This window comes from Bradyrhizobium sp. USDA 4473 (assembly GCF_054063335.1).
This window is the reverse complement of sequence record NZ_JBSSGE010000001.1, coordinates 1088610-1146280: the sequence shown is the minus strand read 5'-3', so window position 1 is coordinate 1146280 and position 57671 is coordinate 1088610. Positions and strand designations below refer to the sequence as shown.

46 protein-coding genes and 1 riboswitch (1 of these 47 only partly in view) are annotated in these 57671 nt (G+C 65.3%); of the genes, 16 read left to right on the top strand and 30 right to left on the bottom strand.

The window, feature by feature from the left end:
• The 3 genes from ACVW17_RS05315 to ACVW17_RS05305 form a co-directional block, all read right to left on the bottom strand.
• Positions 1–183, bottom strand: partial view of a phage tail protein gene (locus ACVW17_RS05315; protein WP_456750964.1) — the 5' end (the start) only. 321 nt of this gene lie to the left of the window's left edge; the window shows 183 of its 504 coding nt (coding positions 1–183); it begins with the start codon at positions 181–183; its stop codon lies beyond the left edge, outside the window.
• 12 nt (positions 184–195) lie between these two features.
• Complete coding sequence (locus ACVW17_RS05310) at positions 196–693, bottom strand: phage tail protein (RefSeq protein ID WP_456796824.1); 498 nt, start codon at positions 691–693, stop codon at positions 196–198.
• Positions 694–970: 277 nt separating this feature from the next.
• Positions 971–8401 (bottom strand): hypothetical protein, encoded by a 7431-nt coding sequence (locus tag ACVW17_RS05305; protein WP_456796823.1) that lies wholly within the window; start codon positions 8399–8401, stop codon positions 971–973.
• A gap of 837 nt (positions 8402–9238) precedes the next feature.
• Between ACVW17_RS05305 and ACVW17_RS05300 the strand changes: the two genes are divergently transcribed.
• The 3 genes from ACVW17_RS05300 (at position 9239) to ACVW17_RS05290 (ending at position 15020) form a co-directional block, all read left to right on the top strand.
• Complete coding sequence (locus tag ACVW17_RS05300; protein WP_456756349.1) at positions 9239–10471, top strand: efflux RND transporter periplasmic adaptor subunit; 1233 nt, start codon at positions 9239–9241, stop codon at positions 10469–10471.
• A complete protein-coding gene (locus tag ACVW17_RS05295) occupies positions 10468–13641 on the top strand; it encodes an efflux RND transporter permease subunit (RefSeq protein WP_456750961.1) in 3174 nt (1057 codons plus the stop codon). Before ACVW17_RS05300 ends, ACVW17_RS05295 begins: the two co-directional genes overlap by 4 nt.
• Before the next feature lie 188 nt (positions 13642–13829).
• Entirely contained in the window at positions 13830–15020 is a 1191-nt protein-coding gene (locus ACVW17_RS05290; protein ID WP_456750960.1) for an ABC transporter substrate-binding protein, read from the top strand.
• Between the two features lie 72 nt (positions 15021–15092).
• On the opposite strand, the gene ACVW17_RS05285 is transcribed toward ACVW17_RS05290, so the two are convergent.
• The 5 genes from ACVW17_RS05285 to ACVW17_RS05265 all read right to left on the bottom strand — a co-directional run bounded on the left by ACVW17_RS05285 (position 15093) and on the right by ACVW17_RS05265 (position 20515).
• The gene (locus ACVW17_RS05285; RefSeq protein WP_456750959.1) at positions 15093–15482 is read right to left on the bottom strand and encodes an MAPEG family protein; all 390 of its coding nucleotides are present in this window, start codon (positions 15480–15482) and stop codon (positions 15093–15095) included.
• Positions 15483–15594: 112 nt separating this feature from the next.
• Entirely contained in the window at positions 15595–16680 is a 1086-nt protein-coding gene (locus tag ACVW17_RS05280) for a lipocalin-like domain-containing protein (protein WP_456750958.1), read from the bottom strand.
• Positions 16670–19129, bottom strand: coding sequence for an FtsX-like permease family protein (locus ACVW17_RS05275; RefSeq protein ID WP_456750957.1), 2460 nt, complete (start codon positions 19127–19129; stop codon positions 16670–16672). The genes ACVW17_RS05280 and ACVW17_RS05275 overlap by 11 nt, the downstream gene beginning before the upstream one ends.
• Positions 19126–19779, bottom strand: a complete 654-nt coding sequence (locus tag ACVW17_RS05270) for an ABC transporter ATP-binding protein (protein ID WP_456796822.1) — start codon at positions 19777–19779, stop codon at positions 19126–19128. Before ACVW17_RS05270 ends, ACVW17_RS05275 begins: the two co-directional genes overlap by 4 nt.
• A 40-nt stretch (positions 19780–19819) precedes the next feature.
• The gene (locus tag ACVW17_RS05265; RefSeq protein ID WP_456750955.1) at positions 19820–20515 is read right to left on the bottom strand and encodes a class I SAM-dependent methyltransferase; all 696 of its coding nucleotides are present in this window, start codon (positions 20513–20515) and stop codon (positions 19820–19822) included.
• 286 nt (positions 20516–20801) lie between these two features.
• Between ACVW17_RS05265 and ACVW17_RS05260 the strand changes: the two genes are divergently transcribed.
• Positions 20802–22118, top strand: coding sequence for an MFS transporter (locus ACVW17_RS05260; RefSeq protein WP_456750954.1), 1317 nt, complete (start codon positions 20802–20804; stop codon positions 22116–22118).
• Between the two features lie 155 nt (positions 22119–22273).
• On the opposite strand, the gene ACVW17_RS05255 is transcribed toward ACVW17_RS05260, so the two are convergent.
• Positions 22274–23992, bottom strand: a complete 1719-nt coding sequence (locus ACVW17_RS05255; RefSeq protein WP_456750953.1) for an N-acyl-D-amino-acid deacylase family protein — start codon at positions 23990–23992, stop codon at positions 22274–22276.
• Between the two features lie 168 nt (positions 23993–24160).
• Positions 24161–25969 (bottom strand): chloride channel protein, encoded by a 1809-nt coding sequence (locus tag ACVW17_RS05250; protein WP_456796821.1) that lies wholly within the window; start codon positions 25967–25969, stop codon positions 24161–24163.
• 78 nt (positions 25970–26047) lie between these two features.
• Here ACVW17_RS05250 and ACVW17_RS05245 point away from each other — a divergent pair, with 78 nt between their 5' ends.
• Complete coding sequence (locus ACVW17_RS05245) at positions 26048–26524, top strand: MarR family winged helix-turn-helix transcriptional regulator (RefSeq protein ID WP_456756348.1); 477 nt, start codon at positions 26048–26050, stop codon at positions 26522–26524.
• Between the two features lie 177 nt (positions 26525–26701).
• Entirely contained in the window at positions 26702–28291 is a 1590-nt protein-coding gene (locus ACVW17_RS05240; RefSeq protein WP_456750952.1) for a CYTH and CHAD domain-containing protein, read from the top strand.
• A 3-nt stretch (positions 28292–28294) separates the two neighbouring features.
• Here the strand turns inward: ACVW17_RS05240 and ACVW17_RS05235 are convergent, their stop codons facing one another.
• Positions 28295–29527 (bottom strand): MFS transporter, encoded by a 1233-nt coding sequence (locus ACVW17_RS05235; protein WP_456750951.1) that lies wholly within the window; start codon positions 29525–29527, stop codon positions 28295–28297.
• 172 nt (positions 29528–29699) lie between these two features.
• Here ACVW17_RS05235 and ACVW17_RS05230 point away from each other — a divergent pair, with 172 nt between their 5' ends.
• Positions 29700–30947 (top strand): hypothetical protein, encoded by a 1248-nt coding sequence (locus ACVW17_RS05230; RefSeq protein WP_456796820.1) that lies wholly within the window; start codon positions 29700–29702, stop codon positions 30945–30947.
• 162 nt (positions 30948–31109) lie between these two features.
• On the opposite strand, the gene ACVW17_RS05225 is transcribed toward ACVW17_RS05230, so the two are convergent.
• Together ACVW17_RS05225 and ACVW17_RS05220 are read right to left on the bottom strand one after the other, a co-directional pair.
• Positions 31110–31283, bottom strand: a complete 174-nt coding sequence (locus tag ACVW17_RS05225) for a hypothetical protein (RefSeq protein ID WP_456750949.1) — start codon at positions 31281–31283, stop codon at positions 31110–31112.
• Between the two features lie 165 nt (positions 31284–31448).
• The gene (locus ACVW17_RS05220) at positions 31449–33713 is read right to left on the bottom strand and encodes a TonB-dependent receptor (RefSeq protein ID WP_456750948.1); all 2265 of its coding nucleotides are present in this window, start codon (positions 33711–33713) and stop codon (positions 31449–31451) included.
• A gap of 108 nt (positions 33714–33821) precedes the next feature.
• Positions 33822–34019, bottom strand: a riboswitch (cobalamin riboswitch).
• Between the two features lie 112 nt (positions 34020–34131).
• Between ACVW17_RS05220 and ACVW17_RS05215 the strand changes: the two genes are divergently transcribed.
• From ACVW17_RS05215 to ACVW17_RS05205, 3 genes are all read left to right on the top strand, one after another.
• Complete coding sequence (locus ACVW17_RS05215; protein WP_456750947.1) at positions 34132–35175, top strand: FecCD family ABC transporter permease; 1044 nt, start codon at positions 34132–34134, stop codon at positions 35173–35175.
• On the top strand, positions 35172–35945 hold the full coding sequence (locus tag ACVW17_RS05210; protein ID WP_456750946.1) for an ABC transporter ATP-binding protein: 774 nt from the start codon (positions 35172–35174) through the stop codon (positions 35943–35945). The genes ACVW17_RS05215 and ACVW17_RS05210 overlap by 4 nt, the downstream gene beginning before the upstream one ends.
• 89 nt (positions 35946–36034) lie before the next feature.
• Positions 36035–36781, top strand: coding sequence for an ABC transporter substrate-binding protein (locus tag ACVW17_RS05205; protein ID WP_456798930.1), 747 nt, complete (start codon positions 36035–36037; stop codon positions 36779–36781).
• A gap of 178 nt (positions 36782–36959) precedes the next feature.
• On the opposite strand, the gene ACVW17_RS05200 is transcribed toward ACVW17_RS05205, so the two are convergent.
• From ACVW17_RS05200 to soxX, 8 genes are all read right to left on the bottom strand, one after another.
• The gene (locus ACVW17_RS05200) at positions 36960–38000 is read right to left on the bottom strand and encodes an MBL fold metallo-hydrolase (protein ID WP_456796819.1); all 1041 of its coding nucleotides are present in this window, start codon (positions 37998–38000) and stop codon (positions 36960–36962) included.
• Positions 38001–38243: 243 nt separating this feature from the next.
• Complete coding sequence (locus tag ACVW17_RS05195; RefSeq protein WP_456796818.1) at positions 38244–38699, bottom strand: DsrE family protein; 456 nt, start codon at positions 38697–38699, stop codon at positions 38244–38246.
• Positions 38696–40444 carry a thiosulfohydrolase SoxB gene (soxB, locus tag ACVW17_RS05190; protein ID WP_456796817.1) on the bottom strand — a complete coding sequence of 583 codons (1749 nt, stop codon included), beginning with the start codon at positions 40442–40444 and terminating at the stop codon, positions 38696–38698. Before soxB ends, ACVW17_RS05195 begins: the two co-directional genes overlap by 4 nt.
• Before the next feature lie 34 nt (positions 40445–40478).
• Positions 40479–40817, bottom strand: coding sequence for a hypothetical protein (locus ACVW17_RS05185; protein WP_456796816.1), 339 nt, complete (start codon positions 40815–40817; stop codon positions 40479–40481).
• Positions 40780–41637 carry a sulfur oxidation c-type cytochrome SoxA gene (soxA, locus tag ACVW17_RS05180; RefSeq protein WP_456796815.1) on the bottom strand — a complete coding sequence of 286 codons (858 nt, stop codon included), beginning with the start codon at positions 41635–41637 and terminating at the stop codon, positions 40780–40782. Before soxA ends, ACVW17_RS05185 begins: the two co-directional genes overlap by 38 nt.
• Entirely contained in the window at positions 41634–41945 is a 312-nt protein-coding gene (soxZ, locus tag ACVW17_RS05175) for a thiosulfate oxidation carrier complex protein SoxZ (RefSeq protein WP_456796814.1), read from the bottom strand. The genes soxA and soxZ overlap by 4 nt, the downstream gene beginning before the upstream one ends.
• Positions 41946–41966: 21 nt before the next feature.
• Entirely contained in the window at positions 41967–42461 is a 495-nt protein-coding gene (gene soxY, locus ACVW17_RS05170) for a thiosulfate oxidation carrier protein SoxY (protein WP_456796813.1), read from the bottom strand.
• A gap of 28 nt (positions 42462–42489) precedes the next feature.
• Positions 42490–42780, bottom strand: a complete 291-nt coding sequence (gene soxX / locus ACVW17_RS05165) for a sulfur oxidation c-type cytochrome SoxX (protein WP_456798929.1) — start codon at positions 42778–42780, stop codon at positions 42490–42492.
• Between the two features lie 378 nt (positions 42781–43158).
• Between soxX and ACVW17_RS05160 the strand changes: the two genes are divergently transcribed.
• The 4 genes from ACVW17_RS05160 to ACVW17_RS05145 all read left to right on the top strand — a co-directional run bounded on the left by ACVW17_RS05160 (position 43159) and on the right by ACVW17_RS05145 (position 47397).
• Positions 43159–43833, top strand: coding sequence for a DUF938 domain-containing protein (locus ACVW17_RS05160; protein ID WP_456750938.1), 675 nt, complete (start codon positions 43159–43161; stop codon positions 43831–43833).
• Positions 43834–43985: 152 nt separating this feature from the next.
• On the top strand, positions 43986–44483 hold the full coding sequence (locus ACVW17_RS05155) for a type II toxin-antitoxin system HicB family antitoxin (protein ID WP_456750937.1): 498 nt from the start codon (positions 43986–43988) through the stop codon (positions 44481–44483).
• Positions 44484–44765: 282 nt separating this feature from the next.
• Positions 44766–46010 (top strand): MFS transporter, encoded by a 1245-nt coding sequence (locus ACVW17_RS05150; RefSeq protein WP_456750936.1) that lies wholly within the window; start codon positions 44766–44768, stop codon positions 46008–46010.
• 172 nt (positions 46011–46182) lie between these two features.
• Positions 46183–47397, top strand: a complete 1215-nt coding sequence (locus ACVW17_RS05145) for an MFS transporter (RefSeq protein ID WP_456750935.1) — start codon at positions 46183–46185, stop codon at positions 47395–47397.
• Between the two features lie 105 nt (positions 47398–47502).
• Here the strand turns inward: ACVW17_RS05145 and ACVW17_RS05140 are convergent, their stop codons facing one another.
• Positions 47503–47997: a VOC family protein gene (locus ACVW17_RS05140; RefSeq protein ID WP_456750934.1), complete on the bottom strand. Its 495-nt coding sequence runs from the start codon at positions 47995–47997 to the stop codon at positions 47503–47505.
• Between the two features lie 164 nt (positions 47998–48161).
• Entirely contained in the window at positions 48162–48707 is a 546-nt protein-coding gene (locus ACVW17_RS05135) for a carboxymuconolactone decarboxylase family protein (RefSeq protein WP_456750933.1), read from the bottom strand.
• Between the two features lie 167 nt (positions 48708–48874).
• Here ACVW17_RS05135 and ACVW17_RS05130 point away from each other — a divergent pair, with 167 nt between their 5' ends.
• Both ACVW17_RS05130 and ACVW17_RS05125 read left to right on the top strand, forming a co-directional pair.
• Positions 48875–50059 carry an acyl-CoA dehydrogenase family protein gene (locus ACVW17_RS05130; RefSeq protein WP_456796812.1) on the top strand — a complete coding sequence of 395 codons (1185 nt, stop codon included), beginning with the start codon at positions 48875–48877 and terminating at the stop codon, positions 50057–50059.
• Between the two features lie 157 nt (positions 50060–50216).
• Positions 50217–51356: an acyl-CoA dehydrogenase family protein gene (locus tag ACVW17_RS05125; protein ID WP_456750931.1), complete on the top strand. Its 1140-nt coding sequence runs from the start codon at positions 50217–50219 to the stop codon at positions 51354–51356.
• 187 nt (positions 51357–51543) lie between these two features.
• On the opposite strand, the gene ACVW17_RS05120 is transcribed toward ACVW17_RS05125, so the two are convergent.
• From ACVW17_RS05120 to ACVW17_RS05090, 7 genes are all read right to left on the bottom strand, one after another.
• Positions 51544–52581 (bottom strand): amino acid ABC transporter substrate-binding protein, encoded by a 1038-nt coding sequence (locus tag ACVW17_RS05120; protein WP_456750930.1) that lies wholly within the window; start codon positions 52579–52581, stop codon positions 51544–51546.
• A 66-nt stretch (positions 52582–52647) separates the two neighbouring features.
• Complete coding sequence (locus tag ACVW17_RS05115) at positions 52648–53241, bottom strand: L,D-transpeptidase (protein WP_456750929.1); 594 nt, start codon at positions 53239–53241, stop codon at positions 52648–52650.
• Between the two features lie 174 nt (positions 53242–53415).
• Positions 53416–53544, bottom strand: a complete 129-nt coding sequence (locus ACVW17_RS05110) for a DUF2474 domain-containing protein (protein ID WP_456750928.1) — start codon at positions 53542–53544, stop codon at positions 53416–53418.
• Complete coding sequence (gene cydB, locus ACVW17_RS05105; RefSeq protein ID WP_456750927.1) at positions 53544–54554, bottom strand: cytochrome d ubiquinol oxidase subunit II; 1011 nt, start codon at positions 54552–54554, stop codon at positions 53544–53546. The genes ACVW17_RS05110 and cydB overlap by 1 nt, the downstream gene beginning before the upstream one ends.
• Positions 54551–55957, bottom strand: coding sequence for a cytochrome ubiquinol oxidase subunit I (locus ACVW17_RS05100; RefSeq protein ID WP_456750926.1), 1407 nt, complete (start codon positions 55955–55957; stop codon positions 54551–54553). The genes cydB and ACVW17_RS05100 overlap by 4 nt, the downstream gene beginning before the upstream one ends.
• 75 nt (positions 55958–56032) lie before the next feature.
• Positions 56033–56611: a redoxin domain-containing protein gene (locus ACVW17_RS05095; RefSeq protein ID WP_456750925.1), complete on the bottom strand. Its 579-nt coding sequence runs from the start codon at positions 56609–56611 to the stop codon at positions 56033–56035.
• Positions 56612–56629: 18 nt separating this feature from the next.
• Entirely contained in the window at positions 56630–57328 is a 699-nt protein-coding gene (locus ACVW17_RS05090; RefSeq protein ID WP_456750924.1) for a cytochrome c biogenesis CcdA family protein, read from the bottom strand.
• Between the last annotated feature and the right edge of the window lie 343 nt (positions 57329–57671).

The window sequence follows — 57671 nt, the reverse complement described above, 5'->3', positions numbered from 1 at the left end:
GCGGCCTTGCAGGTTCGGCAGATCGAAGGTTTCCTGGCCGTCGCCGCCATATGTGGTTCCGATCAGGTTGTACAATGTCTCGTACTGGGAGATCGCCAGGGTTTGTCCCAGGCAGAACATCCAGCCGTTCGGCGCAAAATTTCCGCCGAACATACGAATCTCGCCGATGTAAGGCTGGCCCATGGCACGATTCCTTCAGTTCGGGGAGGGGAAGACGCCTTGCAAGGCGATGCAGAAGCTGAGCGTGAGATAGGGCTGCACGTTCTCGTGCGGTTGCGAGCTCCCGGCGTAGCCGACGGTGCTGGGGTCCAGCGTCGTCAGATTGGCCGCGGCCGTATAAAGGTTGGCTGAGGTCGCCATCAGATTTCCGGTGACCGCGGCGCTGTCGGCATTGTTGGTCGTGCCCTGAAACGTATGCGGGTGCTGCGGCATCTCGGAAATCGTCAGCGTGTGGGACGTTTCACCACCGGCCTGCCCCAGCGTGAAGCCCGAGCCCATATGCAGCGGTACCTTTCCCCGCAAGTCGGGCAGCGCGAAATTCGTCGTGCCGTTTCCGCCATAGGTCGTGCCAACCAGCGAGAACAGTGCCTGGTTCTGATTGATCGGCAGCACCTGGCCGTTGCAAAGGGCCCAGCCTCTCGGCGCGTAGATGAATGACATCATCCTGATTTCCGAGAGATACGGTTCAGACATCGGTCCCTCCGCCCAAACGATTCCGTCTCGTCAGAGACTCAATTCATGAAAATGCAAGGTAAATGGCGTCACGCAATAACCGGGTGCACGATAGCGTGTTTTACGCCAAGTGCAACCTCAACGATTGTTTTGCCTTCGCAATTTTTCGAGCGGCCGACGCGGAAATGTCGTCGCGCTGACCTGGCGCTTGGCCAACAGGATCGGTGCGGACACGATCCGATTGTAGCGCCTGCCGGATCGTTCGGGCAGGCGCCGTTCGCTCCGTCGCAACGTTCGATCAAATCACCAGATCGTGGTGGGTCTGGAGATGATCGGTCGGCGTGCCTCCCATCGCGGCGTACACCGCCTCGTGGCCGACCCACCACGGGGTCGCGGCATTCGACTGCCCGCTGAACAGATCGGACAAGGTCTGAGTGTTCGCGGTCAGGTCCGGATGGCTCGTGTTGGTCTGCGACGATGTCTGGGTCAATGACGAGAAATCGAAGCTGTCGTGGTTGGTCAGGTTGACAGTCGAGGTCGTGGTGCCCTGCGTCGGCATCACCTTCTGCAATGCCAGGTTGGACTGAGCGACATCGGTCGCCGTTGGCAGCCGGCGCTCGCCGTCGGCAAGGCCGATATACATCAGATCGCTGGCGTCGGACGATGAAATGGTATCGGGAAGGCCGAGCACGTGCCCGAGTTCATGCACCACGGTGGTCAAGAGATCGAGATGACCGGCCGCGGCCGTCGACGGGTCGGTAAGGAGATCGGTGCCGGCGGCGTTGACGGCGTGCGTGAACTCGAAATTGTCCGCCGGGGTCGGATCGATGAACCAGCCATGGCCGGCCGCATTGGTATCGATCGTGATATGCCCGCCGCCTTCCTGACCGACAATCTGGCCGGAGAGGTCGGCGACGCTGAAGGTCGCGGCATGCAGGAGGGCGAGCTGTGCCGAACTGGCGCCCGCATTGGCCCATTCGGTGATCGCCGCCGACACCACCGAGTTGAGCTCGGCCTGCGTCAGGTGCATCTCGCCCGTGGTCGGCGTCGACGCCTGCACGCCACCCGCTTCGGCGAGCAGTGGCGCGACCACCGCGGGAAGCGCCGGCACCGTGGAGACCAACGTCGTCGTGCCATTACCGCCGGTGGTGTCGACGGTGATGCCGCCGGTGGTGCTGCTGTTGTCGTCGGTGATCACGCCCGCAGGCGTGCCCGACGGCGAACCGTTCTTCGAAAGGTTCAGATGGGTGCTGCTGCTGAAGTTGCTCAGCTCGACATCGGTGGCGTAGCTGGAACTGTGGTTGAGCGTGTTCTTGCTGCCGGTGCCGCCGGCGCCCATACCGATGAGGACATTGGTCGTGCTGGTGTCGCTGCCCGTTGCGCCGTTCTCGACGTCGAGCGCGGCAAACGGGCTGGCGGAGGTCGGAGACGACACCGAGTTGCCGTACAGTGTGGCGTTCAGGGTCGAGCTGCCATCGTTGTTTTGCAGCGCGATACCGGCATCGCCGACGCCGGTGATGGTGTTGTTCTGGATCAGGGTGGTCAGGCTGCCGGCGCCGGCGTCGCGGACGAAGATGCCGTCGGAATTCGAGCCCACCTTCGCCGGCCCGATCTGATTGCTGGCGATGGTGCCGGACATGGTGCCGTTGTCCTGGCCCTTGGCAACGAAGATACCAACGGTGTCGAACGCGTTGGCGCCGCCGTCGGTCAGGATGTTGTGCGAGATGTCGAACGTGGTGGTCGCGGCGGAGGCGAAGCCGCCGGAGCCGCTGCGGATATCGACTGCAGTTCCGCCGCCCGGGATGATCGTCTCGCCGTTGTGGAAGGTGTTGCTGCGGACCACCGCGTCCATCGACGAATTGTTGTTCGCCACGAATGCGATGAAGTCGGCCCGCGTGCCGGCGAACGTGCTGTTGGTCAGCGTGTAGTTGGCGGTCGCCGAGTTGTAGACCTGTCCGCGGACGTTATCATTGCCGCTCGAGCCGATCAGGCCGAACGCATCGTTGTCCATCGTCAGGCGGTTCAGCGTGCCGCTGGTATTGTAGAGATCGATGTTCTCGTCAAAGCCGCCGGAGATGCTGGATCCCGTGATCGAGGCGGTGCCGAGCAGATTGTCGAACCGGATGCTGCTCTCTTCCTGATTCCCGGCATTGTTGGTGCCGTTGCTGCCGCTGATGGTGCCGTTGGCGAAGCTGAACCCGGTGACGTTATTGCCGTAGATCGCGAAGTTGCTGAAATCGTGCAACGACATGTCGGTCAGCGACACGTTCGACGTGTTGTGCAGGTAGATGCCGGTGCCGCCCGTTCCCGATGTCGTCTGTCCGCCGGCGTCGGTACCGGAGAGGATATCGCCACCGGTCTTGTTGGCGATCGTGCCGCCGGAGCCGGCGGTGCCGTTGCCCGTGATCGTGAGCCCGCCGGCCGTTCCCGTCGTATCGAGGACGATGCCGGCACTGCCCGACGAGCCTGTCGTAGAAATGCTCTTGAAGGTCAGGTTGCCCGAACCGATGTTGGTGTGCTCGACATCGAGCGCGGTACCGGTCGTGGACGTGATGGTGTTGTTGCTGCCGGTGACGGTGATGGTGCCGCCATGGGTGAAGCTCAGGCCGGCGCCGCTGGCGGTCTTCACCGTGATGTCGGACATCGTGACGGTGCCGACATTGTTGCCGTCGTCGCTGATGCCGATGCCGGAGCCGGCCGAGGTGTCGATGCTGACGCCGGTGATGGTGTGGCCCGTCGTGCCGAGCAGGTCGATGCCGTTGTCGGCGCCGGTCACATGGATCACCGGATCGGCGCCGGACCCGACATTGGCGGTGACCACCGCGCCGGTCACCGGATTGGTGAACTGCAGGGAATGGCTGCCGCCGATCAGGTTGACGCCGTTGGCGAGATTGATGCCGTTGGCCTCGCTGTAGGTGCCGGTGCCGTGTTCGAGCACGACGTAGTCGCCGGAGCTAGCCGGATTCGCCGCGTTGAAGGCCGCGATCGAGGTGTACGGGTCGGCCTGGGTGCCGAGGTTGTGGCTCGTGGTTGCCGAATTGTCGATATAGAACACCTGGGGCACGACGCCGACATGGAAGCTCTGCGCGCCCGACGAGAGCGGGCCGCCGGTGCCGGTGTGACCGTTGTCGTTGATGTTCAGCGAGATGGTGTCCGTCCCGGTGAAGCCGTCGTCGCTATTGTAGGTCAACGTCGCCAGCGCCGTATTGATCTGTGCGATCGTGCCGGTGAGCGTGACCGTGTGGCTGCCGTTGTTGGTGAAGCTCGCGAGGCCCGTGGTGTCGAAGTTCAGCGCGCCGTGGCCGGAGCTGATTGTTGCGGTTTCATTGCCGCCCGCGGAATCGATGTCGGCGACCGAAAGCCCCGATATCGCGAGGTTGGTGTGCGAGAATGCCGTTCCGACCGACGAATCCGATGGTACCGTCGCCGTGGGCGGATCGTCGATCGCGGTGACGGTCTGGCTCGCACTCGCCGAACCGGTGTCGTTGCCGCCGTTGGCGGTGCCGCCATCGTCGACTGCGGTCACGGTGTAGGATCGCGCGGTGGTGTCCGGCGGCTCGCCGGTGTTGTTGAACTGGACCAGGTCGAGCACGGCATTGTAATGCGCGATCGTGTCGGTACCGGTCAGGGTGACCGTCTCGGTGGTGGCCGTGCTGGAGATGTCGAAGTGGATGTTGCCTATGTCGCCGCTCGTGCCGGCATGGCCTGCGATCGAGAGCGCATCCGACGGCTTGAGATCGTTCAGCACAAAGGTCGCGCTGATCAAATTGCTGCTGTCGACGTCGGTGATCGTGAGATTGGGCGCGATCGTGACCGGGACCGAATCCGTCGTAGGCGTGCCGACCGGCGGTTCGCTGAAACCGGTGATCGCGCCGAACGTCACCACCGGCGGGTTGTTGACTGGCGTCACATCGATGGTGTCGGTCGCAGGCGTGCCGTCCAGCGTGCCGTCGTTGGCGATGATGGTCACCGTGCGGGCCAGCGCGGACGGATTGTTGCTGGTGTTGAAGTAAGTGATCGAATCCAGCGCGCTCTGGAAGTCGGCGACCGTGGAGCCGGCGGTGCCGGTCAGGGTCATTTCACCGTGCACGGCGTCCCATGTGCCGGTGATGTGCGCGGTGTTGACGAAGCCCAGGACATCCTCGCCGCTGACGTAGTTGCCGGTGATCTGCACAGTCACGTGATCGAGCGTCGGGCTGTCGGAGTCCGTGACCGTGAGCGCCGGGTCGAACGCGGTGGCGGCCTGCCCTTCGATATAGTTCAGGGTGTGGCCGCCGGTCACGACGGGCGGTGCGTCCGGAGGAGCCACGGTTTCGGTGTTCGAGGTGCCGGTAATGGCGGCGCTGACCGTGTCGGTCGCGGTGATGGTCTGGCTGCCCGCGGTCTCGAAGGTCTCGCTGAAGGTGCCGACGCCGTTGGTCAGCGTCATGTCGCCGGGCAGCACGGCACTGCCGTCGCTCGAGGTGAAGTGCACGGTTCCTGTGTAGCCGGTGGCGACGTTGCCGTGGTCATCTAGCGCGGTGACGGTAACCGAACCTGGGATGTTCGCTCTGCCGTTGGCTGGAATGCTGACCACGAAGTGCGTGGCAGCACCCGGCGCCACGGTCTCGGCGTTCGAGGTGCCGGTGATGGCGGCGCTGATCGTGTCGGTCGCCGTGATGGTCTGGCTACCGGCGGTATCGAGGGTTTCGCTGAAGCTGCCGACCCCGTTGGTCAACGTCATGTCGGCGGGCAGCACGGCGGCGCCGTCGCTCGACGTGAAGTGGACTGTGCCGGTATAGCCGGTGACGACATTGCCGAAGGCATCGAGCGCGGTCACCGTGCCCGAACCGGCCGTGCCTGCCGTTCCGTTTGCCGGGATGCTCACTGCAAAATGCGTGACGGCGGCGGCGGTCACCGTCTCGGCGTTCGAGGTGCCGGTGATGGCCGAGCTGACCGTGTCGGTCGCGGTGATGGTCTGGCTGCCGGCGGTCTCGAGCGTCTCGCTGAACGTCGCGGTGCCGTTGGTCAACGTCATGTCGGCCGGCAGCACGGCGTGGCCGTCGGTCGATGTGAAATGGACCGTGCCCGCATAGCCGGTGGCGACGTTGCCGAAGGCGTCATACGCGGTGATCGTGGCCGAATCGGCGGAACCCGCCGTTCCGCCGGCCGGGAGGGTGACCACGAAGTGCGTGGCCGGGCCCGGCGCGACGGTTTCGGCGTTCGAGGTGCCGGTGATGGCCGAGCTGACCGTGTCGGTCGCGGTGATGGTCTGGCTGCCGACGGTCTCGAACGTTTCGCTGAAGCTGCCGACGCCGTTGGTCAGCGTCATGTCGCCGGGCAGCACCGCGTGGCCGTCGGTCGAGGTGAAGTGCACGGTTCCTGTGTAGCCGGTGGCGACGTTGCCGAAGGTGTCGAGCGCGGTGACGGTGATCGTACCCGGCGTGCCAGCAGCGCCGTTGCCGGGAATGCTGACCACAAGAAACGTGGCGGCAGCTCCCGCCACTGTCTCGGCATTCGAGGTGCCGCTGATGGCGGCGTTGGCCGTGTCGCTCGCGGTGATGGTCTGGCTGCCGGCGGTGTCGAGTGTTTCGCTGAAGCTGCCGACCCCGTTGGTCAACGTCATGTCGGCGGGCAGCACGGCGGCGCCGTCGCTCGACGTGAAGTGCACGGTTCCCGTGTAACCGGTGACGACATTGCCGAACGCGTCGAGCGCGGTCACCGTGCCTGAGCCAGCCGCGCCTGCCGTTCCGTTGGCCGGGATGCTCACGGCAAAATGCGTGACGGCGGCGGCCGTCACCGTCTCGGGGTTCGATGTGCCGGTGATGGCGCTGCTGACCGTGTCGGTCGCGGTGATGGTCTGGCTGCCGGCGGTGTCGAGGGTCTCGCTGAACGTGGCGGTGCCGTTGCTCAGCGTCATGTCGGCAGGCAGCACGGCATGACCGTCGCTTGACGTGAAGTGCACCGTGCCTGCGTAGCCGGTGGCGATGTTGCCGAAGGCATCATACGCGGTGATCGTGGCCGAGCCAGCGACACCCGCCGTTTCGCTGGCCGGAAGAGTGACCACGAAGTGCGTGGCCGGGCCCGGCGCGACGGTTTCGGCGTTCGAGGTGCCGGTAATGCCGGCGCTGACCGTGTCGGTCGCGGTGATGGTCTGGCTGCCGACGGTCTCGAACGTCTCGCTGAAGCTGCCGACACCGTTGGTCAGCGTCATGTTGGCCGGCAGCACGGCATGGCCGTCGGTCGAGGTGAAGTGCACGGTGCCCGTGTAGCCGGTGGCGACATTGCCGAACGCGTCGAGCGCGGTGACGGTGACCGTGCCCGGCGTCCCCGCCGCGCCATTGGCCGCGATGCTCACCACGAGATGGGTGGCGGCGCCGCCCGTCACGGTCTCGGCATTCGAGGTGCCGGTGATGGCGGCGTTGGCCGTGTCGGTCGCGGTGATGGTCTGGTGGCCGGCGGTATCGAAGGTGTCGCTGAAGGTGCCGGTGCCGTGGGTCAGCGTCATGTCGGCGGGCAGCACGGCGCTGCCGTCGGTCGACGTGAAGTGGACGGTGCCCGTATAGCCGGTCGCGACATTGCCGAAGGCATCGAGCGCGGTGACGATCACCGAACCCGGCGTCCCGGCCGTGCCGTTGGCGGGAAGGCTGACGGAAAAATGTGTGGCGACGCCCGGCGTCACGATTTCGGCATTCGATGTCCCTTTGACCGCGCTGTTGGCCGTATCGGTGGCGGTGATGGTCTGGCTGCCGGCGGTATCGAGCGTCTCGCTGAAGCTGCCGGTGCCGTTGGTCAATGTCACGTCGGCCGGCAGCACGGCGTGGCTGTCGGTCGACGTGAAATGAACCGTGCCCGTATAGTTGGTGACGACGTGGTTCAACGCATCGAGCGCGGTGACGGTGACCGTGCCGGGCGTGCCCGCCGCGCCATTGGCCGGGATGCTCACCGCAAAGTGCGTGGCGGCCCCCAGCGTCACCGCGATGGTGAAGCTCTGCGAGCTGGACAGGGTGCCGTCGCTCGCTGTTGCGGTGACGGTGTAGGCGTGTCCGGGTGCGGTCGTGTAGTCGATCTTGCTGGGATCGGCGACGCTGATGACACCGGTATTGGGATCGATCTTGAAGCCGCCGCCGGAGCTGTCGCCGGTCAGCGTATAGGTCACGGCATTCATGTCGGCCGCGGATGCGGTGATGCCGACCAGCGTGCCGACGGCGGAGCCTTCCGCGACCTTGTTGGGTGCCGCATTGGTGTCGACCGGCGTCGACGGCGCCACGTCGGTGACGCCGATGGTGAAGCTCTGCGAGCTCGTCGCCATCCCGTCACTGGCCTGAACGGTGATGGTGTAGGCGTGACCGGGACTGGTCACGTAATTGACCTTGGTGGGATCGGCGACCGACACCACGCCGGTGTTCGGATCGATCTTGAAGCCGCCATTCGAGCTGTCGGCGGTCAGCGAATAGGTGACGGCATGGCCGCTGCTGCTGGTGGCCTGCGCGGTGATGTTGACGAGCGTGTTGACCGGGGCGCCCTCGGCGACGGTGTTGTTGCCCGAATTGGCATCGACCGGTGTCGACAGCGAGTCGGTGACGGGCGGCCAGGGCGTGCCGGGAGGGCAGCCGAGGTAGAGATATTGCAGACCATACGTGTCGGCGAACGCCTGCGCGGCCGAATCGAGGACGATATGACCGGTCGAATCAAGCTGAAGTTCCGGACGTGTTAAACCACCGATTGTATAAGCAGGTATGGTCGTCATGAGCACTCCTGCGACCGGCATGGAAGCCGGTCAATAATTACATTTGTTGGATACGAGGACGTGTGATGTCGTTCACACGTTGAGGTTGATCATCGGCGATCGGGGTTTGCGCCAAGCTGACTGCAATACGGCACAACCGTGATGTCCGCGGAGCCGTGACATCAGCAAGATCAAATGCGCTTGCCATTTCCGTCGTCGCCTTCACACACTCGCGCCGCAACAAAACCTATGAATGTTCGAGAAAAACGCGGCCGGCCAACAAAATTCATGCTTTGGCAACCATGACCGTATTGGCGATACTTCCGGGTGTCAATGTGTGTCCCGATGACAACCGCGCCGTTAACTACGATTCTGCCGTGCAGCGGGAGGTAGAGTGATGGAACTCGGCCGGTCTTGCCGTCTGCAGAACTGGTGGTTGTTGCGCCAAAAGTCGAATCGGCGGCGCTGTGACGAATTTGTGAAGCGCGCTCGCGTTGTGATTGATTTGAGGCTAACCGGTCCACGACCTCGCAGCTCGATAGGCCAGCCAAACTGCCCCTTTTCGTCGTCACGGTTTCGCGATCGCGTCGTAAGGCTTTCAGACTACGCAACTATTTGCTTGATCCGGCGGCCATCTTGAACAGACTGGATGGCGGCTACATCTGTGACGTCCGCTGCCGCGGCATCGCCGTGGTCCATCCGCGCAAAATCACGGCAATTTCAATTGCGACTTTGGTAGCCCTGCTTGGTCGTGCTTTCGTTGTTCTGGGGGAGAAGGAATTGGGTTCGATTGACAAAGCGGAGCGTGTGGCTCCGGCGACCGGCGTCGAGCGTCATTCGTTTCGTCGCCAGGGATTCATCAGGGCTTGCCGGCTCGGCCTCGCGCCGATCGGGTTGTTGGCCGCGCTGACGCTCGGCGGCTGCGACGACAAGAGCACGCAATCGCAGGCCGCGCCGCCGGCACCGCCGGTGACCGTTGCGCAGCCGGTCAAGCGCACCGTCACCGACTGGGACGAGTTCACCGGCCGCTTCGAGGCGATCGAGGAGGTGCAAGTCCGCGCCCGCGTCGGCGGCTTCGTCAACAGCGTCGAGTTCAAGGACGGTGCGATCGTCCACGCCGGCGATCTGCTCTACGTCATCGACCCGCGGCCGTTCGAGGCGGTGGTGCTGCAGGCCGAGGGTCAGCTCGCCGACGCGCGCGCCAAGGGCGAGCTTGCCAAGCGCGATCTCGAGCGCGGGCTGAACCTGGTGCAGACCAGCGCGGTCTCGGAGCAAGTCGTCGACCAGCGCCGTCAGGCGTTGCAGGCGGCGCGTGCCGCCGAGACCCAGGCCGAGGGCTCGCTGAAGGCGGCGCAGCTCAACGTCGAATTCACCCACGTGCTGGCGCCGATCACCGGCCGCGTCAGCCGGCACCTGGTCACCCCGGGCAACCTCGTGCAGGGCAGCGAGGGCGGCGCGACGCTGCTGACCTCGATCGTGTCGCTCGATCCGATCTACATCTATTTCGACGTCGACGAGGCGACCTACCAGCGCAACAGCAAGCTGTGGTTCGAAGGAAGGCGGCCGAGCTCGCGCGACACCGCGAACCCGGTGCAGGTGACGCTGACCGGCGAGACCAAGCCCTCGCATGAAGGCAAGATGGACTTCCTCGACAACCGCCTCGATGTCTCGACCGCGACGCTGCGCAGCCGCGCGGTGATTCCGAACAAGGATCTGTCGATTCTGCCCGGCCAGTTCGGCCGCGTCCGCCTGATCGGCTCCTCGCCCTATGAGGCGCTGCTGATCCCGGACACCGCTGTCGCCACCGACCAGTCGCGCAAGATCGTGTTCGTGGTCAAGGACGACAACACGGTGGAAGCCCGCGCGGTCACGCTCGGGCCGCTGGATGAAGGCCTGCGCGTGATCCGCGAGGGCCTCAAGCCGGAAGACCATGTGATCGTCGACGGGCTGCAGCGCGCCCGCGTCGGCGCCAAGGTGACGCCGAAAATGGCGCAGGCTCCGGCGGGCGACAAAGCCCTGGCGGGTGACAAAGCTCCGGCAGCAGCCACGCCGGCGGCAGGCGACAAGCCCGCGGCAGGTGCCAAGCCATGAATCTCGGCAGGCTTTCCATCAACCAGCCCATCCTCGCGATGGTGCTGTCGATCGTGCTGCTGATCGTCGGCGCGATCGCCTATCCGACGCTGCCGGTCTCGGAATATCCGCAGGTCGTGCCGCCGACCGTCACCGTCACCACGCAGTATCCGGGCGCCTCGGCGCAGACCGTGTCCGACACCGTCGCGGCTCCGATCGAGCAGGAGATCAACGGCGTCGAGGACATGCTGTATCTCTACAGCCAGGCGACCTCGAACGGCCAGCTCACCATCACGGCGACCTTCAAGCTCGGCACCGACCTCGACAAGGCGCAGGTGCTGGTGCAGAACCGCGTCGCCATCGCGCAGCCGCGGCTGCCCGAGGAGGTGCAGCGCAACGGCGTCGTCACCCGCAAGAACTCGCCCGACATCCTGATGGTCGTGTTCATGCTGTCGCCCGACGACACCTTCGACCAGCTCTACATCTCCAACTACGCGCTGCTGCAGGTCCGCGACCAGCTGCTGCGGCTCGACGGCGTCGGCGACATCCAGATGTTCGGCGCGCGCGACTACTCGATGCGGCTGTGGCTCGATCCCGATAGAATCGCCAATCTCGGCCTGACCTCGACCGAGGTGCTGGCGGCGATCCGGGCGCAGAATTTGCAGATCGCCGGCGGCCAAATCGCGGAGCCGCCGATCGCCGATCGCGCCTTCCAGCCGAACCTCGTGTTCACCGGCCGCCTCAAGGATATCAGGCAGTTCGAGGACATCGTGGTCAAGGCCGGCTCCGACGGCCGCACGGTGCGGCTGCGCGACGTCGCCCGCGTCGAGCTCGGCGCGCTGTCCTATGCCACCAACAGCTTCCTGCTGCGCAAATCCGCGGTAGCGCTGTTGGTGACGCAACGGCCCGGATCGAACGCACTTGCGACCGCCAAGAGCATCTCCGACACCATGGAGCGGATGAAGGCGACGTTCCCGAAGGGGCTCGACTACAACATCGGCTACAACCCGACCGAGTTCATCGCCCAATCGGTGCATGAGCTGATCAAGACGATCTACGAGGCGATGGCGCTCGTGGTCATCGTGGTGCTGGTGTTTTTGCAGGGCTGGCGGCCTGCGATCATCCCGATCATCGCGATCCCGGTGTCGCTGGTCGGCACCTTCGCGGTGATGGCCGCGCTCGGCTTCTCGATCAACAATCTGACGCTGTTCGGCCTGGTGCTCGCGGTCGGCATCGTGGTCGACGACGCCATCGTGGTGGTCGAGAATGTCGAGCGGCATCTCGAGCACGGCATGAGTAGGCGCGACGCCGCACTCAAGACCATGGAGGAGGTCGGCGGCGCGCTGGTTTCGATCGCGCTGGTGCTGTGCGCGGTGTTCGTGCCGACCGCCTTCCTCGGCGGCATCTCCGGCCAGTTCTTCCAGCAATTCGCCGTGACCATTGCGGTCGCGACCGCGATCTCCTGCTTCTGCTCGCTGACGCTGTCGCCGGCGCTGGCCTCGCAGATCCTGGTCCCGCATGAGGACAAGCGGCCGCCGGCGCGCTGGAATATCATCGCCCGCGGCTGGGACAGCTTTACCGCGTTGTTCAACCGCGTGTTCGACCGGCTGGCCCACGGCTATGCTGGTGTCGCCGACTTCGTGATCCGGCACACCGTGGTGATGGTCGTGATCTATCTCGCGCTGATCGGCAGCGCCGGCTGGCTGCTCGCGACCACCTCGCAGGGCTTCATTCCGGCGCAGGACCGCGGCTACGTCATCATCTCGGCGCAGCTGCCGGGCGCCGCGTCGCTGGCGCGGACCACGGCCGTGGTGCGTGAGATCGAACGAATCGCGCTGGATACGCCGGGCATCGTTCGCGTCGCGGCCTTCGCCGGCTTCTCCGGCGCGACGCGCACCCAGGCAGGCAACGCCGCGGCGCTGTTCCCGGTGTTCGACGAGCCGGAGGCACGGCTGAAGAAAGGGCTGACGGCAAACGCGATCACCGCCGAACTGCGCAAGCGGCTGTCGGTGATCCAGGGCGCCTTCATCATCGTGATTCCGCCGCCGGCCGTGCCCGGCATCGGCACCGGTGGCGGCTTCACCATCCGCGTCCAGGACCGCCAGGGGCGTGGACCCGAACTGTTGGCCGCCGCGACCGACGAACTGGTGCAGGCCGCGCGCAAATCGCCGAGCCTCACATCGGTGTTCTCGCCGTACTCCGCGAACACGCCGCAGCTGTTCGTCGATATCGATCGCGTCAAGGCGCAGAAGCTCGGCGTTCCCATAGCCAACATCACCGACACGATCGAGACCTATTTCGGTTCGACCTATGTCAACGACTTCAACCTGTTCGGGCGCACCTACCACGTCACCGCGCAGGCCGACCTGCCGTTCCGCAAGGAGACCACCGACCTTTCGCGGCTGCGGACCCGTAACGCCAATGGCGACATGGTGATGCTCGGCAGCATCGTGGACTTCAAGGACATCTCGGGCCCGGACCGCGTCGCGCGCTACAATCTCTACTCGGCGTCGGAACTGCAGGGTGAGCCGGCACCGGGCGTCAGCTCGACCACGGCGCTCAACACCATCAAGAAAGTCGCCAACGACACCCTGCCGAGCGGCTTCTCGTTCGAATGGACCGACCTGTCCTATCAGCAGGTCAACGGTGCCAATGCCGGCCTCTATGTGTTTCCGATCTGCGTGCTGTTCGTCTATCTGGTGCTGGCCGCGCAATATGGCAGCTGGACCTTGCCGTTCGCGGTGATCCTGATCGTGCCGATGTGTCTGTTCGCGGCCACCATCGGTGTGCGCATCATGGGCCAGGACGTCAACATCCTGACCCAGATCGGCTTCGTGGTGCTGGTGGGCCTCGCGGCGAAGAACGCGATCCTGATCGTCGAGTTCGCCCGCGACATCGAGCTCGAGGGCCGGCCACGGCTGGAAGCGGTGATCGAGGCGTGTCGGCTGCGGCTACGGCCGATCCTGATGACGTCGTTCGCCTTCATCCTCGGCGTGCTGCCGCTGGTGGTGTCGACCGGCTCGGGCTCGGAGATGCGGCAGGCGGTCGGCGTCGCCGTGTTCTTCGGCATGCTCGGCGTCACGCTGTTCGGCCTGGTCTTCACGCCGATCTTCTACATGGTGGTGCGCAACCTCGCGGAAGGAAAGAACGAGGGCAAGCCGGCGGAGCCTGCGGCGACCGTGGCGGGGTGAGCGTGGACCTCTCCGTCGTCATGCCCCGGTGCGCAATTGCGCACCTGGGGGCGTCGCGAAGCGGCGAGCCCGAAATGACGAGGTCAAGCCCATACTTTTGGCTGAGCGGAAATCGATGGGCAGAGGCGGGGTTATAAAATAATGTCGCGCCGATTTTTCCTGATAGAAACTGCTGGGAGAGCTTAAAAATGAAGTCGGGATTCTTGGCCGCGGTCGCGGCTTGCAGCCTGTTGCTTGCGGCGCCGGCGATGGCCCAGGGCGTCAAGATCGGCATCCTGAACGACCAGTCCGGCGTCTACGCGGATTACGGCGGCAAGTATTCGGTCGAAGCAGCCAAAATGGCGATCGAGGATTTCGGTGGCGAGGTGCTCGGCCAGAAGGTCGAGATGATCACCGCCGATCACCAGAACAAGCCCGATCTCGCGGCCTCGATCGCGCGGCGCTGGTATGACGCCGAGGGCGTCGACATGATCACCGAGCTGACCACATCGTCGGTCGCGCTTGCGGTGCAGGAACTCTCCAACGAAAAGAAGAAGATCGATATCGTGGTGGGCGCTGCGACCTCGCGCATCACGGGCGATGCGTGTACGCCCTACGGCTTCCACTGGGCCTTCGACACCCGCGCGCTCGCGGTCGGCACCGGGGGCGCGCTGGTGAAGACGGGCGGCGACAGCTGGTTCTTCCTCACCGCCGACTACGCGTTCGGCTACGCGCTGGAAAAGGACACCAGCGAGATCGTCACCCATGCGGGCGGCAAGGTGATCGGCTCGGTCCGCGTGCCCTTGAACTCGTCGGACTTCTCCTCCTTCCTGCTGCAGGCGCAGAGCTCGAAGGCGAAAGTCATCGGCCTCGCCAATGCCGGTCAGGACACCACCAATTCGATCAAGCAGGCAGCCGAATTCGGCATCGTCAGGGGCGGGCAGAAGCTCGCCGGCCTGCTGATGACGCTCGCCGAGGTCAACGGCCTCGGGCTGGACGCGGCGCAGGGCCTGGTGCTGACCGAAGGTTTCTACTGGGACCATGATGACCAGAGCCGCGCCTTCTCCGAGCGCTTCTTCAAGCGCACCGGGAGGATGCCGAGCATGATCCATGCCGGCACCTATTCGGCGACGCTGAGCTACCTGAAGGCGGTGAAGGCCGCCGGCACCAAGGACTCGGACGCGGTTGCCAAGAAGCTGAAGGAACTGCCGGTCGACGACGCCTTCGCCAAGGGCAAGGTGCTGGCGAACGGCCGCATGGTGCACGACATGTACCTGTTCGAGGTCAAGAAGCCATCGGAATCGAAGAAGCCCTGGGACTATTACAAGCAGCTCGCCGTGGTGCCCGGCGACCAAGCGTTCTTCACCGCCAAGGAAAGCGGCTGCCCGCTGACGAAGTGACGCGGCATCAAAGGTAGCGTCGTCCTGGCAAGACGCCAGGACGACGGCAGTGGCTGTGGCGCGATCGCGCTCTCAATGCACCAGCCGCCACACCGCGCCGCCGATCGCGCCGACCCACAGGACGATCGAGGCCATGGCCTGGATGGCAAATCCGGGGCTGCGTTTCGCTACCGCCTCGCGATAGCCGATGAAGTAGACGATGCGGCCGATCACCCAGATCGCACCGATCACGGCGGCCGCGGCATCGCCGATGTAAATCGCGAACAGCCAGAGCGAAGGCAGGAAGATCGGCATCCATTCCAGCGTGTTCATCTGGATGCGGAAGATGCGCTCGAAATCCGGATGACCTGAGATCGCCGGCAGCTTGACGCCATAGGCGACGCGGGCCCGCGCGACCTGCGTCGAGGTGAAGAAGTAGAACGCGACTGCAAGGCAGGTGACGATGGCCGTGTCATGGTACATGGCAGACGTTTCCTCTCGTTCCGTTGGTCCCGATGCATGACGGGGCTACAACGACCGGTGTGACTGGTCGGTTGATTTTTCTGCGTCGGTCTTCCGCCGACCTCTAGACTGGCTAGTACCCGGTCAGCTCAAGATATCCGATTCCGGCGTGGCTGCCCGCAAAGCGGATCGGGCCTTCCCAATAAGGGAAGCTGGTTCCCATCCAGGCCTTCGGATTGAGCGGCGCAGTCTCGATGGCGAGCCCGCGCGCGGGCAGGGTGACGCGCCATGATGTCGGCAGCTTGCGGCCGTCGATTTCGGTGGTTGCGATCGGCGTGATGCTGTTGCCGCTGGCTGCGATCTCGGTCGTGCGGCCGTCCGGCGTGATCCAGTTGCCGAACAGGTTCTCGCGGCCGTCCTTCTGGCGCAGCCGGTACAGCATCAGCTTCTCGTCGCCGGGCAGATGCAGGGAGAACCAGTCCCAGCCGGTCTGGTCCGATGCCAACGGCTGGCTGCTCCATTCGCGGTCCATCCAGGCCATGCCGGTGACGTCGGCCGGCCTGCCGTCGATCACGATGCGGCCGGATGCCTTATAGAACGGCTGGCTGTAATAATAAGAGGCCTGTCCGCGGTCCGACTTGCGGCTGTAGCCGCGGTCGCCTTGCAGGGCCAACGGACGGTCGGCAGCGAGAAGCAGCGTGGTGCTGAAGTCGGCCGCGGCGGCCTTCAGCTCGAGCGGCGCGATGCGTTGCGCGTCGAACGGATCGAGGCCGCGGAGCTCCCAGGCATCGATCCAGGCATGGAAGGGCGTAGCCTCGACGCCGGCCTGCCCAACGCCGCCGCGCGCAAAGGTCTCGCTGAAGCGATGCGTGGTGGCGCTGGTCACCGCGGCATGACCCATCCAGACCTGCTGGTTGGCCCAGCCCTCGACCGGGCCGCCCGGCGTCATCGCCTGGCGGAACAGCGTCCATTGCGCGCCATAGGCGGCACCATTCGCGTCGGCGAGATTCGCGGTGACGTACCACCACTCGATCCGGAATTCCGGATGCGGGCCGTGATCGGCGGGGAAAACGAATGGCTTGCCCGGAGTGACGGCGGCAAAGCCTTCGGCGCTCTCGCCGAGCCCTGCGAAGCCCTGCGCAAACGTTTTGCCGCCGAGTGCCAGCGCCAGCGTGCCGCCAGTGAAGACGCGCCGCGTGATGGTGCGGCTAGCGCTCATTGACGAAGGTCCGGATCAGGGTGGCTGGCTGCATGCGTGCCAGTCTGGCGACCGGCAGCGCCGCGGCACAGAGCGCGGCGGCCATTGCCACGGCAAGCAGCTCAATCAACTGCAACGGGAAGACATGGAAGGGCAGCCGCCAGCCAAAGGCTTTGACGTTGACGATTGCGAGCAGGCACCACGCCACCAGCAGGCCGAGCGGCAGCGCGAGCAGCGCGGTGATCAGCGCCACCGCCATGGTCTTCAACAGCTCCAGCGCCGCGAGGCGGCGCCGCGTGAGCCCAATCGCCCACAGCGGCGCAAGCTGCGGCAGCCGCGAACTGGCGAGCGTCAGTAGGCTGGTCAACAGCGCGATGCCGGCGACGCCGAGCGTGAACGCGTTGAGCGCTGCCGTCACCGAGAAGGTGCGGTTGAACACCCGCCTCGATTCCCGCTTCATCGTCGCCTGGTCGGCGACGTTGCGGTCGTCGAGGCCGAATTTCGCCTGCAACGCCGCGATCAGCGGCGCGATCTGGTCGGGCGCAACCCGCAGCCCGAGCCGGGTCTGCGGCGTCTGCGGGAAGCGCCGCGTCAGCGCGGCGAAATTGACCGCGATCTGGCCCTTGGGGTTGCCGTAATCGGCATAAATGCCGACGATCTCGAGCGGCCAGTTGCCGCCGGGGGCGGGCACCTCGATATGATCGCCGATCGCGAGATTCATCCGCCGCGACAGCTGCTCGCTGACGAGGCAGGTGTCGCCGGGGCGCAATCTGATCCACGCATTCGCGCTGCTTTCCAGCAACGGCCAGTTGTCGCGATAGGTCGCGTGGTCGGGCAGGCCGAGCACCTCGATCGGCGCGCCGCCGAGCTGGGTGTCGGCGCGCCCGCCGGGCAGAATCGCCTGAACCTCCGGCCGGTCGCGCAGCCAGGTCTTGATCTCCTTTGCCTGCGCATCGCTCGCGGCGCTGATATAGACATCGGCGGCGAGTCGTCCGTCGAGCCAGACCAGGAAAGTGCGGCTGAAACTCTCCACCATGGTGCCGACGCCGACATTGACGGCGAGCGCGAGCAGCAGCGCCATCAGCGCCAGCGACAGGCCGGAGAGCTGCTGGCGGCTGTCGGCCCAGAACCAGATGCCGACAGGGGCGCGCGCGCTGCGCTGGCCGAATGCGAGCGCGATCTGCAGCACCATCGGCAGGATCAAGGCCGCGCCGAGCATCAGCGCGGCCAGCACGGCAAAGCCCGCGATCAGGGAATTGCCGAACTTAATCAGCGCTGCTGCGACCGCGAACACCGCCAGCGCCGCCGTGCTTTGCAACATCAGCCAGCGCCGCTGTGCCTGCTGCCAGGCCTGCGGCTGCGCCGTCGCCAGCACCGGCATCCGGATTGCCTTGGCAAGACTTGCGGCGGCTGCGGCGAGCGCGCCCAGGATGCTGATCGCAATGCCGGCGAACCACCAGACCGGTTTCAGCGAAAGCTGGCCGGGGATCTGCGCGCCATAAAGCCCGCGCAGCGAGGCCGCGACGTCGGGCAGCAACGCTGCCGCGATGAAGTAGCCGCAGACCAGGCCGATCAGTCCGGCGACCAGCGCCAGCGACACCAATTCGATGACCAGCACGGTGTTGAGCATCCGCGCCGAGACGCCGCAGGCGCGCAGCGTGCGCAGCATCGGCAGCCGCTGCTCGAAGGCGAGCCCGATCGCGGAGTTGACGATGAACAGGCCGACGAAGAACGACAGCAGGCCGAATGCGGTGAGGTTGAGATGGAAACTGTCGGTCAGGCGTTCGAGATCGCTCTCGGCACTCGGCTCGACCAGTCGGAGCTTGTCGCCAGTTACGCTCTCAATCGTTGCGTGCGGTGCCTTAGTCCTGCCGACCAGCAGGCGCGAAACTTGATCCGGCATTTTCAGGATATCCTGCGCGATGCCGATATCGACGATCAGCGCGCCCGGCGCGAGCTCCGCCTGCACGCGCAGCGGGGGCAAGTTGATGCCGTTGGCCCGCGGCCGCTCGCCGTCCTTGAGACCGAGATCGCGCAGCGTCTCAGGCGCCACCAGCATTTGGCCTGGCGGCGTGACGAAGGCTTGCAGGCTGCCGCGCCCGACCGCCGGCGCATTGCCGACCTCGGACGGCAGCGTCACCGGCTCGACGCCGAGCAGCCGGAAGCTGCGTCCGTCGATCTGGACGCGGCCCTCCAGCATCGGCGACACCGGCCAGCCGGCGCGGCGCAGATCGACGAATAGTTGTTGCGGGAAGGTCGCGCTGTCCTTGCCGACCAGCATTGCGGTGCGTGAACCACCGAAGGTCGCGGCGGCGCGGTCATAGGCGATGCGGGCCTGCTGATTCAGCGCCTGTACGCCGCTCCACAGCGCGGTCGCCGAGATCAGCCCGATCAGCAGTGTCGCAAGCTGCATCGGATGCCGCCGCCAGTGGCTCAGCAGCACGGCGAGGATCCACAACGGGCGCCTCACGCCACCACTCCGGCATGCAAGGTGACCTGACGATCGAGCGTCGCGGCCAGCCGCACGCTGTGGGTGACCATCAGGAAGCCGCAGCCGGTGCGCATCACGAGATCGCGCGCAAGCCGCAGTACCTCGTCGGCGGTGTCCTCGTCGAGATTGCCGGTCGGCTCGTCGGCGAGCAGCAATAGCGGCTTCGGCGCCAGCGCCCGGCCGATCGCGACGCGCTGTTGCTGGCCGCCGGACAATTGCTCGGGATAGCGCTTCAGCAGGTTTTTCAGTCCGAGCCGCTCGACAAGTTCGTCGTGCCACGCCGCATCGTGCCGGCCGGCGATGCGCGACTGGAACACGAGATTGTCCGCGACCGAGAGACTCGGAATCAGATTGAACTGCTGGAACACGAGGCCGAGCCGGTCACGACGCAATTCGGCACGGCCGGCATCGTTGAGTCCGGAGACGATGATATCGGCAAGCGCGATCTCGCCGCTATCGGCGGCATCGAGCCCCGCGATCAGATGCAGCAGCGTGCTCTTGCCGCTGCCGGATTCACCGGTCAGCGCCACGCTCTCGCCGGTTGCAACGGCGAGGTCGACGCCGCGCAGCACCGCGACGTCTTCACCGGCAGAGCGGTAACTCTTGGTCAGGCCGGTGACGCGAAGCACCGCGGCGGTCTGGTCAGATGAAGCGATGGCCGTGCCTCATTCAAGGCTTCTGGTATTTCAGGACGAACTCGTTGATCGGCACCGGCGCCTTGAAGACGGGAATGTCCCTGGGGTCCTCCGCATGATGCAGGAAATCGCCCTCGGCGACCAGCTTGAAACCGGCGGCCTCGATCTCCTGCTTCAGGGTGCTCTCCTCGATCCGGTGCAGCGTCTTGGCGACGCTGGTGCCTTCGCCCGGCTTGGCCGAGTGGTCCGCGATCACGAGATAGCCGCCGGGCTTGAGCGCGGCGAACATCTTCTTGTTCATCGCGGCGCGATCGACCGGCAGATAGCTGATGTCGTGATAGAAAAAGAAGAAGGTGATCATGTCGAGGTCCTTGACGTCGGGCGGGATCGGATCGTCATAGTCCCGCACCACATGGACGACGTTCTTCATCGCAGGCGATTTTGCGCGGTCGTCGAACTTGTCCTTGACGAAGCGCTCGAGCACGCTGGCCGAATCCTGCGCGTAGACCTTGCCTGACGGGGCGACGGTGCGCGCCAGGAGTTCGGTGCTGTAGCCGGCGCTTGCCGCCATGTCGAGGATGGTCATGCCCGGCTTGACGCCGGCAAAGGCCAGCATCTTGGCCGGCTCGCGGCGCTTGTCCACCTGGCGATCCGCGTCGCTGCGATCGGGAGCGGCGACGATCGTCGCGTAATCGGGACTGGCGGCGTCTTCCGCGCGGACTGTGGGCATTGTGAGCAGCGTAGCGGACGCGAGCGCAGCGCAGGCGGCTGCGCGGAGGATCAATCTGTTCATGAAATAACCCCGGTTTTTCGTTGGCCCCGAACATAGCAGGGCGGCCGTGACAGTTCACCGCTTCAACGACGGCGACGACGTGATCGTGATCGGCCGTTAGCAGCGCGTCGCGTCGCCGGGCCCCGAGGAAATGCGGTGTTGCGTTGCGCGGCGAGGCGTGGCTAGCATCGCCTGATGGGGCCGATCTTACGAAGCCAAAATACGAAACGACGGGGAGCCAGATATGACGACGCAACCGACGCCAAAAGGGATGTCAAAGGGGACGCCCAAAGGCGCGTGGACCATCACCTTCCTCCTGTTCCTGTTCATGGTGGTGAACTTTGCGGACAAGATTGTGGTTGGGCTGGCCGGCGTGCCGATCAGGAAGGAGATGGGCCTCACCCCGGAGCAGTTCGGCGATCTCGGATCGTCCTTCTTCTATTTGTTCTCGATCTCGGCGATCGTGGTCGGTTTCATCGTCAACCGCATTGATACGCGCTGGGTGCTCTTGATTCTGGCGGTGATCTGGTCGCTCGCGCAATTTCCGATGATCGGCACCGTCAGCCTCACGACGCTCACGATCTGCCGAATCATCCTCGGCGCCGGCGAGGGGCCGGCCTTCTCGGTCGCCGCTCATGCCATCTACAAGTGGTTTCCGGACGAGAAGCGCACGCTGCCGACCGCGATCCTGTCGCAGGGCTCGGCGTTCGGCGTGATCCTCGCGGTGCCGGCGCTGAACTGGATCATCGTCAATCACAGCTGGCATCATGCCTTCGGCGCGCTCGGCATCGTCGGCCTGCTCTGGACCGTCGCCTGGTTCGTGCTCGGCAAAGAAGGGCCGTTGGTGTCGACGGCTGCCGTGGTCGCCGACGAGCAACGGATTCCCTACTGGAAGCTCTTGACGTCGCGCACCTTCATCGGCTGCGTGGTCGCGACCTTCGGCGCTTACTGGGCGCTATCGCTCGGGCTGACCTGGTTCACGTCCTTCATCATCGAGGGGCTTGGCTTCTCGCAGCAGCAGGCCGGCTTCGTCTCGATCCTGCCCTGGATCTTCGGCGCGACCATCGTGATCCTGACCGGCTGGATCTCGCAGCTGATGCTGGCGCGCGGCTTCACCACCCGTGGCGCGCGCGGCGTGCTCGGCGCAGCGCCGCTGGTCGCCGGCGGCTGCATTCTCGCAACGCTGCCCTATGCGCCCCAGGGCGGCCTGATGATCGCGCTGCTGGTGATCGGCTCCGGCCTTTGCGGCTCGATCTATGTGGTGTGCCCGCCGATGCTGGGCGAGTTCACGCCGGTATCGCAGCGCGGCGCCATCATTGCGATCTACGGCGCGCTGTACACGATCTCGGGCATCCTGGCGCCGATGGTGATGGGCAGTGTGATCCAGCGTGCGGCCACGCCGATGGCCGGTTACATGTCGGGCTTCACCATCAACGCTGCGATCATGGTGGGATCGGGGGTGCTGGGCTTGCTGCTACTGTGGCCGAACACCGAGCGCGCGCGCCTGACCGGAACGTCGCAGCCCGCACGGGTCATCAAGGGCGCGATGTCGCCGACGTAGAGGGCCGCTTCCACCCTCCAGGGGAGGGGGAAGCGGCCGCGTCAAGATCGAGTGCTTGTAGCCCGGATGAAGGGCAGCGTAATCCGGGGCCGCGCTATCCGCGGATGGAGCTGTCCCGGATTGCGCTTCGCTGCATCCGGGTTACGGCCATGCGCTCAATTCAAACCCTGCGCGCCGCGCACCAGCCGGCCTGGGCGCGCACCGGTGGCTTTGCCTGCGCGCTGGGTCACGACGCCGGAGACGATGGTGGCGTCGTAGCCGTCGACCTGCTGCAACAGGCGGCGGCCGCCGACCGGCAGGTCGTAATGCACCTTCGGCGGATGCAGATGCAGCCGGTCGTAATCGATCACGTTGACGTCGGCCTTGAAGCCCGGCGCGATCACGCCCCGGTCGGTGAGGCCGACCGACAGTGCGGTCTTGCGCGACTGCGCCGCGACCACGAACGGGATCGAGAGCTTGTCGCCGCGGCTGCGGTCGCGCGTCCAGTGCGTCAGGAGATAGGTCGGGAAGCTGGCATCGCAGATGATGCCGCAATGCGCGCCGCCATCGGACAGGCCGGGCACGGCGCTCGGCTCGCGCAGCATCTCATGCACGGCATCGAGATTGCCGTCGGCATAATTCAGGAACGGCACGTAGAGCATGCCGCGGCCCTCGTCGGTCAGCATCGCGTCATAGGCGAGCTCTTCCGGCTGCCGGCCCTGGCGCCGCGCCTTCGGGCCGAGCGCGTTCTCCGGCGGTTGTTCATAATCCGGCGGATTGCCCAGGAGGTACATCTTGTCGTAGTTCGGCCGAAAGAACAGCGGATCGTCGGTCGCCGTTGCGTTCTCGCTGAGGATCGCCGCGCGCACCTCGGGCCGCCGCAGATGTGCGAGCCGCTCGGCCAGCGGCAGCTTGGCGATCTCGCGGTAGCTCGGATGGGTCTGGAATGGGTTGCGCGACAACTCCAGCCCGAGCAACAGCCCGACCGGGCGCGCCGCGATCTGGGTCGTGATCGATAGACCTCGGGCGGCGGCTTCATTGATGGTGTCCATGGTCTGCCGCCAGCGCCGCGGCGCCTTGTCGGCCTGGGCGACCGAGAACGAGATCGGGCATTTGGTGTTCTCGGCGACCCGCAGCATCATCGGCAGGTCTTCGTGCACTGTGCTCTGGTCGAGCACGAATTGCAGCACGCTGCGGCCGACGCCATGCATCGCGCCGGCGATCGCGGTCAATTCGTCCTCGCCCGCCTTCAGCGTCGGCGTGTAGTCGCCGGTCGAGGTGCGGTGATTGAGCGTGCGCGAGGTCGAGAAACCCAGCGCGCCCGCGCGCACCGCATCACCGGCGAGCGCCGCCATCTGCTGGTTGTCTTCAGCCGTTGCCGGATCGCGGCGCGCGCCGCGCTCGCCCATCACATAGACCCGCAGCGCCGCGTGCGGCAGCTGCGCGCCGATATCCATGTCGAAGCTGCGCTTCGACAGCCACTCCATGTAGTCGGGGAAGCTCTCCCACGCCCAGGGAATGCCGGCCGAAAGCACCGGCTCCGGAATATCCTCGACGCCTTCCATCAGCTGGATCAGCCTGTTGTGGTCGCTCGGCCGGCACGGCGCGAAGCCGACACCGCAATTGCCCATGATCGCCGTGGTGACGCCGTTCTGCGACGACGGCGTGATGTCCTGGCTCCAGGTCACCTGGCCATCGTAATGGGTGTGGACGTCGACGAAGCCGGGCGCGACGAGCTTGCCCTTGGCGTCGATCTCTTCCTTGCCTTTCGCCGTGACCTTGCCGACTTCGGTGATCTTGCCGCCGGAGATCGCGACATCGGCCTCATAGAGATCGCCGCCTTTGCCGTCGGCGATCGTGCCGCCGCGGATCACGAGGTCTGGGGTCGAGTTCATGGCGTTTCATCCCGAGGCTGTTCTTGGTTATGCGGCATCATGGGTGAGCCCTTGATGCTGTCAACCTGCGCCGATGAAGCTCTGGGATGCGCTGGCAGCGATTTTGCCAGCGAGAACGGGGGTTGCGCCCGGCGGAAATTTGTTCCGCCGGGCAAGCTGGCTGTGCACCTATCGCGCGCCGAAGAAGGCGGTCTTTTGGGTCTCCTCGGCCTGCAGCCTGGCGCGCACCCGCATCAAATCCTTCCAGCCGATATAGCCGACCAGGCGCTGATCTTCGCGCGAGATCACAGGCAGATGCGAGACGTTGACCTGCATCAGGCGGTCGGCGAGCCGGTCGAGATATTCATCCGGGTAGGCGACCGTGATCTTGCTCCCCGCCAACAGCTGGCTGAGCGTCGCGGTGCGATGCTTGCCGGCGCGGCGCCAGCGCAGCACCGACGGCGGGTCGATCACGCCGAGCACGTGATGGTTGGCGTCGATGACCGGGAAACTCGGATGACTGGTCTTCGGGCTGGTCAGGAAGGCTGCCGCGCCATGCAGCGTCATGGTGTCGGCGACGCTCTCGACCGCCTTGGTCATGACGTCACGCACCCGCGTCAGCGCGAAGGGATCGACCCGGTACTCGCGCACCAGATGATGGCCGCGCCGCGCCACCTTCTCGGTCAGGATCGAGCGCCGCATCAAGAGCACCGTGACGCCATGCGCGCTGCAACAGGCCGCGATCAGCGGCAGCAGCACATGGGTATTGCCGGTGAGCTCGACCGCGAAGAAGGTCGCGGTCAACGGCGAACGCATCGTGCCGCCCATCGTCGCCGCCATCGCCAGCAGCGCCCAGAAGCCCGGGCTCGCGGCGGGAAGGTAGCCGCTCAGCGCGGTGCCCATCGCGCCGCCCATGATCAGCAGCGGCGCCAGCACGCCGCCCGACGTGCCGGAGCCGAGCGCGACCGACCAGATGATCGCCTTGACTACGAGCAGCAGCAGCGCGGCTTTCAGCACCAGGTCGCCGTGCAGCATCGACGCGAGGTTATCGTAGCCGACACCGAGTGCCTGCGGCTCGATCAAGCCGCCAAGACCGACCACGAGGCCGCCGATCAGCGGCCACCACATCCAGTGGATCGGCAGCTTGAGGAAAAGATCCTCGCAGCCATAGACCAGCTGGGTGAGCACGCCCGACAGCAGACCGGACAGGATTCCGATCAGCATCCAGGCGCCGAGTTGCAGCACCGAGATGTCGACACCGCCGGTGAACGGGAATAGCGGCGCCGGCATGTGCAGCAAGGTGCGCCCGACCGCCGCCACCACGGCGGCGACGGTGACGGGAATGAAGCTGCGTGGGGTCCATTCGAACAGCAAGAGTTCGACCGCGAGCATGATCGCCGCGATCGGCGTTCCGAATACCGTGGTCATCCCCGCGGCGGCGCCCGCCACCAGCAGGGTCTTGCGCTCGTTGTCGGTGACGGGGAGCATCTGCGCGATCAGCGAGCCGATCGCGCCGCCGGTCATGATGATCGGGCCCTCGGCGCCGAACGGGCCGCCGGTGCCGATCGAGATCGCCGACGACAGCGGTTTGAGGATCGCCACCTTGGGATCGAGCCGTGAGCGGCCCAGCAAAATGGCTTCGATGGCTTCCGGAATGCCGTGGCCGCGGATCTTCTCGCTGCCGAAGCGCGCCATCAGGCCGATGATCAGCGATCCCGCGACCGGGACCAGCACGGTCCACAGGCCAAGCGGCGAATCCTGCAATTTCAGGTCGGCAAAGCTGAACTTGCCGAAATAGGCGATGTTGGTGGCGAGCTTGATCAATTGCAGCAGGCCGGCACCGGCCAGCACGCCGGCGGCGGCGACGAACACGGCAATCGCCGAGATCACCACGACGCGCGGATCGGTCGTGAAATCGCTCAGCAGGTGGCTGGCCTTGTCGCTAATCTTGGTGCCGGTTTTGGCCGAGGCGCGCGATTTAGTGGAAATGACGCTCATTGGTGGCGTAAGGCTCGGGTGAAGTGGGATGCCGGCGTAATATCGCATTGCGATATAATTACAAGCGGGAGGGATCGAATGGCAGCGTTGAAAAGACCGCTAAAATCGCCGGCCGAGGCCCTGAACAAGACCCGGAGCAAGCCCCGAAAACGGGTTCCCAGCCAGGCCGATTACGAGGCGCTCTCGCAATTTCGTTATCTGATCCGCCGTTTTCTGGAGTTCAGCCAGGATGCCGCAAAGGCCGAGGGCCTGACGCCAAGGCAGCATCAGGCCTTGCTGGCGATCCGGGGCTATCCGGGCGGCGGCCCCGTCACGATCGGCGATCTGGCCGAGCGGCTGCGGCTTCGCCACCACACCACGGTCGAACTGGTCGATCGGCTCTCCGAGGCCGAACTGGTCCAACGCATGCTCGACCCCGCCGACCAGCGCCGCGTGCTGCTCAAATTGACCGCACGCGCGGCCGAGCATCTCGCTGAATTGTCAGCGGTTCATCTCGATGAGCTGTCGCGGATCGAGCCGCTGCTGAAGCAGGTGCTGTCGCGACGATCGGAATGAACGCACGAAACATTTCGCGCGCGAAGCAGTATTCGCTCTCGGCCGGCGCGGTCCGCTCACGTACAACTTCACCGCGCGGATTTGGGCTACAAAACGTGCCCAATGCACGCTGCCGCACAAAGGATGTCGCTTGTCTTTGTCGTAAAACCTTCATACACCGCACTGGGGGCGATATCATTGAATGAGCGGCAACCGGTCGTGATCGATGCGGGCACTCCCATTACCGTCGGGCATGGCGATCAGGCGGAAGTCGAGCTCAAGCTGCTTGCGCCGCAAGGAAGCCTCGAAAAGCTGCGCGAGGCACCCTGCATCGTGCAGCATGCGCGCAATCGCGGCGCGTTTCACCGGCTCGAGACGGTGTATTACGACACGGCGGAGCGGCTGCTGTTTCAGCACGGCATGTCGCTGCGCGTGCGGCATAGCGGCAAGACCTTCATCCAGACGCTGAAGTTTCCACCCAATGCCGCGCAGCCTATGATGCGCCGCCAATGGGAGGTGCAGGTTGAAGGCATCGTCCCCGATCTGAGGCGGTTTCCGGCCGACGAGGTCGGCGATCCCGTGGCGACGCTCGGCAACGACGCGCTGTTGCCGGTTTTCGCGACGAAAGTGCGCCGCCACGCCCGGCAGCTCGATCTGCCCGATGCATCGGTTGAAGTCGCATTCGACGAGGGAACCATCGAGGCCGATGCCCGCCAGGAGGTTCTGTCGGAAATCGAGCTTGAACTGAAGAGCGGCAATGCCGGCGTCCTGTTCGATTTGGGAACGCAGCTGCTCGACGCGGCGCCGCTGCAGATCGGCACGCGCAGCAAGGCGGAACGCGGCTATGCGCTCGCGTTTGATGTCGCGCCGTCGGCGGCGAAAGCCGAGTCGTCAGGCATCACCGCTGATCTTGTGGTCGACGACGTGATCGCGCGGCTGGTTGGCTCCTGCTGGCATCATCTCTTGAAGAATCATGCGGTGGCCGAGCAGGGGACGGATCCCGAAGGCGTGCACCAGATGCGGGTGGCGTTGCGGCGTCTACGGACGATCTGTGCGCTGTTCCGGCGCGATATTCCATCGCCGGCATTTCTGGCGCTCAACAGCGAAGCAAGATGGCTGATGCGGCAACTCGGCAAGGCCCGGGATTGGGACGTATTCGCCGAAACGACGATCACCCGCCTGGTCAGCGCGGTTCCGGATATCGACCTCGATGGCCTCCGCAAGGCGGTCGAGCAGCGGCAGAAGTCGAGCTACGGCGCCTTGCATGGCGTTCTGGCCGACCCCCGTTGCAGCCGCTTCCTGCTCTCGCTCGGGCAGCTGGTGGAGCGCCGCAGCTGGCGCAACGAGATCGACAGCGAAGCGCTGGCGATCCTGTCGCAACCGATGCCGGTGCTTGCCGATCGGATTCTGCAACGCTTGCATCGCAAGACGCTGAAGCGTGGTGCGGGCTTCCGGCAGCTCGACATCCATGCGCAGCATAATCTGAGGATCAACCTCAAGAAGTTGCGCTATGCGGCGGAGTTCTTCCTGCCGCTTTATGCCGCCCATGCGCCGGCGAAGCGCTACGTGAAGCGGCTCGCCCGGTTGCAGAACAGCCTCGGGCGGGTGTGCGACATCGGCAGCACGCGCGTGCTGCTCCACACCATCGCACAGGATGACCAGCCTGCGCTTCATCTCGGCATCGGCGCGATGGCCGGCTGGCTGGCGCGCGATCAGATCGCGGTGACAAAAGCGCTGCGCAAGAGCTGGCGGCGCTTCAAGGCGACGCCGGTGTTCTGGGGGCGGTGAATTCTAACGAGACTGCGCCTGGACCGCCATCGGAGAGGCCTGCGGCTTGCGCTCGGTGACCAGCGCGAGCAGCACGGTCAGCACCATGAAGCCGACCGAGGCGCCGAACACCCAATGCGGCATGTGCTGGTCCATGATCCAGCCGAACAAGAGCGGACTAACGATGCCGCCGAAGTTGAAGCCGGTGGAGACGATGCCGAAGGCGCGGCCGGCGGCGCCGGGCGGTGCCGTGTTGCGCACCATCATGTCGCGCGAGGGCGCGATTACGCCGCCGAGGAATCCGGCGAGCCCCATCGCCAGCGTCAGCGCCACCGGCGGCAGGTTCACCAGCGCGATCAGCAGCACCAGCACGGCATTGACCGCGAAGCAGGCCGCGGCGAGCTGGCTGTGGCGATTGGTCCAGTCGGCGAGATAGCCGCCGGCGAGCACGCCCGCCGCGCTGGCGCCGAGGAACGCGGTCAGCGCGATGTTGGCGGTTGAGAACGATGCGCCGTAGCCGCCCATCAGTGCGACCACGCCGAAATTGTTGATGCCCGAGGTCGACAGGCTGAGCAGCGTGAAGAACGCGGTCAGCACCAGCAGTGCCGGCGTGATCACGCTGGCTTTCGGCGCCGCATCGTCCTTTGACTTGTTCTTGTTGGCGCCGGCATCGGGAATGCCGAGCACGATCAGGAACAGCGCCACCAGCGGGCCGACCGCGCCGGCGACGATCAGCGCGCCGAGACCGCCCATCGAGGCGACCAGGGCCGCCATGATCGCGGGCGCCACTGCGCCGCCGAGGAAGCCGGCAAAGGTGTGGATCGAGAAGGCGCGGCCCATCCGCGCCTCGTCCATGTGGGCCGAGAGGATGGCGTAGTCGGCCGGATGGTAGACGCTGTTGGCAAGCCCGAGCAGCACCGCGCAAACGATCAGCGAGCTGTAGCTGAGATGCAGGCCGAGCCCGATCAGCGCACAGCCGCCGACCGTCAATCCGATGAGCAGGATCTTGCGCGCGCCGATATGGTCGGCGAGATAGCCGATCGGCGCCTGGGTCAGGCCCGAGACCACCGCGAACACCGTCAGCGCCAGGCCGAGTTCGACATAGCCGACGCCGAGCTGCTGCTTCAGGAACGGGAACAGCATCGGCAGCACGAAGATGTGGAAATGGCTGACCCAATGGGCGACCGAGATCCCGGTCAGCGTGCGCAGCGTGCTGTCGGCTTTCGCTTGCTGCGGTGCGGCCAGAATGTCGACCATATCAGTGACAACCCACTTTTTCCAAAGCCCGGCAGGGCCAGCCGAAAATAGAGGCTGGCCGCTAATTGTCCATGAACGCGGGCGCATAGCTGCCCCCGGCGCAGGCGTGCCGGATCGACACATGCGGCATTAAAGGCGGCGACAAAGTGCAGCGGCGCGGTGATGATCGGCCATGATCGACACCAAAAAACCGCTCCGCGTGCTGGTGTCGGAGGGCTCCAGCACCTCCGGCCGCGAGGCGATCACGATCCTGGGGCTGGCCGGCCATCATGTCGAGGTCTGCGATCCCTCGCGCTGGTGCCTGGCGCGCTATTCCCGCTTTGTCCGCAAATATCACCATTGTCCGCCGCTGCGGTCGGATCCGGCCGGTTATCTCGGCTTCGTCGAGCGCCTGTTGACGTCGCAGCATTTCGACGTGCTGCTGCCGACCCATGAACAGGGTTTTCTGTTCGCCCGCGCCGCGCCGCGGCTGACGTCGCATACCGGTCTCGCGCTGCCGGACTTCACCAGCTATCGCGCCGTGCACAGCAAGGCCGGCTTCAGCCGCCTGCTCGATCAGCTCGGCCTGCCGCAGCCGCCGACCCGCATTGTGAACTCGGCCGACGAGCTGCGCGACGGCCTGCGGTTTCCCTCCGTGGTCAAGACGTCGGTCGGCACGGCGAGCCGTGGCATCTGGTTCGTGCGCGACACCGGTGATCTCAACCGCGCGCTCTACGATCTCGACTCCGCCGGCGACTTTGCCGGCGAGGTGCTGGCGCAGGATCTCATCACCGGCACGGTCGAGAAGGCGCAGTCGGTCTTCTCGGGCGGTACGCTGATCGGCTTCCACGCTTACCGGCAGATCGCGGCCGGTGTCGGCGGCGGCGAGGCGATCAAGGAGAGCGTGAGCCGGCCGGCAATCCGCGCCGCGCTCGAGACCATCGGTGCGCATCTCGGCTGGCATGGCGCGCTCTCGGTCGACGTCATCATGCCGCTCGACAGCGCGACGCCGCTGTTGATCGATTGCAATCCGCGGCTGGTCGAGCCTGTGAATGCGTACCGGTCGGGCACCGATCTGGTCGACCTGCTGCTGCGCGTCTCTCTCGATGAAGCGCCGACGCCGCTGGCCGAGAGCCGCGCCGGGGTGCGGACGCATCTGGCCATGCAGGCGCTGCTCGGCAGCGCATCGCGCGACGGCACGCGGCGCGACCTGATCCGGGAGTGCGGCCGCATCGCCGCGGGCGGAGGCCTCTACCGGGCAAGCACCGAGGAATTGACGCCGGTGCGGCTCGATTGGCTCAGCGCCGTGCCGCTGGCGATGACCACCGCGCTGCTGCTGGCCTCGCCGCCGATCGCCTCATCGCTGGCGCGCGGCGGCTTCGGCGCGCATCTGCTCGATCGCGGGAGTATTGCAAAGATCGAGAGCGAGGATTTCGGTTAGCTCCATCCCACGTCGTCCCGGGCAAGCGAAGCGCGACCCGGGACCCATAACCACCAGCGGTGATTGTTACGACGTGCTGGGACAACAGCGCGCTTCAACAATTCAATCCTGTGGTTGGGTCCCGGCTTTCGCCGGACGACGACGACATATATCGCTTATCCCTCACAACGGCTCGTCATCATTGCCGTAGCGGTCGAGCTTCGGCGTGGCGATGTCGCCATCCTCGTAATACTCGTCGTCCTGCTTTGATGCAGGCGGCGGAGGCACCTTAACCTTGTCGTCGGTCTTCTCGTTGATCTTGGCGCCGCCCTTACTCGTCTTTCCGGCCTTGGCCATGCGTTTCCCCTGTACGGGTCAAATCAGCTGCGGCAATTCTACTCCAGTTTGCGAGCGCTCGTCATGTGAGCAGACGACGTGACGGGGTCACATCCCGCCACACCCTCTCTTGTTTAAGCATGATCTTTTCGGAAAACCGGTCCCCACTTTTTCCGGATCATGCTCTCAAAACGTCGCGCCGGCCTTGACCATGTAGGTGCGGCCGGGCAGCGGATAGGCCGAGAAGCGGCCTTCCGTGAACGAGCTCGCGATGGCGTAGTCGTAGTACAGCGCGTTGAACAGGTTGTTGACGCTCAGCGACCAGAACAAGCGGTCGACTTGTCCGCTCAGCTTGATATCGGCAGTGGCGTTGCCGGGGATTTTGCTTTGGGTGTTGGCCTGGTCGTTGTCCATGATGCGCGAGCTCCAGGCCCGCGCGGTGGCATCGAACACCAGATAGTTCTGCCAGATGTTCCAGGTTACGCCGAGATTGCCGGTGCTGCGCGACACCAGCGGCACGTCGTTGCCGGCCCATATGCCTTCGCGAAATACCGCGCGGGTGATCGCCATGCCGCCGCGCAGGGTGACGGTGTCGCTGATCTTCAGCGAAGCACTGGTCTCGGAGCCGTAGCGGCGGGTGGGATCGAGGTTAACATTGTAGAACAGCACCGGATTGAAATGGATCTCGTTCTCGAGATCCATCAGATAGACGCTGGTCTGGATCTGGAAGCGAGCGGTCTTGACCCGGAAGCCGCCCTCGACGTCCTGCGAGGTCTGGGTCTTGAGCTGAAAATTCTGCGGAATCGGGGCGAATGTCAGCGGATCGAAGGCCGGCCCCGATGCGACGCGCTCGTCGACATCGGGCGTGCGGAAGGCGCGCGCGGCGCGACCGAACGCCGAGAAGGTGTCGGTGAAGCGATGCTCGACACCGACATGCAAGGCGTACTGTGTCTCGTTGCTGTCGAGCGGTGCCGCCTGCGTGTCGAAAGCGAACGGCGCATTCGGATCGTAGCGATCGCGCGCCGAGACGTGGGTGTTCTGCACCCGCGCGCCGTAGGAGAAGTCGGTGGTCGGCAGCAAGCCGAACGTGTGCTGCCAATAGCCGGCCACGCTCTGCTGCTCGATGTTGTAGACGTGGGTGGGATCGACGCCCTGATAGGCGCCGCGTGCCTCACGGAAGGTCGAATCGTAATAGTCGATGCCGGTCAGGATCGTGGATGGCATGCCCAGCATGACATTCTTGACGCTGAGCCGCGGCGTCAGAGACCAGGTCTGCAGCGCGGCGTCATTGTAGGTCGAGGCGAAGCTGATGGTCGGCACGGTGCCGAAGAAGCCGCTCTGCGTCTCGCGCTGCCGCCAGCCGCCGTCGACGATCAGGTCGACGCCGTTCACCAGCGTTCTGGTGAAGCCGGTGGTGACGCTCGCGGTCTGCTGGTTCGCATAGTCGAACGGCGTCGCCGCACCGCGACGATCAGTCAGCAACTCGTTGACGCCGATCGACGGATCGACCAGCCGTCCGCCGGGCAGGCCGAGCTTCTGGTCGCTGCCGGTGACGGTGACGAAGGCGGTGAGATCCGGTGTGGTGTAGTTGACGTTGCCGACGGCGTTGCGCTGGTCGAGCGCATTGTTGACGCGGTAGCCGTCGGATTTGATGCCGCTGCCATAGAACGAGGTCGACCACGGTCCTGAATTGAGAGCCGCGGAGACCGCGGCCATCCGGGTGTTGAACGAGCCAACTCCGGCCTCGGCGCGCATCGTGGCTGGTGGACCACCGGCGCCGGCCTTGGTGATGATGTTGACCACGCCGCCGACCGCGTTGTCGCCATAGAGCACCGCGCCGCTGTTGCCGCTGACGATCTCGATCCGTTCGATCGAATCGAGCGGAATCGTGGTGAGATCGAAGCCGGCTTTGTCGACGTCGTTGAGGCGGCGGCCGTTGAGCAGGAACAGGGTGTTGTCGGTCGCGAATGCGCCGAAGCCACGCAGGTCAACCGAGGTCTTGGCGCCGTTCGGCCCGCCATAGAGCGATTGCAGCTGCACGCCCGGCACCTGCGCCAGGATTTCCGGCAGCGACTGCGACGGCGAATGCGCGATGTCGTCGGCGGTGATCACGGTCGAGGAGGAGCCGACGACCCCGGCAAACTGGCGGCCGCCGCTGCTGCCGCCGGTCCCCGTGGCCGAGCCGGCTCCAGCCGAGTTCGATCCGGCGCCGCTGCCCGCGTTGCTGCTCTGCGTGGTGCCCGGCGCCGGGCGGCGTGGGGCCGGGGTCTCGTCAGCGGGCGGTTTGGCGCGGGTAACGTTCTGGTCGCCGGATCGGCTGACTTCGATTGCGGGCAGCTGATCGGGAGCGGGCGCCTGCTGCGCCCGCGCCGTTGAAAGGACGATCGTCGGCAAGATGATCGTCGACGCGAGCAGAAGCGCGCGGCGCCGATCGGGTGGGAAGGAAAACATAGGCGAGACCTCGGTAACGTCAGTGGCACGTCACCGCGAAGCAGTCTCACCATGTGCTTGCAGCATCAGGTGAAGCTCATGCCTGTACTCCCCGACCGGCATCCTCGCGTGTGACCACGGCTGACGGCAGGTCTCCTGGCTCGCGGGTCGTTACCCTTCGTCGCCTTCCCAGGACCGAGATTCCCAGTGGCCTGTGACGAAGGATTCACCGCATACAGTTGCGGGGGCAGCCGCGGCGTTGGGGAAGTTTCCCCGTACCGCATTCCCTTTTCATCTCATGAAAGAACCGTCATGGTCATCTAGGGTTCGGCCGGGCAGCAAAGTCAATCCGGCGGAAGTCGGGCAATGGCCGCCCGGCCACGGTTTTTGTCGGGTGTCGCTTGTCTGCCACGGCGATCGCTGTAAGAGCATGGATGAGATGAGCGTGCAGGATTTTGCCTTGGCGGCCGAGATCGCGGCGCGGCGGCGGTGGAGTGCCACCGCGGCGCTATTCGCGCTCGTGGTTCTGCTGTGCGTGCTCTCGCTCGGCATCGGGCCGGTGCGGCTGTCGCCGCTCGCGGTGATCGAGGCGCTGTTCGGGGGCGGCAGCGACGTCGCGCAGGTCATTGTGCGCGAGATCCGGCTGCCGCGCACCATCCTGGCATTCGCGATCGGCGGCATTCTCGGGCTGTCGGGCGCGGCGCTGCAAGGCCTGCTGCGCAATCCGCTGGCTTCGCCGTCGCTGTTCGGCGCGCCGCAATCGGCGGCATTCGGCGCGGTGCTGGTGATCGCGCTCGGCCTCGCCGATGTGCGGTACTACGCGCTGCCGGCGGTGGCGATTATCGCCGCGTTCGGCTCGGTGTTCGCATTGCTCGCGATCGCCGGTCGCAATGCCGGGCTGCTGATCCTGATCCTCGCGGGGCTTGCGATCTCGAGCTTTGCGGGTGCCGCGACCGCGCTGGTGATGAACCTCTCCAGCAATCCGTTCGTGGTGCTGGAGATCGCGTTCTGGCTGCTCGGCTCGCTGGAGGACCGCAGCTTCGAGCATGTGGCGCTGGCGCTGCCCTTTATCGTCGCCGGCGCGGCCATCCTGCTCAGCCAGGCGAGCGCCTTTCGTGTGCTGACGCTCGGCGAGGAGGCGGCGCGGAGTCTCGGCGTCGATGTCGGGCGGCTGCGGCTCTTCGTCATCACGGGCGTCGCGCTCGGCGTCGGCGGCGCGGTCGCGGTGACCGGCACGATCGGCTTCATCGGCCTCGTCGCGCCGCATCTGATGCGCCCGGTGATCGGTCATGATCCGGCACGGCTGCTGGTACCGAGCGCGCTGACCGGCTCGGCGCTGCTGCTTGCCGCAGATATCGCGGTGCGCATCATCCCCTCGACCTCGGACATCAAGGTCGGCGTGCTGACCTCGATCATCGGCGTGCCGTTCTTTCTTTACCTCATCATGCGCGAGCGCCGCGCGCTCGGCGGAGGCGTGGCATGACGCTGCTCTCCGCCACAGCGCTCAACGCCTCGCTCGGCAGCCGCAAGGTGCTGCACGATGTCTCGCTGTCGCTCGCGGCCGGTCACCTGGTCGCGCTGGTCGGACCGAATGGCGCCGGCAAGACCACGCTGTTGCGCGCGCTGGCTGGCCTGATCCCGTCTGACGGCGAGATCAGGATTGGCGGCGAGGCTCTGGCGTCATTGCCGCTGCGCGAGCGTGCGAAACGTTTTGCGTATCTGCCGCAGGGGCACATGGTGCACTGGCCGCTGCCGGCACGCGATATCGTGGCGCTCGGCCGCTATCCGCATGGCGCGACCGATCCGGCGCGGCTGTCGCCCGGGGATATGGAGGCGGTGCTGCGGGCGATGCAGGCCGTCGATGTCACCGAGTTCCGCGATCGCCGCGTCACCGAGCTGTCCGGCGGCGAGCGCAGCCGTGTCGCGCTGGCCCGGGTGCTCGCGGTCGAGGCGCCGGTGATCCTCGCCGACGAGCCGACCGCCTCGCTCGATCCGCGCCATCAGATCGACGTGATGCAGAAGCTGCGCAACGTCGCCGACACCGGCGTGCTGGTGATCGTCGTGACGCATGACCTCGGCCTCGCCGCGCGCTTCGCCGATCATGTGCTGGTGCTGTCGGAGGGGCGGCTGGCGGCGCAGGGCGCGCCTGATGAGGCACTGTCGGAAGCAGTCCTCGCCAGCGTATTCCGCGTCAGCGCCTACCGCGCTGAATTCCGGCGCGAGGCGGTCATCGTGCCATGGGCGGACGTCTGATGTGCGCGTGGCGTCTCGCAGCCTTGGCCGCGGCGGCATGGATCACGTCGCTTGGTGCCGCGTCCGCCGCCGGCCCGCGCATCGTCTCGATGAATGTCTGCAGCGACCAGCTCGTGCTGTCGCTCGCCGACCCGGACCAGATCCTCGGCCTCAGCCGCTTTTCGCGCGATGCCTGGCAATCCTGGGCAGCCGAGAAAGCGCGAAACTTTCTACGCCTGTCGGGCGAGGCCGAGGACGTGCTGCTGCTCAAGCCAGACATCGTCGTCGTCAGCCTGTTCGACAAACGCGCGACGCGTGACCTGCTGAAGGCCCACGGGCTGCACCTCGCCGAATTCACGGTACCGCGCACGCTGGACGAGGTGAGGGATCAAATCCGCGCCATGGGCGATGTGGTGCAGCATCCCGATCGCGCCGAGCTGGAGATCGCGCGCCTCGATGCGGCGATCGCGCGGGCGCGTGCGGTGGCGAGCGCGCATCATTACCGCGTGCTGCCGCTGGAGCGGCGTGGCTTCGTGTCGGGAGATAACAGCCTGATTAACTCGCTGCTGGCGGCAACCGGCCTGACCAATGCGGCCGGTGAGCTCGGCCTCGGCGCGGGCGGCTTTGCCTCGCTCGAGGCCATCGTGAAGTTGCGGCCGGATTTCATCCTGGTATCGGAGGCTGGCGATCGCGCCGAAGATGGGGGCCGCGCCTTCCTGCTGCATCCGGCGCTGGAGCGCTTCTATCCGGAGCGAAGGCGCATCGTGCTGCCCGAGCGGCTCACAGTGTGTGGCGGCGTGATGCTGGCGGATGCGCTGGACCGGCTGACGGAAGAATTGCAGCGCGTAACGCGGTAGTTGATGTGCCCCGCATCTAAGTCCCGTCATCCTGAGGAGCGCGTAGCGCGTCTCGAAGGATGCACGGCCCGGATCTCTCCAAATGTTCGCGGACGCGGCGTGGCCGTCGACCCTTCGAGACGCCGCTTCGCGGCTCCTCAGGGTGACGGTGATGGTCATACGCGCGCAGTTGGCTCGACTATCCCATCACGACTGGCCCGCCGGCCTTCTTCCAGGCGTCGATGCCACCCTCGATATGCGCGGTGTTGGCCAGCCCCGCCTTCTTCGCGGCGGCTACCGCCATCGCCGAGCGCTCGCCGAACGCGCAGAAGAACACGACGCGGCGGCCGGTCGCGGCCGCCACTTCGCGCAGCATGCCGCCGGGCAGCAGGCCGGCGCCGATTCCCGGATAGGGCGCATGCAGCGCGCCGGCGAGCGTGCCGTGCTTGGCGCGCTCAGCGGTTTCGCGCAAATCGACCAACAGGACATCGGGCCGGCCGAGGCTTGCGATCGCATCGCGCGCGTTGAGCGAGAGACCTTCTTTTGCGAGTTCGTCCTGGTGCAGCCCGACATGCATGTTGGCGGGCACCACGACGTCCATCAGCTTCGGGTTCGGCAAATTGAGGTTGTTCATCAGCTCGACATAGTCGTCGATCGATTTGACCTGCAGCCGCGGATTGTAGCGCTTCTCCTCGCCGATGGTGGAGACGGTGTCGCCCTTGTAGTCATGCGCGGGGAACACCATCGTCTCCTCGGGCAGCTTGAGCAGGCGGTTGAAGATCGAATCGTACTGCGCCCGCGCGCTGCCGTTCTGGAAATCGGTGCGGCCGGTGCCGCGGATCAGCAGCGTGTCGCCGGTGAACACGCGGTCGCCCATCAGATAGCTGTAGGAATCGTCGGTGTGGCCGGGCGTGTACATCGCCTCCAGGCAAAGGCCCTCGATCGTTACTTTGTCGCCGTCGGCAACGCGCATCGAGACCACGTCGGCCTTGCTCTGCTCGCCCATGATGGTGATGCACTGGGTGCGGTCGCGCAGCTCGCCGAGGCCGGTGACGTGATCGGCGTGCAGATGGGTATCGACGGCCTTGACCAGGCGGAGATCGAGTTCCCTTAGCAGCTTGCAGTAGCGGTCGGCCTTCTCCAGCACCGGATCGAGGATCAGCGCCTCGCCGCCGGCGCGGCTGGCGAGCAGATAGCTGTAGGTGCCGGACACGCTGTCGAAGAGCTGGCGAAAGATCATGACGGCTTACCTATTCTCCGGGGCGACTCGTGGAGAGGATATTATTTCATAGATAGGGCCCATTCAAAGCAAATCCATCCCTGAACAGAAATGACCCCTCACCTCTGAGGAGCCGCGCAGCGGCGTCTCGAAGGGGCGATGGCCGGAAAATGCGCGTTGAAGCATGAGGGCCGTGCATCCTTCGAGACGCCCGCTGCGCGGCCCTCAGGATGACGGTTGTTGTGCGAATGGGGCGGCGAGGAATTACGGCCTCACCAGCGTGTAGCCGTTCTCGGTCAACAGCAAAATCTGCGCGACACCGACCTGCACGGGGGTTGCGGCGGCGATGTAGTCCGGCCGCTTGCCGGAGTCGCGCTCGATGGTGTCGACGGTGTTGAGGCAGATGTCGACCCGCGCGCCCTGCGCGACCAGGCTCTCGACCAGCTTGCGGTTCGGGTTGTCGGGCTTGAGCAACTCGATGCCGGGGCCGAAGGCGACGATCTCGACCGCGACCTTGTCGGGGTCGTAGTGCTTCATCAGGTTGTTGGCGACGCTGAGGACGAGGCCCTGCTTCTTCGGGTCGTTGTCGGAGAGCTGCAGCACGACCTTGTGCTCGGCGAACGGCTTGTCCTGCAACGGTGCGAGCTGGGCGCGGGCGAGCGGCGTTGCAAGTGCGATCGCCGCAAGGCCAAAGGCCGCGATGAGCGCGCGCCGCATCATCCGTGCCTCGCAATGCCCAGATTGTCGTCGACGCCTTTCAGCGTCACGCCGGGCTCGTCGCGGTTCGGCGGCCGGCCGGCGCGCAGATGTCTGGCCACCACATCCCAGATCGGCGCGCCATTCTGCTGGTTGACCGAGGCCCAGCCTGCGACCTTGTAATGCTTGCCGGCTTCGAGATGCTTGCCGTTGCCGAGCTTCAGCTCGGAGATGCGCTTGCCGACGCTCTCGGCGGGCGTGCAGGTGTAGGCGAGGCCGCCGACCCGGACCATGTCGCCGCCCTGCTGATAATAAGGATCGGCGTTGAACAGATTGTCGCAGACGTCTTCCAGCACATCCTTGATCTGGCTGCCGGTCATGGTCGCGACGTAGGTCTCGGGATAGGTGATCGCGGTCTCCGACAGCACGTCTTCCATGGTAATCGGCTGGCTCGCGAGCGTGGTGAGGCCCCAGCGGAAGCCGGGCGACAGCGCGATCTCGGCATTGAGCTCGTTGAGCAGCGCATCGCAGATCAACTGGTCGACGGTGCCGGAGAAATTACCGCGGCGGTAAAGCAGGCGATCGGCGGTGCCGAGCTTGTCGCTCCATTCGTCGACATGCGGGTCGCGCATCTTGTCGATCAGTGCCTGCATCGCGGGATCGGGCTTCAACAGCTCGGCGAACACAGGCAGCAGGCGGTAGCGGACATTGGCGACCTTGCCCTTGGCGAGATCGAGATCGAGCACGCCGATGAACTTGCCGTTGGAGCCGGCATTGGTAACCAGCGTGACGCCGCCGGCATTAGTCACCGTGATCGGGATCGGGATCGCGTCATGGGTATGGCCGCCGAGGATGACGTCGATGCCGGTGACGCGGCTCGCGAGCTTGAGGTCGACATCCATGCCGTTATGCGACAGCAGGACCACCGCTTCGACCTTGTCGTTGTTGCGGTGGCCATCGACGAGCTTTTGCAGCTCGTCGTCGCGGATGCCGAACTTCCAGTCCGGTGTGAAGCGCTTGGGATGGGCGATCGGCACATAGGGGAAGGCCTGGCCGATGATCGCTATGCGATGGCCGCCGATCTCCTTGATGATCGACGGCTTGAACACCCGCCCCGAGGCCGGATCGAACGCCTTGGCGTCGTTGAACGCGGCTTCCTCGGTCAGGAACACGTTCTGCGCCAGGAACTCGCCCTTGAAGCGGGAGAGATTGTCGCGCAGCACCTGCTCGCCATAGGTGAATTCCCAATGCCCGGTCATCGCCTCGACGCCGAGCAGATTGGCGGCCTCCACCATATCGGCGCCGTTCATGGCCTTGGCGAGGCCCGTGCCCTGCCACAGGTCGCCGCCGTCGAGCAGGATCGCGCGCTTGTCGCCGACGTCGGCGCGCAGCTTGTCGACCAGCGTCTTCAGATGGGCGAAGCCGCCGAGGCGGCCGAAGCGGCCGGCGGCCTTCTCGAACTCGACGCAGGTGAAGGCATAGGCGTCGGCGCTGTCGGGCCGGATGCCGAAGCGGTCGAGGAACGCCTTGCCGACCAGGTGGGGCGGCTGGCCGGCCATCGCGCCGACGCCGATATTGACGCTGGATTCGCGGAAGAACACCGGCTTCAGCTGCGCATGGGTGTCGGTCATGTGCAGGATGCGGGCGTTGCCGAAGCGTTCGAGGTCGTAGACGCTCGCGGTATCAGCGCCGTGCGCAAGGCGGGGCAAGCCGGCCACAAGCGTCGCGGCGGCTGAGCCTCTCAAGAAATCCCGGCGGCGGATGATCATCACTCTCTCCGCGCGGCCCCTGGCCAGCGCGCCCTTAACGAACTTCCATGTCCTTCCAGCGTTCCTTTTCGCTGGTAGCCTGGAAGATCGATGCCTTTGCCAGCGCCTCGGCCTCCTTGGCCTGGGCGACGGCGGTGTCGAAATCACCAGCCTCGCCGGCCTTTTTTGCGGCGGCGAGTGTCGAGGCGGTCGTGGTCCACTGGTTGCGCAGCAGGCCTGCTTCCTTGTTGGCGGCTTCGGCCGCGGCATAGGCCGCCTTGTAGTCGGCCTCGGAGGCGGCGAGCGCCGCGGTCGCAGTTGCGATCAGCAGGGCGGAGGCGGTGCGAAAATCGCCTTCATGGCCGTGCTCCCGGACCCGAGATCGGCAGCCCATTGCTGACATAGGACAGATAGTATTCGAGGTTGCGGTACTCGTCGTCCTGCGGATTGAGCGGCACGCCGCGGATTTGGCTGTTGCAGGTGGTGAAGCGGCGGCTGGTGGTGCCCATGCCCGACCATTCCGAGCGGTAGATCGGCATCGCATTCAGGATGCCGAGCGCCGGTGCCAGCACCTCGGCGCGGATCCGCTCGCCCGGGCTCTGGATGTGGCAGGTGGCGCAGGAGAAATTGAGCTGGCCGCGGCGGGTGTAGAAATACTCCTTGCCCTTCTGATAGGCCTCCAGCGCGCGCCGATCGTTCGGGATCTTGATGTCCATCGGCTTGCCGCGCGAGGTGAAGGCCATGTAGGCGGTGAGCGCCGCCATGTCGTCCTTCACATAGGAGAACGGCGCCTCGCCATTGGCCTCGCGGCAACGGTTGAGCGCGAGCTCCAGTGTGACGACCTTGCCTTCCTTCTCGTCGAAATAGGGATAGTTCTGGCGGATGCCGATACCCTTGTTCGGGAAGCAGTCGGCGTAGGTCTTGCCGTTCTTGAACGGCGTCGAGAACATCTCCTTGCCGGCCTCGAGCGAGAACTCGTAGGGCGGAAACTGTTCCTTCTCTTCCCACTGCTTGTGCAGGTCCTCATTCATCGAATAGGGGCCGTTGACGAAATCCTCGAGCTTCAGCTTGGGGAATTTGGTAGTGAAGAATTTCTGGAACGCGGCCTTGTCGGCCGCAGGGTCGACGCTGTCGGCCGCACGCGCCGGTGCGCAAGCCAGCACGCCGAGTGCGAGCATGGCCGTTGCTGCGCGGATTGCGAGGCGCCGCATCATTGAATCTTCGCCGTGGTGGTGTCGGTCGCGCCCTTGTTGTCGATCCAGCTAACCTTCAGATCGTCGCCCTTCTTGCCGCCCTTGAAGGCGAACTTGACGTAAGGGTCCTTCGACACGCCGCCGCCCCAGTCGGCGACGAACACCGGCTTGCCGTCGTATTCGAAGGTCAGCACCTGGATGAAATGCGGCGGGATGATCTCGCCCTTGGCGTCCTTGACGAAGCCGGAATCCATCGGATGCTGGATCAGCGCCTGCACCTCGGTGGTGTCGCCGTTTGAGGTGGCGCGCACGCGAATGCTCGATGCCATCTGATTTATCCCTTGATTGACTCAGCCGCCGCAGCCGCCGACGGTGACCTTGATTTCCTTGCTCGCGCTGTAGAGCTTGCCGCCGGCCTCGACGATCACGGTGACGTTGCTGGTCTTGGCCATCTTGATGCGGTTGGCGACGCTCGGCAGCGTGCCGGCCGGGATCTTGTAGGAGGCGATCAGCGAGATCGGGTTCTCGCTCACCAGGAACGAGATCGAGGTGACGTCTGATAGCGTCGTGGTGGCGGAGATCGGCACCACGGCGCCGTTCTCGGCGATCTCCGGCGCGTCCATCTTGACCTTGTCCGACGGCTCGGCGGTCTTGCCGTAGAGCGCCTTGATCGCGTCGGCCTCGTTCTTCTGCTTGAACGCCTCTTCCGGATATTTGTCGTTGGCGGCGGCGAGCGCCTGCGGCACGTCGAACGGAATGACGCCGAGGCCGATCAGTGCAGCGACGCCCGCGCCCTTCAGCAACAATCGGCGCGCTCCGGAAAATTCGCTTGTCGTGATGTTCATCGAAAAACTCTCCTCACGCGGTGCGGCATCACAGGGTCTGCAGGAAGTCCACCACCGCGCTGATTTCCTTCTCGCTCAAAATCCGGTTTCGGCCGAATGGCGGCATCACAGTCTGCGGGTTGCGCTTGGTCTCGTCGGTCACGATCGCGATCAGCTCGTCACGGCTGTACTTCGCCTTCAGGCCGGTCAGCTCGGGGCCGATCGTGCCGGGCAGGTCGCCGCCCTTGATGACATGGCAGGTCAGGCAGTTGCCCTTGCCGCGGTCGAAGGCGAGCCTCTCACCCTCGGCGGCGGATTGGGCCCCTGCGGGCGCGGCCATGGCAATGCCTGCCAGCAGCGCCAGGACGAAGGCTGGCTTGAAGAAAGTGGCGATCAAAGACGTTTCCCGGGCTTCAATCTCGATGATCCCATCGCAATATTAATAGTGGAAAGCACAAAGGCCATCGGCTGGCAACACGGAGAATAGGCGTGTTGCGACGGGGGCAATGTGCTTGGGCAGGAAATCTCCGTCACCCTGAAGAGGCCGCATGGCTGCCGTCTCGAAGGGTCGACGGCCCGACTGTGGCCGTGCATCCTTCGAGACGCCCGCAAGCGCGGGCTCCTCAGGATGACGGGTAAGCAGCATGTTGCGCTGGTTCCGCTCTTGCCGTTGGCATGTGCACGGTTCACAACCGGTCGAGGCGTGAGGAGAAGCGTAGTGGCGGAGTTTGTGGTGGAGTTCGGCAAGGACGGCAGGCCCGTCGAGGCGGACGGGCGGCTCGACGCGGCGGCATTCCATCGCAATCACCAGCCGATTTGGGCGGTGCTGAAGAATTACCTCTCAGGCCAATCCGGCGCCGTGCTGGAGGCCGGCAGCGGCACCGGCCAGCATGTCGTCTATTTCGCCGGCCAGACGCCCGAGATCATCTGGTGGCCGAGCGATCTCCATGCCGCGCATCTGCGCAGCATCGAGGCCTGGCGCGCGCATGCCGGGCTTGCCAACATCCAGCCGCCGCAGTCGATCGATCTGTCCGATCCGGACTGGTCGCCGGCGCCCTCGGACGGCAACGGTCCGGACAAACTGCTCGCGATCTTCTGCGCCAATGTCATCCACATCGCGCCGTGGCGCGTCGCCGAGGGGCTGTTCGCCGGCGCCTCCAGGCATCTGCGCGCCGACGGCCGGCTGTTCCTCTACGGCCCGTTCAAGCGCGACGGCAAGCACACCGCGCTCAGCAATGCGGTGTTCGATACGTCGTTGCGCGAGCGCGATGCCGAATGGGGCGTGCGCGACATCGCCGATCTCGAGGCGCTTGCTGAGCGTGTCGGGTTGAAGCTTGGCGGCAGCTTCGAGATGCCGGCCAACAACATGATCCTGATGTTCGTGCGATCGTAGATCGTAGGGGGATCAGCGAAGCGTAATCCACCGTCTTGCGATCTCCGGAGAGAGCATCGGCGGGTTACGCTGACGCTACCCCGCCCTACGTTGTTGTGCGATTTGACACACCGAGGTGTGTGAAATAGCATACGTCAACGACGGAGGCCAGAATGAAGAGACGGCTCTATCCGGCCGTGCTGGAGCGCGGGCCGCGCGGCGCGTTCGGGGCGTGGTTTCCGGATTTTCCCGGCTGCGTCGCCGCGGGGCGATCGCAGGAGGAGGCGATCGAGCGCGCCGAGCAGGCGCTGGCACAGGCGGTCGACGGTTGGGTCGAGCAGGGCAAGGCACTGCCGGAGCCGACGCCGATCGAACGCATCGTGCCGCCGAAGGGCTCGGACGTCGCCGCTTTCTTCATGGTCGGCGTCGATCCGCCGGATCCGTCCGAACGCGTCAATGTCTATCTGCCGAAAAGCCTGATCGCGCGGATCGACAAGCGTGCGGCCGAGCTCGGCATGAGCCGTTCGAGCTTCTTCGGCTTTGCAAGCTCACTCGCGCTCGAATGGCCGGGCGGCTATCCGCGCGGCGCCCCGATCGCGCCGCGCTCCAAGGTCCACAAGACCGGCGCGCTGCGCGCCGAGAAGCGGCCGGGCAAGAAGTCGGCGCGGTGAGGGACGCCCGCTCCACTCGTCATTCCGGGGCGCGCCTCTTGGCGCGAGCCCGGAATCCATTGCTCCGCACGCTTCGTGGATGAATGGATTCCGGGCTCTCGCTTCGCGAGCCCCGGAATGACGAGATAGGGTGCTAGCTGCTCTTTATTTCGAAAGGCGCTGCTACCCTCGTGCGCCTCCCGCATGGCCTACGTCCGTTTGCGCCGGTTGCTCGGCCTCGACCCGCTCTCCATAGTGCCGGCGATTGGAGGCTCCCGCCGGGGCTTCAGTGCGGGAATGCCGATGATCGACGTGACAGCTGCGGATGAGACGAGCGACGACGCGCGGGCGCGCAGCAATGTGTGGCGGCTTGCGGCGGCGCAGGCGCTGACCGGCGCCAACTCGGCCGTGATCTTCGCCACCGGCTCGATCGTCGGCGCGACACTGGCGCCGAACGTCTCGCTCGCCACCGTGCCGCTCTCGATGTATGTGCTCGGCCTTGCCGCCGGCACGCTGCCGACCGGCGCGATCTCGCGGGCCTATGGACGGCGCGTCGCCTTCATCGTCGGCACCTTCTGCGGGACGCTCACCGGCGCGCTCGGCGCCTGGGCGATCCTGCATTCATCGTTCTGGCTGTTCTGCGGCGCGACCTTCCTCGGCGGGCTCTACGGCGCCGTCGCACAGTCCTATCGCTTCGCGGCGGCCGATGGCGCCAGCGTCGCGTTCCGGCCCAAGGCGGTGTCCTGGGTGATGGCCGGCGGTGTGTTCGCCGGCGTGCTCGGGCCGCAGCTCGTGCAATGGACCATGGACATCTGGCCCCCCTATTTGTTCGCATTCTCGTTCGTGATGCAGGCGCTGGTCGCGCTGGTGGCGATGGCGGTGCTGTCGGGCGTCGACGCGCCGAAGCCCGCGGCAGCGGACCTGCATGGTGGTCGCCCCCTGCTCGAGATCGCCAAACAACCGCGCTTCATTGCCGCAGCGCTGTGCGGCGTGATCGCCTATCCGATGATGAACCTGGTGATGACCTCGGCGCCGCTCGCCATGAAGATGTGCGGGCTCACGGTCAGCGATTCCAATTTCGGCATCCAGTGGCACATCGTGGCGATGTACGGCCCGAGCTTCTTCACCGGCTCGCTGATCGCTCGCTTCGGCGCGCCTCGCATCGTCGCGCTCGGGCTCGTGCTCGAGGCGGTCGCCGCGATGATCGGGCTGTCCGGCATCACCGCGCCGCACTTCTGGGCGACGCTGTTCGTGCTCGGGATCGGTTGGAATTTTGCGTTCGTCGGCGCCTCCGCGCTGGTGCTGGAAACGCACCGGCCGCAGGAACGCAACAAGGTGCAGGCGTTCAACGATTTCCTGGTGTTCGGCATGATGGCGGTCGGCTCGTTCTCGTCCGGCCAGCTGCTCGCGCATTATGGCTGGAACGCGGTCAACATGGTGGTGTTTCCGCCGGTGCTGCTCGGGCTTGCCGTGCTGTCGCTGGCGTCGTTCGCCAGGCGGCGGGCGAAATTGCGTGCGGTGGAAGAAATCCCGGACCCGAGCATCTAGGCAAGTTCCGGAAAAGTGTGGCGCTGGTTTTCCGGAAGAGCATGCCCAAAAGAGCTTCCTGCTGCCAGATGCTGACACTTCGATCCGTTTCGAAATGACCGGCTTGCACGGCTCCTTACATCGTGAGAACGGATCAATCCGGCCCTGACGATGTGAGAAGCAAGAGCAAGAAATGGACGCATCCTCGCCCACGCAAGCAGACGAATCCTCACTCGGTTATGAGGGCTGGCGCATCGTCGTGGTCTGCTTCCTGCTTGCGACCTTCGGCTGGGGATTGGGCTTCTACGGCCAGAGCGTCTATGTCGCCGAACTGCAGCGGCTGCACGGCTGGCCGGCGTCGCTGATCTCGTCGGGCACCACCTTCTTCTATCTGTTCGGCGCCGCGCTGGTTGCCTTCGTCAGCGAGGCGATCAAGGCGTTCGGCGCGCGCAGCTGCCTGATCGCCGGCACCTTGGCGATGGCGGTCGCGGCGGTCGCGATCGGCGAGGTGCGCGCGCCCTGGCAGCTCTATCTCGCCGACGCGCTGCTGGCGTTCGGCTGGGCCGGCACCAGCCTCGGCATCATCACCAACACGCTCGGCCTGTGGTTCGACAAGAAGCGCGGCATGGCGATCAGCCTGGCGCTGAACGGCGCCAGCTTCGGCGGCATCGTCGGCGTGCCGCTGCTGGTTGCCGGGATCGGCGCGTTCGGCTTCTCCGGCGCGATGATCGCGGCAGCTGGGCTGCTTGTCGTAGTGATGGTGCCGGTCATCCTGATCTTCGTCGGCCAGCCGCCGGTGCATCTGCACGCGGTGACGTCGGCGGGCGCCGATGCGCCGTCGGCGAGCCAGGTGCGCGGCAATGCGCTGCGCGACGTCCGCTTCCTCACGGTCTCGATCGCCTTTGCGCTGGTGCTGTTTGCCCAGGTCGGCTTTATCGTTCATCTGATCGCCTATCTCGATCAGGTGATCGGCCGCGAGCGCGCGACGGTGGCGATGGCGCTATTGACCGCAATGGCCGTGGTCGGCCGCGTCTCGTTTTCCTTCGTGATCGACCGGCTCAACCAGCGGCTGGCGTCGGCGCTGTCCTTTGTCAGCCAGGCGATCGCGCTCGCGCTCATCATCAACGTGCACAATGATTTGGTGCAGATCGCCGCCTGCGCGCTGTTCGGCTTCTCGGTCGGCAATCTGATCACGCTGCCGGCGCTGATCGCGCAGCGCGAATTCGATCCGCGCGCATTCGGCGTGCTGGTCAGCCTGATAACCGCGATCAATCAGATCACCTACGCCTTCGGCCCCGGCGTGGTCGGGCTGCTGCACGACCTCTCCGGCAGCTACACGTTGCCGTTCTATGGCTGTATCGGGCTGGAGCTGATCGCCGCGACGACGATCATGATGAAGAACAGGTAGCCCGGATGGAGCGCAGCGCAATCCGGGAGCAGTATCGCCTCATGCAGCGAACCCCGGATTTCGCTGCGCTGCATCCGGGCTACGAATTCCTTCCGCGTTGCGGAATTACGCCGCGCGCTGCTTCAAGAGATCCTCCAGATCCAGCCGCCGCGTGAACATCGAGAGCTTGCCGTCGGCGCCGCGGGGCCATTCGGCTTCGGGCCGGTCCCAATATAGCTCCACGCCGTTCTCGTCGGGATCGCGCAAATAGAGCGCCTGGCTGACGCCGTGGTCGCTGGCGCCGTCGAGCTGGATGCCGGCCGAGATCACCCGGTGCAGCGCGTCGGCGAGCGCGGGGCGGGTCGGATAGAGGATGGCGGTGTGGAAAAGGCCGGTGGTGCCGGGCGGCGGCGGGCGGCCGTCCTTGCTCTCCCAGGTGTTGAGGCCGATGTGGTGGTGATAGCCGCCGGCCGAGATGAAGGCTGCGTCGGCGCCCATGCGCTGCTGCAGCTCGAAGCCGAGCACCCCGCAATAGAAGCCGAGCGCGCGCTCGAGATCGGCCACCTTGAGGTGGACATGCCCGATCCGCGTGCCCGCGACGATGGGGGGATTTTCCGGCATGGCTTGGCTCCGTTGGCAACAGTGCCTTGCCGTCAGGGGCAAGACTTCAGGGGCGAGACTTCAGGGGCAAGGCTTCGCCCGCCTGATATAATCCGGATTTGCCGCGGCCGGAGCGATCCATCCGGAAACCCAGCGTTTCCGAAAGGCGCTCCGGTCCGCCTGATCTAGCAGAGCTCCGACAGCTCGCCGCCGGGCAGCTGGAACTCGAACGTGTTCAGCGTCATCGACACCATGGTGTAGTAGCCGCACAGGCCGATCACCTCGACCAGTCCGCGCTGGCTCAGCACCTCGATCGCCTCGTCATACAGTGCTTTCGGCAGGCCGTGACCTTCATGCAGCGCCTTGGCCACGTCGTAGATCACCCTGGCCTTGGGATCGTCGAAAGTCGGCGTCCGGCGCACGCGGATGTCCTCGATGATCTTCGGATCGAGGCCGCCCTTCAGTGCGAGGCGCTTGTGGGCATACCACTCGTAATGCGCGGTCCAGTGCCGCGCGGTGACCAGGATCGCGATCTCCGACAACTTGGGCGGAAAGACCGTGTCGAAGCGCAGCACCTCGCCGAGCCGTGTGGCGTGCCGCGCCATCTCCGGGCTGTTGAGCCAGGCCATCATCGGGGCCGGTGGCGCGCCGCGCTTGCCGGCGATCGACTCGTCGTAGGTTTCTTTCTGGGCGGCGTTCATTTCGCTAGGCGAAAGCAGTTTCAGCCGCATGTCCGTTTCCTCTTGTTTTTCAATCGTTACCCCATCCCGGCGATACACCCGATCGCGCAAGCTGAGTAGCGACGCCAGAGCATAACGCGGCCGCGAGGCATATTGAATTCGGCGGCGGCGTAGGTCTAAGGTCGAATCCAATTCGTCGAATTGACTGGAAACGCACCATGGCTGACCTTGAGAAATTCCGCGCCGAGACCCGCGCCTGGCTGGGCCAGAACTGCCCGGCGGACATGCGCAAGCCGATGACCTCGGATGGCGACACCTTCTGGGGTGGCCGCAACGCGAAATTCTCCTCCGAAGCGCAGCGGGTCTGGTTCGAGCGGATGCGCGACAAGGGCTGGACCGTGCCGCATTGGCCGAAGGAATATGGCGGCGGCGGCCTCGACGGCGAGGAGGCCAAGATCGTGCGCCAGGAGATGGCCGCGATCGGCGCGCGTCAGCCGCTGACCTCGTTCGGCATCTCGATGCTCGGACCGGCGCTTTTGAAATACGGCACCGAGGAGCAGAAGAAGGAGCATCTGCCGAAGATCACCGCGGGCTTGATCCGCTGGTGCCAGGGCTATTCCGAGCCGAACGCCGGCTCCGACCTCGCCTCGCTGCAGACCCGCGCTGTCAGCGACGGCGACGACTACATCATCAACGGCCAGAAGATCTGGACCTCCTACGCGAACTACGCCGACTGGATCTTCTGCCTGGTGCGCACCGATCCCGCGGCCAAGAAGCATGACGGCATCAGCTTCATTCTCTTCGACATGACTTCGAAGGGTGTCTCGACAAAACCGATCCTGCTGATCTCGGGCTACTCGCCGTTCTGCGAAACCTTCTTCGACAATGTCCGCGTGCCGAAGTCGCATGTCGTCGGCACCGTCAATCGAGGCTGGGATGTCGCGAAATATCTCTTGCAGCACGAGCGCGCGATGATCTCGGGCATGGGTGAGCGCGGCGTCGGCCGTCCGCTCGGCCAGATCGCAGCCGACTCGGTCGGTGCGGACGCGCAAGGCAGGCTCGACGACGCGCAGCTGCGCAGTCAGATCGCGAATTTCGAGGTCGATGAGGCCGCGCTCGCCGCCGCCGCCGAGCGCGCGGTCGATCTCGCCAAGGCCGGGCAGTCGCATCCGGCGTTCTCGTCGGCGATGAAATATTACGGCACCGAGCTCAACAAGCGCCGCTACGAGATCCTGATGTCGGCCGGCGGCATTGACGCGCTGGAATGGGAAAGCGACCGCTCCCGGGGCGGCGCCCGCCCGCGCGCCTGGCTGCGCACCAAGGCCAACTCGATCGAGGGCGGCACCTCGGAGGTGATGCTCGGCATCGTCGCCAAGCGCATTCTCGATCTGCCGGGGGCGTGATGCGGTCTCTCCACCCGTCATTCCGGGGCGCGACGCAGTCGCGAACAAGGAATCCATAACCCCAGATCGTGGTTATGGATTCCGGGCCTGTCCCTTCGGGCCATCCCGGAATGACGAACTTAGACATTTCTGCTTCGAACGTTAAAACGGATTCTCCATGGCCCTCGTCCTCACCGAAGAACAATCCATGCTGCGCGACAGTGCGCGCGGTCTCATCCGCGACAAGGCGCCGGTGGCGCATCTGCGGTCCTTGCGCGATGCCAAGGACGCCACCGGCTTCTCGCGCGAACTGTGGAAGACGTTTGCCGAGATGGGCTTCTCCGGCCTGTTGGTGCCGGATCAGTTCGGCGGCAGCGGGCTTGGCTGCGTCGAGGCCGGCATCGTCATGGAGGAGATCGGCCGCACCTTGATGCCGTCGCCGTTCCTTGCGACCTCGGTGCTGGCCGCCTCGGCGCTGTCGCGCGGCGGCAGCGAGGCGCAGAAGGCGCAGCATCTGCCGAAAATCGCCGACGGCTCGCTGCTGGCGGCGCTCGCGATCGATGAGGGCGCCAAGCATCGTCCGTTGCAGACCAAATTGCAGGCGACGCGCGCCGGCAACGGCTTCAAGCTGTCGGGCGACAAGGCCTTCGTGGTCGACGGTCACACTGCCGATTTGCTGATCGTCGCCGCGCGCACGGGCGGTAGCGCCGGTGACAAGAATGGGCTGACGCTGTTCCTAGTCGATCCCAGGGCGAAGGGGCTCGCGGTCGAGCGCACCGCGATGGTCGATTCGCACAATGCGGCGCGCATCGTGTTCGACAATGTCGAGGTCGATGCCGATCATGTGCTCGGCGAGGTCGATCAGGGTTTTGCGCTGCTCGAGGGCGTGCTCAATATCGGCCGCGGCGCGGTTGCGTCCGAAATGGTCGGTCTTTCTGATGAGGTGTTCGGCCGCACGGTGACGTATCTCAAGGAGCGCAAGCAGTTCGGCAAGGCGATCGGCGAATTCCAGGCGCTGCAGCACCGCGCCGCACAGCTCTACATCGATATCGAGATCACCCGCGCCGCGGTTATGAAGGCGTTGCAGGCGCTCGATGCCGATCTCGGCAAGGCCGCCACCGCGGTCGCTGTTGCAAAAGCGCGCGCCGGCACCACGGCGACGCTGGCCGTGCAGGAAGGCGTTCAGATGCATGGCGGCATGGGCATGACCGACCAGTTCGACATCGGCTTCTTCATGAAGCGCGCCCGGGTCTGCCAGGAGCTGTTCGGCGACAGCAATTTCCACACCGACCAGCTGGCGAGCGGCAAGGGGTACTGAGGAGGGCGACGCAGCCGCGCTGTCGTCGCCACGCAACCAACTGTCATCGCCCGGCTCGACCGGGCGATCCAGTATTCCAGAGACGTCAGTGCTTGAGCCGAGAGGCCGCGGCGTACTGGATCACCCGGTCAAGCCGGGTGATTACAGTTGCGGATGGGGAAGCAGCAGTGGCCTCGCTACCCGCCGCTCAGCGGATCGGCGGGGCGTACTGCACGCCGCCGGCGTTCCAGAGCTGGTTCATGCCGCGCGGGATCTTCAGCTTGGAATCGGCGCCGACGTTGCGGTCGTAGACCTCGCCGTAATTGCCGACGTGCTTGATGATGCGCACCGCCCAGTCCTTGGTCAGGCCGAGATCCTCGCCATAGGATCCCTCGGTGCCGACCAGCCGCATCACTTCGGGCTTCTTCGACTTCAGCGCCTCGTCGATGTTCTTCGAGGTGATGCCGAGCTCCTCGGCGTTGATCATGGCATAGAGCGTCCACTTCACGATCATCATCCAGTCGTCGTCGCGCTGCCGCACCACCGGGGCCAGCGGCTCCTTGGAGATGATGTCGGCCAGGATCATGTGGTCGCCCGGCTTGGAGAGGTTGAGCCGCAGCGCATAGAGCTGCGAGGCGTCGGAGGTCAGCGTGTCGCACTGCCCGGAATCATAGGCCTTCACGACATCGTCGAGCTTGTCGAACTTCATCTCCGTGTACTTCATGTTGTTGGCACGGAAATAGTCGGCGAGGTTGAGCTGCGTCGTGGTGTTGGCCTGCACGCAGACCTTGCTGCCGTTCAGATCGAGCGCGGAATCGATGTTGCGCGAGCGCGGGATCATGAAGCCTTGGCCGTCATAATAGGCGACCGCGGGGAAATAGAGATCGTAATTGACCTCGCGCGACATGCTCCAGGTGGAGTTGCGCGACAGGATATCGACCTTGCGGTTCTGCAGCTCCTTGAAGCGTTCGCTGGCGTCGAGCGGCACGAACTTCGCCTTCGTCGGATCGTCGAAGATCGCCGAGGCGACCGCGCGGCAGAAGTCTACGTCGAAGCCGGTCCAGTTGCCCTTGTCGTCCGGGATCGAGAAGCCCGGCAGGCCCTTGTTGACGCCGCACAGTACTTCGCCGCGGCGGACGGTGCGCTTCAGCGTGCGGGTGTCGTAGCGCTCATAGGTGATGGCGGCGGCCGCAACCAGCGCGGCGACCGCGAGCCCGATCGTCAGGCCGCCTCGAAATGTACGCATGGGTTCTCTCTCGCGAATGATCGGGGAAAATCAGGTCGGATATCGAAGGCGGGTAGGGCGTAGAGATTATAGCTCGGGCTTCTGTCGGATGATCACCTTGGTGCCGACGGGGACGCGGTTGTAGAGATCGGCGACGTCGGCGTTGACCAGGCGGAAGCAGCCGGACGAGATCGCGGTGCCGATGGTGTCGGGCCGGTTGGTGCCATGGATACGATACACCGTGGTGCCGAGATACATCGCGCGTGCGCCGAGCGGATTGCCCGGGCCGCCAGCCATGAAGCGCGGCAGATAGGGCTGGCGCGCGATCATTTCCGGCGGCGGAGTCCAATCCGGCCACTCGGCCTTGCGCGTGATGGTCACCAGCCCCTGCCACTGGAAACCGTCGCGGCCGACGCCGATGCCGTAGCGCAGCGCGCGGCCATTGCCCTGCACGAGGTAGAGATGGCGTTCGGCGGTGGAGACGATGATGGTGCCCGGCGCCTCGTTGGTCCGGTAATACACGACCTGCTTCTGCCATTCGGGGTCGAGCTCGTAACTGTCGTCGGCGATCAGGCCGGGCTCGTCGGCGTCCGGGCGGCTCTGGGCGAAGCCTTGCGACGTCGACAGCACGAGCGCGCCCGTGGCGATCGCCATCCAGACCAGGTGACGAAGTTTCGTCATTGCAAGCTCTCTCCTTGTTGGCGCGCAGCCAATGGTTGCTCCACCCAAATCACGCTCGGACGCATCAAATCTCAGCGGCAGCTTGATGGCAAGTTTAGGGCGAGCGTCACACTATATCACTGTAATGCTTCCGTTTTTTGTCATCGAAAGCCGAGGCGCGCCACGCCTGACGCCTCATTTCGGCGCGATCCAGAGCCGCAGCATGAATGAGATCAAGGTCACCGTGCCGACGCCGCCGAGCCAGAGCACGGCGAACCACAGCAGGCGCCGGCCGAGCGGCCGCTGACTAGGATGGGGCGGCATCAATGGTATCCGTGGCCGGGGCGGACCTTGCCGCGGAACACCCAATAGGCCCAGGCGGTGTAGCCGAGGATCAGCGGCACCAGGACCGTGACCCCGACCAGCATGAAGACCTGGCTGTTGGCCGGCGCCGCCGCCTGCCAGATCGTGATGCTCTGCGGCACGATGTAAGGATACATGCTGATGCCGAGCCCGGCATAGGACAGCGCGAACAGCGCCAGCGTCAGGAAGAATGGCTGGTGGTCGTTCTTGTTGCCGAGCGCGCGCAGCAACAGCGCGGTGACGGCGGCGACCGCGATCGGCACCGGCGCGGTGAGGATGATGTTGGGCCAGGCGAACCAGCGCTGGGTGTATTGCACGGCGAGGAACGGGGTTGCGATGCTGACGGCGCCGATCGCGCAGAGCATCGCGACCAGCAGGATCCAGCTCAGGTGATAGGCGCGGTCGCGCAGCCCGTCTTCGGTCTTCATCACCAGCCAGGTCGCGCCGAGCAGCGCATAGCCGATCACCAACGCAATGCCGGTCAGCACGCTGAACGGCGTCAGCCAGTCCCACCAGCCGCCGGCGTAGTGACGGCCTTCCACATGGATGCCCTGCAGGATGGCGCCGAGCGCAATCCCCTGCGCCAGGCTCGCAACCAGCGAGCCGCCGGCAAAGGCGAGGTCCCATTTGTTGCGCGCCTTCTTGGTGCGCCAGCGGAATTCGAAGGCAACGCCGCGGAACACGAGGCCGAGCAGCATCGCGATCATCGGGGTGTAGAGCGCCGGCATCAGCACCGCATAGGCCAGCGGAAACGCCGCCATCATGCCGCCGCCGCCGAGCACCAGCCAGGTCTCGTTGCCGTCCCACACCGGCGCCACCGTGTTCATGATGATGTCGCGGTCGGCCTTTTGCGGAAACAGCGGAAACAGGATGCCGAGGCCGAGATCGAAGCCGTCCATCACGACATAGACGAACACGGCAAAGGCGATGATGAAGGCCCAAATCGTGGCGAGGTCGATTGCGATGCTCATCGCGCGCCCTCCGCGGCTGCGCCGGCTGCCGGCGTGATGCCGGCCGCGCGGGCCGGGATGTTCGTCGCCGGGCCTTGTTCGCCGGGGTGTGGCGGCTGCGCCATCAGCCGCAGGATGTAGATCACGCCCGCGGTGAACACGGCGAAATAGACGATGATGAAGGCGATCAGCGACGAGCCCACCGCCGGTGCCGCCAGCGGTGAGGCCGAATCGGCCGTTCGCAGCAGCCCGTAGACGGTGAATGGTTGCCGCCCGGTCTCGGTGGTGATCCAGCCCGCCAGCACGGCGATGAAGCCGGCCGGGCCCATCGTCACCGCGAAGCGATGCAGCAGCGATGACTGGTACAGCATGCCGCGCCAGCGCATCAGCAGGCTGAACAGGCCGAGCCCCATGATCAGGAAGCCGAGTCCGACCATGATGCGGAACGCCCAGAAGGTGATCGGCACCGGCGGCCAGTTTTCACGCGGCACGGTGTCGAGGCCGGCGAGCGGCGCATCGAGCGAATGCTTCAGGATCAGCGACGACAGTTTCGGCACCTCGATCGCGTATTTCACCTTGGCATCTTTTTGGTCGGGCCAGCCGAACAGGATCAGCGGTGCGCCGTCCTTGTGGCTCTGGAAGTGGCCTTCCATCGCCATCACCTTGGCCGGCTGGTGCTCCAGCGTGTTGAGGCCATGCTGGTCGCCGGCGAGGATTTGGATCGGCGCCACCAGGGTTGCCATCCACATCGCCATCGAGAACATCACGCGCGCCCCCGCCAGATGCTGGTCGCGCAGCAGGTGCCAGGCGCCGACCGCGCCGACCACCAGCGAGGTGGTGAGGTAGGCCGCCAGCACCATGTGCACCAGGCGGTAGGGGAACGACGGATTGAAGATCACCTTGAGCCAGTCGGCGGCGACGAACTGGCCGTCGGCATTGACGGCCTGGCCGGCCGGCGTCTGCATCCAGGAATTGGCCGACAGGATCCAGAACGCCGAGATCAGCGTGCCGATCGCGACCATCAACGTCGCCAGGAAGTGCAGCCTGGGACCGACGCGCTCGAGCCCGAACAGCATCACGCCGAGGAAGCCGGCCTCGAGGAAGAATGCGGTCAAGACCTCATAGGCCATCATCGGGCCGATCACCGGCCCGGTCTTGTCGGCAAATGACGACCAGTTGGTGCCGAACTGGTAGGACATCACGATGCCCGACACCACGCCCATGCCGAACGCGACCGCGAAGATCTTCAGCCAGTAGTTGAACAGGTTGATGAAGACTTCGCGCCTGGTGATCAGCCACAGCGCTTCCAGCACCGCGAGATAGCTCGCAAGCCCGATCGAGAATGCGGGAAACACGATGTGGAACGACATCGTGAAAGCGAATTGCGCGCGGGCGAGTACGACCGCATCCCAGCCTTCGAACATGATCCACCACCTGTCGTCGACCTGACATGGAGCTTACCACGTCAGGTGTGACGACAAAGAGGGCGGATTGTCCGATCAGCTATTGGCGTTGAGCAGCCGGGCGACGGTGCGGTCGATCTCGTCGTACTGTCCCTCGCCGGCGTGCTGGAACACGATCTTGCCGTTCTGGTCGATGATGTATTGCGCCGGCCAATACTGGTTGCCGTAGGCGTTCCAGGTCTGCGAATTGTTGTCCTGCGCCACCGGATAGGGGATGCCGTGCCGCTTCAGCGCCGCCTGCACGTTGGTCGCCGAATGCTCGAACGGGAATTCCGGCGTGTGGACTCCAATCACGACGAGGCCGCGATCCCGGTACTTTGAATAAAGTTGGGTGACATGCGGCAGCGTGTTGACGCAGTTGACGCAGCCATAGGTCCAGAAATCCACCAGCACGACCTTGCCGCGCAGATCCGCGAGCTTCAGCGGCTGCGAATTGAACCAGGTGCTTATCCCGGTGAATTCGGGCGCGGTTTGGCTCTGTCCGGTGGTCATGGCGACGGCCCGCGGCACCGGCACGGCCGGCGCGTCGGACTCGGTGCAGAGACCTGGGATGACGGCGCCGCCGAGACCGAGGCCTGCGACCACAGCGGATACGGCAATCAAGCGCAAGGACATCGCATTCTCCTTTCAAGCTCACAGGCCGATCTGGCCGTTGGGATAGAACTGGGTCAGCCACGCCACGATCAGCGTGTCGTATTGCAGGTAGAACAAAGCGGCGAAGCCGATGATCACGACGCCGAAGCCTTGCTGCAGGCGCGGCGCGATCCGCGCCAGGCTGCGCACGCGTGTGGTGACCGCCTGCCCGCCATAGGCGATCGCCAGCATCGGGATCGCGGCGCCGATCGCGTAGGTGACGAGTTGCAGGCTCGCCCATGCGGTGTCCTTCGAGGTCGCGACGATGGTCAGGATCGAGCCGAGTACCGGACCGGCGCAGGGCGTCCACACCAGGCCGAGCGTCGAGCCGAGCACGAAGCCGCCGAACAGGCTCGGCGACGGCGCGGCCTGACCAACGCTGCCAGTGAGCCGAATCGCCAACCATTCGAACGGCGCCGGCCAGATCATCAAGAGGCCGAAGCCCGCGAGCAGGATTGCTGCGCCGGTCCGCAGCAGGTTGGGATCGAAATCGAAGGCGCGCGTGATCGCGCTCAGCAGCAATGCCACCGCAGAGAATGACATCACGAAGCCGAGCGCGATCATCGCGGGCCGCGTCTTGCCGGTCTGGCCTATCGATGCCCCAAGCAGGATCGGCAGCATCGGCAGGGTGCAGGGCGCGGCGACGGTGGCGACACCGGCAAGCAGGGCCAAGGTAAGGGCAGGGGCAAGGCTGAGCATCGTCGTCCGTCCATCGGAAGTCCCGGCGCGCCGGAGGGCCGTGCCGGGGTCGTCTGATGATCTTCGCGAGGACGCTCGCGCCGTTACGGCGGGACGATTGTGGGCACCGTCACGTCTGTGTGAGACGAGGCGCGCTCGACCTCACAAACGCGCGCCAAAACAGAGCGACCCGGCTGGGGGGCATCCCGGCCGGGTCGTCGGAGGTTTACTTGGGAGGTTAGAACTAGAAAGCGTCGAAACCGGTCAGTGAATTGGGTTGGGGTTGCGTCGTTGGATATGGGTATAGAGATCGCGTTTTTCCGGGTGATGTCGTCGATTGTTTCAATTGTTTCGTCGCCGGACG

Coding starts and splice junctions, on each gene's coding strand:
- ACVW17_RS05310 (WP_456796824.1), bottom strand. CDS start 693: ATGTCTGAACCGTATCTCTCGGAAATCAGGATGATGTCATTCATCTAC.
- ACVW17_RS05305 (WP_456796823.1), bottom strand. CDS start 8,401: ATGACGACCATACCTGCTTATACAATCGGTGGTTTAACACGTCCGGAA.
- ACVW17_RS05295 (WP_456750961.1), top strand. CDS start 10,468: ATGAATCTCGGCAGGCTTTCCATCAACCAGCCCATCCTCGCGATGGTG.
- ACVW17_RS05290 (WP_456750960.1), top strand. CDS start 13,830: ATGAAGTCGGGATTCTTGGCCGCGGTCGCGGCTTGCAGCCTGTTGCTT.
- ACVW17_RS05285 (WP_456750959.1), bottom strand. CDS start 15,482: ATGTACCATGACACGGCCATCGTCACCTGCCTTGCAGTCGCGTTCTAC.
- ACVW17_RS05280 (WP_456750958.1), bottom strand. CDS start 16,680: ATGAGCGCTAGCCGCACCATCACGCGGCGCGTCTTCACTGGCGGCACG.
- ACVW17_RS05265 (WP_456750955.1), bottom strand. CDS start 20,515: ATGCCCACAGTCCGCGCGGAAGACGCCGCCAGTCCCGATTACGCGACG.
- ACVW17_RS05260 (WP_456750954.1), top strand. CDS start 20,802: ATGACGACGCAACCGACGCCAAAAGGGATGTCAAAGGGGACGCCCAAA.
- ACVW17_RS05255 (WP_456750953.1), bottom strand. CDS start 23,992: ATGAACTCGACCCCAGACCTCGTGATCCGCGGCGGCACGATCGCCGAC.
- ACVW17_RS05250 (WP_456796821.1), bottom strand. CDS start 25,969: ATGAGCGTCATTTCCACTAAATCGCGCGCCTCGGCCAAAACCGGCACC.
- ACVW17_RS05245 (WP_456756348.1), top strand. CDS start 26,048: ATGGCAGCGTTGAAAAGACCGCTAAAATCGCCGGCCGAGGCCCTGAAC.
- ACVW17_RS05235 (WP_456750951.1), bottom strand. CDS start 29,527: ATGGTCGACATTCTGGCCGCACCGCAGCAAGCGAAAGCCGACAGCACG.
- ACVW17_RS05230 (WP_456796820.1), top strand. CDS start 29,700: ATGATCGACACCAAAAAACCGCTCCGCGTGCTGGTGTCGGAGGGCTCC.
- ACVW17_RS05225 (WP_456750949.1), bottom strand. CDS start 31,283: ATGGCCAAGGCCGGAAAGACGAGTAAGGGCGGCGCCAAGATCAACGAG.
- ACVW17_RS05220 (WP_456750948.1), bottom strand. CDS start 33,713: ATGTTTTCCTTCCCACCCGATCGGCGCCGCGCGCTTCTGCTCGCGTCG.
- ACVW17_RS05215 (WP_456750947.1), top strand. CDS start 34,132: ATGAGCGTGCAGGATTTTGCCTTGGCGGCCGAGATCGCGGCGCGGCGG.
- ACVW17_RS05210 (WP_456750946.1), top strand. CDS start 35,172: ATGACGCTGCTCTCCGCCACAGCGCTCAACGCCTCGCTCGGCAGCCGC.
- ACVW17_RS05205 (WP_456798930.1), top strand. CDS start 36,035: ATGAATGTCTGCAGCGACCAGCTCGTGCTGTCGCTCGCCGACCCGGAC.
- ACVW17_RS05200 (WP_456796819.1), bottom strand. CDS start 38,000: ATGATCTTTCGCCAGCTCTTCGACAGCGTGTCCGGCACCTACAGCTAT.
- ACVW17_RS05195 (WP_456796818.1), bottom strand. CDS start 38,699: ATGATGCGGCGCGCGCTCATCGCGGCCTTTGGCCTTGCGGCGATCGCA.
- soxB (WP_456796817.1), bottom strand. CDS start 40,444: ATGATCATCCGCCGCCGGGATTTCTTGAGAGGCTCAGCCGCCGCGACG.
- ACVW17_RS05185 (WP_456796816.1), bottom strand. CDS start 40,817: ATGGGCTGCCGATCTCGGGTCCGGGAGCACGGCCATGAAGGCGATTTT.
- soxA (WP_456796815.1), bottom strand. CDS start 41,637: ATGATGCGGCGCCTCGCAATCCGCGCAGCAACGGCCATGCTCGCACTC.
- soxZ (WP_456796814.1), bottom strand. CDS start 41,945: ATGGCATCGAGCATTCGCGTGCGCGCCACCTCAAACGGCGACACCACC.
- soxY (WP_456796813.1), bottom strand. CDS start 42,461: ATGAACATCACGACAAGCGAATTTTCCGGAGCGCGCCGATTGTTGCTG.
- soxX (WP_456798929.1), bottom strand. CDS start 42,780: ATGGCCGCGCCCGCAGGGGCCCAATCCGCCGCCGAGGGTGAGAGGCTC.
- ACVW17_RS05155 (WP_456750937.1), top strand. CDS start 43,986: ATGAAGAGACGGCTCTATCCGGCCGTGCTGGAGCGCGGGCCGCGCGGC.
- ACVW17_RS05150 (WP_456750936.1), top strand. CDS start 44,766: ATGATCGACGTGACAGCTGCGGATGAGACGAGCGACGACGCGCGGGCG.
- ACVW17_RS05145 (WP_456750935.1), top strand. CDS start 46,183: ATGGACGCATCCTCGCCCACGCAAGCAGACGAATCCTCACTCGGTTAT.
- ACVW17_RS05140 (WP_456750934.1), bottom strand. CDS start 47,997: ATGCCGGAAAATCCCCCCATCGTCGCGGGCACGCGGATCGGGCATGTC.
- ACVW17_RS05135 (WP_456750933.1), bottom strand. CDS start 48,707: ATGCGGCTGAAACTGCTTTCGCCTAGCGAAATGAACGCCGCCCAGAAA.
- ACVW17_RS05130 (WP_456796812.1), top strand. CDS start 48,875: ATGGCTGACCTTGAGAAATTCCGCGCCGAGACCCGCGCCTGGCTGGGC.
- ACVW17_RS05125 (WP_456750931.1), top strand. CDS start 50,217: ATGGCCCTCGTCCTCACCGAAGAACAATCCATGCTGCGCGACAGTGCG.
- ACVW17_RS05120 (WP_456750930.1), bottom strand. CDS start 52,581: ATGCGTACATTTCGAGGCGGCCTGACGATCGGGCTCGCGGTCGCCGCG.
- ACVW17_RS05115 (WP_456750929.1), bottom strand. CDS start 53,241: ATGACGAAACTTCGTCACCTGGTCTGGATGGCGATCGCCACGGGCGCG.
- ACVW17_RS05110 (WP_456750928.1), bottom strand. CDS start 53,544: ATGCCGCCCCATCCTAGTCAGCGGCCGCTCGGCCGGCGCCTGCTGTGG.
- cydB (WP_456750927.1), bottom strand. CDS start 54,554: ATGAGCATCGCAATCGACCTCGCCACGATTTGGGCCTTCATCATCGCC.
- ACVW17_RS05100 (WP_456750926.1), bottom strand. CDS start 55,957: ATGTTCGAAGGCTGGGATGCGGTCGTACTCGCCCGCGCGCAATTCGCT.
- ACVW17_RS05095 (WP_456750925.1), bottom strand. CDS start 56,611: ATGTCCTTGCGCTTGATTGCCGTATCCGCTGTGGTCGCAGGCCTCGGT.
- ACVW17_RS05090 (WP_456750924.1), bottom strand. CDS start 57,328: ATGCTCAGCCTTGCCCCTGCCCTTACCTTGGCCCTGCTTGCCGGTGTC.